This is a genomic window from Myxococcus sp. CA039A, from assembly GCF_013336645.1.
Lineage (GTDB): Bacteria > Myxococcota > Myxococcia > Myxococcales > Myxococcaceae > Myxococcus > Myxococcus llanfairpwllgwyngyllgogerychwyrndrobwllllantysiliogogogochensis.
Genome location: NZ_JABUMQ010000019.1, coordinates 1 through 57,671, shown reverse-complemented (window position 1 = coordinate 57,671; position 57,671 = coordinate 1). Strand labels below are relative to the sequence as shown.

The window sequence follows — 57,671 nt, the reverse complement described above, 5'->3', positions numbered from 1 at the left end:
CCCGTGCCGGACTGGCGGATGGTGAACTCGTAGCGGAACGTCTCTCCCGGGGCGATGGACTTCTGGTTGAGCCCACCCACGCCGTCCATGCCGTTGGGCAACAGCAGGCCGTGCCAGTGCACGGTGGTGGGCGCGGGCAGTCGGTTGGTGACGTAGAAGCGGACGCGGTCGCCTTCCACGACTTCGATGGTGGGCCCGTGCACCTGGCCGTTGTAGCCCCAGCAGTGGACCTTCAGCCCGGGAGCCAGCTCGTGTTCGACCTCCTCGGCCACCATGTGGAAGACCTTCACGCCGTCCACGACCTTCCACGGCAGCTTCGAGCCGTTCGGCACGATGACGGGGCGATAGTCTCGGTTCGGCATTCCCGGAGCCAGCCAGTCCCGCCGGCCCGCGCGCGGAGCGGGAGGACGTGGCGAGACTTGTGCCTGCGCGACACCACCTCGGAGCAGCAACGCACCACCCGCGAGCGTTGCGCCGGCCGTCGCCAGCATGCCTCGTCGGGTCATCGCGCCCGGAGCGGTCGTTGCCTCCGTCGTGTCCTCCGCATCCTGCGCGCGGAGAGAGGAATCAAGGGAGAGGGGATTCATGGAGTCGCTCCGTGGCCGTGTGCGGGGGGATGGCCGTTTCCAGAAGGGGGTTCAGTGGGAGGCGAGGACTCAGGAGGGGTCGCCTCCGGTGGACGCTCGGATGCCGGGGGCGTGGCGTCGCTCGGTGCTCCCTGCCGCGAGGCCGTGCCGGGCAGACTGCCGCCGACGAGTTGCTCCAGCTCCGCTCGGGCCATCCAGTAGTCGCGGACGGTCTCGATGAAGGTGCGGTACGCCTCGACCTGGGACTGCTTCGCGTCGAGCAACGCATACAGGCCAATCTGCATCGCGTTGTATTGGAGCTGGGACTGCTCGACGACCTTCTCGCGCAGGGGCAGGACGACGCGCTGGTAGCGCTCGGTGACGCCTCGGAGCGTGAGCAGGCGGGCCCTCGCGGCGCGAACTTCCGAGCGCGCGTTGATGGACAGCTCCGCGAGACGACGCTCGCCTTGGCGATGCTGTGCCTCCAGCCGGGCGATGAGTGCCTGTCGCTGGTCGAAGATGGGCAGCTCCAGCGTGAGCGTGGGCCCGAAGAGTCGCGGACCGTTCGCGTCCCGGTGCGTGTGGAGACCCACGTCGACGCGGCCGAAGAAGCGCGTGCTGCGCGCCAGCTCCAGCGCGTTCCACAGGAGCTCCGACTGCTTGCGCGCGGCGTCGATGTCGAGCCGCTGCCGGATGGCGAGCGACTCCAACCGCTCCAACGACGCCTCCTCCAGGGGCGGTGCCGGGAGCTTCTCGGAGATGGCCCACTGGGTGCGCGGCCCCCACAGGCCCAAGAGGCGGTTGAGCCGCTCCCGGTCTTCCACCAGGGTCAGCTCCTCGCGCGCCAGCTCCAGGCGGGCCTCCTCGGAGGCGGCCTGCTCCGTGACCAGCTCCAGGTCGGTGATGTTGCCCGCGCCGTGTTGGAGCGTGGCCAGCTCGGCGGCGGCCTCGGTGGCCTGGAGGACCATGCGGCGCAGCTCCACGAGCTGCTGCCGCGCCTGGACCTCGCTGAACAGCTTGCGCACCTCCGCGGCGGTGGAGAGCGCTTCGTGCGCGACGCGCAGCGTGTCCGCCATGAACTGCTCCTGGGCCACGCGCTTGCGCAGCGGCAGGGTGAACAGCTCCACGAAGCCCTGCACCAGCGAGAACTCCGTCTCGCTGACACCGTCGTTGGAGAGCGGGAAGCCGATGCTCGCATCGAACGTCGGGTTGCTGAGCAGGCCCGCCTGCACCATGTCGGCCTGGGAGATGCCCAGGTCTTCATAGGTGGATTGCAGGGCGGGATTGTTGAGGAGGGCCACCTCCACCGCGTGGTCGGAGGTGAGGTCGCCCTTCAACAGTCCGTCGAGGTGCCGCGACACCTCCGCGTCCTCGGGCGTGCCCTGGTTCCACCGCGTCTTGCGGCCGATGCGCTCCTCGACGAGCGTGGCGACCTCCGCGTGGCCTTTCTCCTTCTGGATGGAAGCGCAGCCGCCCGCGAACAGCAGCGCGCAGGCGAGGGTGAGCAGTCTCACGGATGGGCTCCGTGTCCTTCATGACCGGGCGCGGGCTTCTTGGCCGGCGCGGTGTCGTCGGGCTTCACGGGCGTCAGCTTCATTCCGCACTTGGGGCAGGTGCCGCCCGGCTTGTCGGACTGGACCTCGGGGTGCATCGGGCACGCGTAGACGGTGGTGCCCGCGTCCTCCTTGGCGGGCTTGGACGCGTCGGAGTGCTGCGGTCGGGAAGGTGGCGTCGCGGCGAGCGCGGTGGGCAGCGAGGCGAGCGGGGACTCGGGCGCATTGGGGCTCGACGGGTCCACGGCGGGAGCGAGCCTCTTGGGCTCGGAAGCACAGGCGGCGAGCGTGATGAGGCTCGCGAGGACACAGAGGAAGGAACGCATGGAAGACCTCGAAGTGGCGCGACGCGGCGGCGCCAGGAATCGCAGCGGTGTTGAGCAAGCTCCAGGCCACGAGGACCGGAGACACAACTCCGCGGACTGACGACGCACGAGAGGCCAGGGAACGCAGGTCCGCGCGGTCCCGGTGTAACCGGGGTCATCACACTGTGATGGCCGCAACCGTGCCTGGTTGTTCACCGGCGCACTTCATGCGGCGCGCGCTTCCGGGGAACAGGCGGGACACCTGCCCGTTTCAAACACGAAGCGCGGGGAGCGTCCCGAAAGGACCCTCGACCCGCGCCTCACCACACCTGCTTCACCGCGTCAGCTCAGGAGATGCCCTTGCGCAGCCGCGACCAGTCGAAGTTGGGGGCCGGGTCGTTCTTGCGGCCCTTGGGCACCGCCACGTCCGCGTGGCCGACGATGTTCTTCATCGGCACGTCGTACTTCTCCTTCAGGTGGCTGGTCAGCTGGGTGAGCGCCTTGTACTGCGCCTCCGTGAAGGGCGTCTTGCCGCTGCCGTCGTTGACGATTTCGATGCCGATGGAGCGCGCGTTGACGTCCGTGGGAACGCCATGCAGCTCGCTCTTGCCCGCGTGCCACGCGCGCTTGTCGTCACCCACGAGCTGATAAATCTTCCCGTCGCGGTCCACCATGTAGTGCGCGGACACGCCACTCTTCGGGTTGCGCATCCACGACAGGTCCGCCTTGCCGTCGTTGGACGCGGTGTGGTGCATGACGATGGTGTCGATGTCCGCGCCGTTGCGGCTGTCGGAGTTGGGCGAGGGCGCGCTGATGACCGCCGGCTTGGCGCCCGGCGTCGTGGGCGTCGTCGGAGTCGTGGGCGTGCCCGCCAGCGCCTTCTTCAGCGCCGCCTGCGTCTGCTCGCCGTAGTAGCCGGTGGTGGGCAGCTTCTTGTCGCCCTGGAACTTCTTCACCGCCGCTTCGGTCTGCGCGCCAAAGGTCCCCGGGCCCGTGTTCACCTGGGCCTTGGTCAGGTAGCCCAGCTTCAACAGCGCGTCCTGGAGCTGTTTTACCTTCGGGCCTGAGTCACCCTTGCGAAGTCCCGCCGGAGGCGCGGTGACGGTCGTCGCCGCCGCTGAAGCCTTGGTGGAGGTGGTACGGGTCGCGGTGGCGGAAGGAAGGCGAACGCTCATGAGAGGCCCCGACGTGTGGAATAGGGGAAAAACACGGGATTGTCGGTGTTCCGGGCCGAAAGTTGCCGGTCCAAGGCCCGGAACACCTTCCCTGTCTCTCAGGACACAGTTGACCTGCGATCGGCCACACGCCGGCTGATGCGCTCTCTCACGCCATGAACAAATGCGTAGAAAGTGGGAAGAACCAGCAGGGTGAAGAGGGTCGAGGTCACCAGTCCGCCCACCATGACGACGGCCAGGGGCCGCTCGATTTCCGTCCCGTGCAGGGGCAGCACGAGCAGGGGAAGCAGGCCGAGGATGGCGGTGGCGGCGGTCATCAGCTTGGGGCGGACGCGACCGAGGCTCGCCAGACGGATGGCCTCGTCGAAGGGCATGCCGCGTGAGAGCAGGTCCTTGGTCTGAGAGACCAGCACGAGGCCGTTCTGCACGGCGATGCCGAACAGGCCGATGAGGCCCACGAGGCTGGAGACGTTCCACGTCTCTCCGGCGATGAGCAGCGCGAGGATTCCGCCGACGAAGGCATCCGGGAGCGTGGCGAGGATGACGAGCGCCTCCGCCACCGAGTCCAGCGCGAGGTACAGCAGGATGAACACCGCGAGGATGGCGACGGCGATGGCCATGGCCAGCGACTGCGCGGCGCGCTGCTGACTCTCCACGCGTCCTCCCACGTCGAGGAAGTACCCGGTGGGGAGCTTCAGCTCCGCGGCCAGCCGCTCGCGCACCTCGGCCGCGGTGCTGCCCAAGTCCCTGCCGGACACGCTGGCCTCCACCGCGAGCCGACGGCTGCCGGCCTCGCGCCGCACGCTGCCCGCGCCGAAGGTCTCCTCGATGGTGGCGAGCTGACTCAGGGGAATTCGCGTGCCGTCATGTCCATCCACCAGGAGGTTGCGCAGCGCCTGGAGGTCTCCCCGCTTGTGGTCCGCCAGCCGCAGCACCAGGTCGTGCCGCCGCTGGCCCTTCCACACCTGGGAGGACTCCTCGCCCACCAGGCCCACGCGCACCGCGCGGATGACGTCGCCGGGCGTCAGCCCCACCCGCGCCACCGCGGCGCGATTCACGGTGATGCGAAGCTGCGGCAGACCGCTGAGCTTCTCGACGCGCAGGTCCTCCACGCCGTCCACCTTCGCGAGGATGGCGCGGGCCCGCTCTCCCAACGTGGCGAGCGTCTCCAGCTCCGGCCCGAAGATGCGCACGGACAGGTCCGCGGGGCTGCCGCCCAGGCCCTCGTCGATGCGCATGCCCAGCGGCGTGGTGAACAGCGTGGTGACGCCGGGCACCCGCGCCACGGCGACTCGCAGGTCCGCCTCCAGCTTCTCCAGGTTTCTGCCCCGGTCCTTCTTGAGCACGACGAGCACGTCCGACACCGTGTGAGGCATCGGGTCCTCGGTGCGCTCGGCGCGGCCGGTGCGCCGCACGACGTCCTCCACCTCCGGGAAGCCGAGCAGCACGTCCTCCACCAGGTGGTTGAGCCGGTCCACCTCCTCCAGTGACGCCTCGGGCGGCAGCACCGTCTGGAGGAGGAAGGCGCCTTCATCCAGTCGAGGCATGAAGTCGCTGCCCACCGCGAAGGCGAGCCCCAGGGCCGGCACGGTGATGGCGAGCGCCACCAGTCGCACCAGTCCTGCCCTGCGCATGCACGCGTCCAGCATGGGCGCGTACACCGTCTTGATTTTGCGGATGAGCCACACGTCCTCGGGTTGTCCCGGACGCGGGGCCTTGAGCAGCAGCGAGGAGGCCACCGGCACCAGGGTGAGCGCGAGCGCCAGCGACGCGGCGAGGCACGCCACCACGGCGGCGGCGAGGGGCTGGTACATGCGCCCCTCGATGCCCGTCATGGCGAACAGCGGGATGAAGACGGACACGACGATGAGGGTGGCGAAGGCGATGGGACGCCCCACCTCCAGCGACGCGGACAGCGCTTCATCGCGCACGGACTTGCGCCCCGCGCCTTCGCGCAGGTCATGGATGATGTTCTCGGTGACGATGATGGCCGCGTCCACCAGCAGACCCACGGCGATGGCCAGGCCGCCCAGCGTCATGGTGTTGATGCCGATGCCGGCGAGCTTCAGGAGGATTCCCGCCAGCGCCAGCGACAGGGGCAGGGTGAGGGTGACGATGAGCGCGGCGCGCCAGTCTCCCAGCAGCGCGAACAGCACCAGCACCACCAGCAGCGCGCCCAGGAGGATGGCTCGGCTGACACCCCCCAGCGCCTCGTCCACCAGCACCGACTGGTCATAGACGACGCGCAACTGCACGCCCTTGGGCATCGACTGCTCCAGCTCCTTGATGGCCTCACGGACGCCCGCCGCCACCCGCTGCGTGTCCGCGCCGAACTGCTTGATGACGCGGCAGCTCACCACCTCGCCCTTGAGGCGGTGCGCGATTCCCCGGCGCAGCGCGGGGCCCTCGCGCACGTCGGCCACGTCCGCCAGCAACACGGGCGTGCCCGCGCGCAGCGCCACCACCGTGCTGTTCAGGTCCTCCACCGTCTGCGCGCGTCCAATCGCTCGCACCGTCCACTCCATGGGGCCCTGCACCACGAAGCCGCCGGACGCGTTGAGGTTGGCGCCCTCCAGCGCGTGCTCCACCTCGTTGAGGCTGATGCCGCGCGCCACCATCTGGTCGGGGTCCAGCAGCACCTGGAACTGCCGCAGGTAGCCACCCAGTCGCTCCACGCCCGCGACGCCGGGCACGGCGAGCAGCCGGTTCTTCACCTCGAACTCGGCCAAATCCCTCAGCGCCATGAGGTCCGCCGCGCCGGGCTCCGCTTCGAGGGTGAACTCGAAGACTTCATTGAGCCGGCCGGTGAGGCTGGAGACGAGGGGCGCGTCCGTGCCAGGGGGCAATTCTCCCTGGGCCTGGGCCACGCGCTCGGCGACGTACTGTCGGCTGCGGAAGTAGTCCGCGTCCGGCTCGAACTCCACCGTGACCTGGGTGACGCCCAGTTGCGAGGTGGAGCGGATGCGGCGCACGTCGGGCAGGCCCGCGAGCGCGACCTCCATGGGAATGGCCACCGCCGTCTCCAGCTCCTCCGCGCCCATGGCGGCGTTCTGGACGATGACGTTGAAGATGGGGGCCGATAGGTCCGGGAAGACGTCGCGGCGAAGCCCATGCAGCGCCACCGCACCGAAGGCGGACAAGGCCAGGGCCAGCACCACGGTGAGGCCGGGCCGCGCGAAGGACGTGCGCAGCACGCGCCCCACCAGGGACGACGAGGGCTCAGTGGCCATGTTCTGCACCTCCGCCGGCGGACTTCTCGACTTCCGCCTTGAGGAGGAAGGCGCCGTCCACCACCACCTGCTCACCGACCTTCAGGCCGGAGAGCACCTCCACGTGGTCTCCCAGCGTGCGGCCTCGTCCCACCTCGCGCCGCTCGAAGGAGCCGCGCTCTCCGGTGGGCAGGAAGGCGACCCAGCCATTCTCCAGGCGCTGGAGCGAGGCGGCCGGCACGGTGGTGATGGTCCCATCCGGACTGCCAAGCGGAATGGACGCGGTGGCGGACATGCCCGGCTTGAGCAGGCCCTCGCGGTTCTCCAGCACCAGCCTCACGGGGATGGTGCGCGAGGAGGCGTCCACGCGCTGCCCCACGTGGCCCACCTTCGCGGTGAGCTCCTTGCCCGGGAAGGCGGCGAAGGTGACGCGCGCCTCGGCGCCCTTCTGGATGCGCACCGCGTCGCGCTCGAAGGCGTGGACGATGAGCCACAGCGAGCCCAAATCACCGATGCGGAAGAGGGGATGTTCGGCGTCCGCCATCTGTCCCATCCTCGCATCACGCTCGATGACGGTGCCCTGGATGGGCGAGCGCAGGATGAAGCCCGGCGTGCCCGCGCCCTGACGAAGGTCCCCTTCGCTCGCGCCCAGCGCCGCCAATTCCGCGAGGGCCGCGGCGACCTCCGCATCGGCGCCCGCGGCTTCCACGTCCGCGGCCTGCACGTCCTTCTGCGCGACGATGCGCTCGGCGGCGAGCGCGCGCTTGCGCTCTGCGGTCTGTCTGGCGGAGGCGGCGCGGGCCTTCGCGGACTGGAGGGCGGCGCGGGCCTTGCCCAGCTCGGGGCTGCGCAGCTCGGCCAGCTTCTCGCCTTCCTTCACCTCCTGGCCGGTGGTGACGAAGACGGTGCCCACCCGGGCGGAGATGGGGGAGGCCACCTCCGCGTAGGCGTCCTCGCTGAACATCAGCTCGCCCAGTGCGGTGACGCTTTCTCCTCCGGGACGCGCCGACGCGGGCGCGGTGGTGACGCGCAAGTCGCGGAGCATCTCCGGCGCGATGTGGACGTGGGACTCATCGTGTCCCTCGTCATGTCCCTTGGGTTCGGCGCCTTCTTCGTGCGCGTGGTCGTCTTCATGCTCGGGCTTGTCGGACTTGCAGGCGGACAGCACGACGAGGGCGGACAGGAGGAAATGAGAGGGCTTCATGGCAGGGCTCCTGTCTCGACGGCGAGCTGCACGCGGGCGAGCGCGGCCTGGAGGTGACTGTCGAGCAGCGCCACGCGCGTCTCGAGCGTTTCACGGCGGACAAGGAGGAACCCCGCGAGGTCCATCTCCCCGGCTTCGTAGGACTTGCGGGCGAGCGACTCGTTCTCGTCCAGCAGTGGCAGGGCATCGCGCGTCAGCACCTCCAGCGCTTGCTGGCGCCGGGTGTCGCGGATGCGGGCGGCTTCCACCTGGACATCGCGCGTGCGGCGCGCGGCCTCCAGCAGGGTGCGCAGCCGTCGCACGCGGGCCTCTCCCGTCACCTTCTCTTCCTGACCTCGGGAGAACACGGGCAAGGGCACGCTGAGGGTGCCGAGCCACGCGGACTCGTCCACCTCCTTCTCGTAGCGCACGCCCACGCTCAGGTCCGGCAGCGCCTGGCTGCGTCCCAGCCGAAGCTCCGCCTCGGCCTGGGCGAGCGCCGACTCCAGGGCGCGGATGTCCGCGCGCTCGGAGGAACCCGTGGGCTTCTCCACCGGGAGCGAGGAGAGTTCCTTGAGCGCGCCGCGCACCGCGAGCGGCTCCTGGAGGGGCAACCCGAGCTGTGCGCGCAGCTCGCTCACGAGTGCCTCCTCCTCGCCCTCGGCCACGACCACGGCCGCATGGGCCCGGGCCTGCGCCACGCGCGCCACGTTGACGTCCACCACGGGCACGTCGCCCGCATCGAAGCGCTTGCTCGCGGAGCTGGCCAGGTTTCGCGCGGCCTCCTCCGTCTCGCGCATCAGCCGCGAGAACTCGCCGGCGTAGAGGGCGCGCAGGAACGACGCGGCCACTTCACCGAGCACGCGTCGCTCGGCGTCCTGCTGCTCGGCGCCCTCGCGGGCGAGCCCCGCGCGAGCGGACTCCCGACGCGCGCCCTGCTTGCCACCCAGCTCGAAGGGCTGCGCGAGCCCGAGTGAGAGTTGGAGGCCCCGGGTGCCGTCGTCGAGCCTGCGAGGGCCCACCTCGGCGCTCAGGGTCGGGTTGTCACGCAGCCAGGGCGCGGAGCCCGCGACGGCCCCCTGTGCCTCCGCGACGCGGCCCGCTGCATCCAACAGGGAAGGAGCGCGCTGGCGGGCCAGGGCCAGCGCGTCTTGGAAGGACAACTCGGAAGGTGAAGCGGTGCTGGCGCAGGGCCAGACCAGGGCGGCGGCGAGCCCAAGGGCCGCCGTCGCGGAAGGATTGAACACGGAAGTAGACCTCGCGAAAGGGAAGCGAGCGTCAGGCGCGAGGTGTCCTGGTACCGCCGTGGACGCACCTCACCTGGAATCGCTCGCGCGAAGAGACGGACACTGCCTCAGGCGAGGAGGGCTTTGGGGACGTGGAGGATGTCGTCCAGGTCCGCGGAGGCGGGCGCATCCTCATCCTGAAGGACGAGACGCGGCCGAGGTGCTTCCAGGAGCAACGAGGGAGGGGAGACGGGCGCGGCGATGGAGCGCACATGGCCGCAGCAGGTGCAGTCCGCGCAGTCCGGCGCGCATTGACCGCTCGCATCGTCATCCGGGCAACGCTGCGCGCACACGGTATCCGTCACGTCGGCGATGACCTTCCACAGGCCACCTTCCGTCGGGGCGAACAGCAACAGGCTGAGGCACAGCCAGATGCGTGTGAGCACGGGTTTGGCTTCTAGCATGACCCCGGACGGTGCGCACGCGGATGCATGCTCAGCGTGAACCAGGTATCGGAAGAGGGCGTGCCTGCTCGCCCGTGAGGGCCGGCGGAGTGTTGTCGCGCCGGCCCTTTGCGTGAGTGTGCGTCAGGCCACGACGCGCGGCGGCGCGGGCCGGTGCTGAATCAGCTCGGTGGAGAAGTAGCGCTCCATCCGGTCCGGGAACACCGTCACCACCTGCGCGCCGGGACCCAGTCGCCGCGAGGCTTCCACGGCCGCCACATAGTTGAGGCCGGAGGACGGGCCCACCGGGAAGCCCCGGCGGATGAGGGCGCGCGCGGTGCACATGGCCTCTTCGTCCGACACGTCCAGCTCCACGCGCCCTGGCATGTCCGAGTCGCGGTACAGCTTGGACATGCCGTCCACGACACCGGGCACGCGCGGACTGAAGCTGCAACACTCGATGTCGCAGCCCAGCCCCGCGATGGGACGCGCGATGAAGGCCGTCACCGGACAGCCCGCTTCCGCGAACGCCTGGTACAGGCCCACCACCGTGCCGCCCGTGCCCACGCCGCTCACCACGCCATGCACCAGGCCGCCCGGAATCTGGGAGAGGATCTCCTGCCCCGTCCACACGCGGTGCGCCTCGGCGTTGTCCGGGTTCTCGAACTGGCGGGGCGCGAAGGCCTTGCGCTCCCGGGCAATCTGCTCCGCCTTGGCGATGGCGCCACGCACGCCTTCCGCCCTCGGCACCAGCACCACGTCGCCGCCGTAGGCGCGGATGGTGAGCACACGCTCGTCGGTGACACCCTCGGGCATCACCGCGGTGAAGCGCACGCCCATCTGCGCGCTCGCCAGCGCGAGCGCGATGCTCGTCGAGCCGCTGGACGCCTCCACCACCTCGCCGCCGGGCTGCAACTCGCCCAGGCGCCAGGCCTTCTCCAACATGTAGCGCGCGATGCGGTCCTTCGTGGAGCCACTGGGGTTGAGAAACTCCAGCTTGCACCAGATGGTGGGGCCCTCCGGGTCCAGTCGGACGGGGACAAGGGGCGTGGGAGCGATGGCCTGAAGAAAGCGGCCATCCGCGGGCAGCGGGCGACAGGGAGGACGCATGATGTCCTCCCTATCGCGAATCGACCCGGCCCGTTAGCGTCCTGAGCGTCTTCCCGACGGACGGGGATTCCATGGGCTGTCCGCCCGGCCTGTCAGGAAGCACCCGTGGGCGGCGATGGATGTGGCGCGACCGGAGTCCGGCGGGTACGAAGGAGTACCTCTGCCCCGCACGTCATGAGTCCTCCATCTCCGGTCATTCTCAACGTCAATGATGATGAGGCCAGTCGCTACGTCACCAGCCGCGTGCTGGGGCTCGCGGGCTTCCAGGTGGTGGACGCGGGCTCGGGCAGCGAGGCCCTGGCCCTCGCGGATGAGCACACCGACCTGGCCATCCTGGACGTCCGGTTGCCGGACATCAGCGGACTGGAGGTCTGCCGGCGCCTGAAGCAGGCCCCTCGCACCCGGGGCATGCTCGTCCTGCACCTGTCCGCACAGGCGGTGGGGCCGGGCGACCGGGCGCACGGCCTGGAGCACGGCGCGGACGGCTATCTGGTGGCCCCGGTGGACCCCGAGGAGCTGGTCGCCCAGGTGCACGCCCTGCTGCGCCTGCGCCGCGCCGAGCGCGAGGTGCACGCGCTGTCGCGGGAAGTGGAGCGCCAGCGTCGACTGCTGGACATGGCCATGGCCTCCGCCGCGGACCCCATCGCGCTGTTCGACGCGTCGGGACGTCTGCTGTTCGCCAACCAGGCGGCGCATGCGGCGCGAGGCAGCCACGAGGTCCTCGTCTCGGGTGAGTCGCTGAGCGCGCGGGAGGAGAAGGACCCGTCGCTCGCGCCCTTCATCCGGTTGATGGAGGTGGCGCTGAGCACCGGACAGGTCCAGCGCGGCGCAATCACGCTGTCGACGGACCAGGGGCCCCGTCACTTCGACTACACGCTGTCACCCACGCTGGATGGTGACGGCCAGGTGGCCGCGTTGATGGCCACGTCGCGGGACGTCACCGAGGAGCGCAGCGAAGAGGAGTTCCGCGAGCAGTTCATCGGGATGCTCGGGCATGACCTGCGCAATCCCCTCAATGCGCTGTCCATGTCCGCGCAGCAGCTCAAGCGCAAGGGCAACCTGGACGAGCGCCAGTCCTCGCTCACCGAGCGCATCCTCACCAGCGCGGACCGCATGGACCGGATGATTCGCCAGCTCCTGGACTTCGCGCGCTCGCGCCTGGGGGGCGGTGTCCCGGTGGTGGCCTCGGACTGCGACGTCTTCGACGTGGCGCGTCGCACGTTGGAGGAGATGCGCGCCAGTCACCCCGGGCGGATGCTGGTGTTGGAGGTGGTGGGGGACGGGCGCGGCGCGTGGGATTTGGACCGGCTGGAGCAGGCGTTCAGCAACCTGCTGGCGAATGCGCTGAAGTACAGCCCCGTGGACAGTCCCGTGCGGATGTGGGGCCAGGCGAGTGCGCGGGAAGTGGTGCTGCGCGTGCACAATGGCGGACCGCCGATTCCTTCGGAGGAGCTTCCACACATCTTCGCCGCATGGCGTCGAGGCTCGCGAGCCATCCAGCACGAGGCGGCGGCGTCCTCGGGGCTGGGGTTGGGGCTCTACATCACCCGGCAGATTCTGCTCGCCCATGGAGGCGAGGTGACGGTGGAGTCCAGTGCGTCGGGTGGGACGACCTTCACGGTGCGGCTGCCCCGGTGATGATGACCATCTGACGTTTGACATGCGGAATGGCTCGCCGTTGCGGGGGGCCATTGCCACTTATCCGTCATGTCGCCCGAGAAGCTCATCTTCGCGCAGTCCGTGGAAGCCCTCTTCGTGAGGGCCCTGGGCCCCTATCTGACGCGGGAGGGGCGCCAGCGCCTGAAGGGAGTGGGCCTGGATTTGTCGGAGCGGCTGCGGCCGGCCTACTCGCTGGAGCAGTGGCGAGGCTTCCTGCGGGTGGCCGTGCAGGACATCTTCCCGTCGCTGCCGGCGAAGGAGGCCTGGCTGGCGTTGGGTGCGCGCTATCTCCAGGGCTTCCGGCAGACGCCGGTGGGGCGGGCCAGCCTGTCGCTCGTCACCCGCCTGGGGCCGATGAGGACCCTGGAGCGGGTGCCCTACAACGTGAGGGCCGGCAACAACTTCAACGAGGTGCGGGTGGAGGAGTCCGGCGAGGGCGCTGCCACGCTGTGGATGAAGGACGTAGCGGCGGACAACCCGTACTTCTCCGCGGGCTTCCTGGCGGAGTCGCTGCGCGTGGCGGGCGCCGGGCACGTGGAGGTGGAGCCCATCGCCTTCGATGGCACGGCGGCGACGTACCGCATCGTCTGGAACAGGACCGCGGCGGCTCCAGTGGGGGAGGCCGCGCCCGCGCCGGGGGCGTAAGGCCCTCCGCGCTCACTTCATGAGGAAGGCCCGCAGGTGCTCCCGCTCGTTCTCCAGCGATGCGGTGAGCCATGCCCGTTGGAGTGAGGGCAGGGGCCACAGGTCCATGCGCTGGGGCTGGGTCACGCGCGCGAGCTTGAAGGCATGGCACTGTGCCGCGCCGACTTCTTCCCGTCGCTTCGGGTCGTTGAGCATCTCCACGCCCTGAATCACCATGCGCAGGCCTACCAGATACTCCACGAGCGTGGTCTCTTCGACGATGCGCTCGCCAATGGAGGACAACACGTGGCCCAGTCGCTCACGGTCCCCGGCCGTGAGCGTGTCCGAGACGAGTGCTCGCTGGGTGAGGCGGTAGGGACCGGTGAGCGCCAGCTCTCCCACGAAGGCTGAGAAGGCACTGGCTTGAAGGCGGGAGACCTTCGCCAGCGTCAGGAGCCGCATGGCCTCGGTGTACATCGAGAGGGTGGAGGCGGTCCGGTAGTCAGGGAGGTCGGCGATGCGCTCCAGCTCGGCGAGCTCTTCTGGAGTGAAGGGCGCTTTCGGGTCGGTGTCCCCCAGCAGCACGAGCAACCGGAGTTGAATCTCCTGGGGCGATGTTGCGGCGAGTTGTTGAAGGCGGGGCTTGAGCGTGGTGCGCGCCTTCGCGAGCGCCTCGGGATGTTGGGGGGCCGCGGTCAGGAAGTGCTCGAAGGCGGCGCGCAGGAGGACGGGGTCCTTCACCTTGTCGAGGTGCGTGGCGAGCCACTCCAGGTCAGGGCTGCCGAGCATGTTTCCCGAGAGCGCGAGGATGAGGCGGACGTCCGCTGCTTCGGTGCGTTCCCAGGCGGCGTCGAACTCAGGCTTGCCATCGCTGGATGAGGTGGGTGGTTCCAGCAAGAAGCGGCTCTCCGCGAAGAGGGGGCGCTCTGCCTGGGCCCACGCGTGAAGGAAGGCCTCACGCCAATCGAACTTCGGTTGACGGGTGCGTTGCTCCACCAGGGACGAGAGGATGACGACCTCCGGCTCCTTCGCGGCGACCGCGCGAAGCCGCTTCAGGGTCTGCTCCGCCTTGGGCAACGCGCCCTGCTCCAGGAAGACGCACGTCTGGACGAAGAGGGCGCTCGCGTCTTGGGGCGCTTCCTTGAGCGCTACCGTGAGTTCCTTCTGGGCTTCCGCGCCATTGCCGGACCGGGCGTACTCGGAAGCGCGTTGGATGCGCGCGACGAGCGGTTCCGACGCGGCCGTCTCCGGAGGGGCCGCTCCGAGGCTGAGGGCCGCGATGATGAGCCAGGGGACGATGGGTGTGCGCATGTCCCCAGCCTAACGGCGCGGTCGCCTGCTCTGGGAGTACCCGAGCGGAGGGTGTGGGCGAGGCCGTTCCCCACGCCGCGTGCGCGTTGACGCCCGCCTGTACCTGTGTTCAGGCTCCGGGTGGAGAGGTGCGCATGCCCCCGCAGATCAGTCTCGACTTCGCCGCCGAGTGCGCGGCGCACCCGGCACTGGCGAGTTTCCACCCGGTGGTCCGCCGCTGGTTCGCCGAACGACTGGGCGAGCCCACGCGTCCCCAGGTGGAGGGCTGGCCGCTCATCCAGGCCGGGCATGACGTCCTCATCGCCGCGCCCACGGGCAGCGGCAAGACGCTCACCGCGTTCCTCGCCGCGCTCGACTCGCTGTTCCGGCTGGCGCTGGAGCGGAACCTGGAAGACCGCACGCAGGTGCTCTACGTCTCGCCCCTCAAGGCGCTGGGCAACGACGTGCAGAAGAACCTGCTCCAGCCCTTGGAGGAGCTGCTCTCGCGCGCCCGCGCGGAGGGGTACACCCCGGGCGAGCTGCGCGTGCAGGTGCGCAGCGGTGACACGCCCGCCTCCGAGCGCGCGAAGATGATTCGACGTCCGCCGCACATCCTCATCACCACGCCGGAGTCGCTCTACCTCTACCTCACCGCCGAGCGTGCCCGCGCCACCCTGCGCGGCGTGCGCACCGTCATCGTCGACGAGATTCACGCGCTCGCGCGCGACAAGCGGGGCAGTCACTTCACGCTGTCCATGGAGCGACTCAAGGCGCTCACGGAGATGCGCCCGCAGCTCATCGGCTTGTCCGCGACGCAGAAGCCGCTGGATGCGATTGCCGGCTTCCTCACCGGCGCGTCCCACCGCGAGTGCCGCAAGGTAGAGGTGGGCCATCTGCGCCCGTGGGACTTGAAGCTGGAGATTCCCGACGCGGAGCTGTCCTCGCTGGCGAGCCACGAGATGTGGGGCCAGGTCTACGACCGGCTGGTGGCGCTGGCGGGTGAGCACCGCACCACGCTCATTTTCGTCAACACGCGGAAGATGGCGGAGCGCGTGGCCCATGATTTGGGCGAGCGATTGGGCGAAGGTCTGGTGGCGGCCCATCACGGCAGCATGTCGCGGGAAATCCGGCTGGCGGCGGAGGAGAAGCTCAAGGACGGCCGGCTACGCGTCATGGTGGCCACCGCGTCGCTGGAACTCGGTATCGACGTGGGCAACGTGGACCTCGTCGTCCAGTTGGGCACCACGAAGGCCATCTCCGTGCTGCTCCAGCGCGTGGGCCGCGCGGGCCACCACAAGGCGGCCATCTCCAAGGGCATCGTGTTCGCGATGACGCGCGACGAGCTGATGGAGTGCGCCGCGCTCCTCAACGCTGTGCGCGAGGGTGACCTGGACGCGGTGATCATCCCGCAGAAGCCGCTGGACGTGCTCGCGCAGCAGGTGGTGGCCGCGTGCGCGTGCGAGGAGTGGGACGAGCGCGCCCTCTTCAGCCTCTTCCAGCGCGCGTACCCGTACCGCGAGCTGACGTGGGAGGAGTACCAGGGTGTGCTGGAGGTGCTGTCGGAGGGCATCGCCGACCGGCGTGGACGCGCGGGCATCCACCTGCACAGAGACCGCGTGAATCAGCGCCTCAAGGGCCGGCGCGGCGTGCGCATCACCGCGCTCACCAACGGCGGAGCCATCCCGGACACCTTCACCTTCAGCGTCACCGCCGAACCTGAGGGCAAGGTGGTGGGTACGTTGGACGAGGACTTCGCGGTGGAGTCGTCGCCCGGAGACGTCTTCCTCCTGGGCAGCACCGCCTGGAGAATCCAGCGGGTGATGGGCAGCACGGTGATGGTGGAGGATGCACGCGGCGCGGCGCCCAACGTGCCCTTCTGGCGTGGTGAGGCCCCAGGACGCACGGACGAGCTGTCGCTCCAGGTTGGCCGGCTGCGCGACGAACTCCTCAACCGCGACGACGCGGCCAGCTTCCTGGAGAAGGAGCTGCGCATGCCGCCGCCCGCGGTGGATGCGCTGCTGGGCTACCTGCGGTTGGGCAAGAAGATGCTGGACGCGGTGCCCAGCAATCAGCTCGTGGTGGCCGAGCGCTTCTTCGACGAAGCGGGTGGCATGCAGCTCATCATCCACGCGCCCTTCGGCAGTCGCATCAACCGGGCCTGGGGAATGGCGCTGCGCAAGCGCTTCTGCCGCTCGTTCGACTTCGAGCTCCAGGCGGCGGCGACGGAGGACGGCATCCTCCTGTCTCTGGGCGAGCAGCACTCCTTTCCGCTGGCGGACATCTTCGACTTCCTTCACCCGGACCAGGTGGAAGAGGTGCTGGTGCAGGCGGTGCTCCAGTCGCCGCTGTTCGGCACGCGCTTCCGCTGGGTGGCCACGCGAGCACTGGCGCTCAACCGGATGATGGGGGGCAAGCGCGTGGCGCCCAACCTCCAGCGCGCGCGCAGCGAGGACCTCTTGGCCGCCGTCTTCCCGGCGCAGGTGGGCTGTCAGGACAACCACGGTGGCGGCGACGTCGAGCTGCCGGACCATCCGCTGGTGAAGCAGACGATGGACGACTGTCTGCACGAGGCCATGGATGTGGAGGGCCTGCGCGAGGTGCTCCGTCGCATGAAGGACGGCCGCATCCGCCTGGAGGCGCGCGACGTACCGGAGCCGAGCGTCTTCGCGCACGCGATGATTCACAGCCAGCCGTACACATTCCTGGATGACGCTCCGGCGGAGGAGCGCCGCGTGCGCAACGTGGCCCTGCGCCGCGCGCTGCCGGCCGAGGACGCGGCGGCCTTCGGCGCGCTGGACGCGACGGCCATCGCCACGGTGGTGGAGGACGCCGCGCCGCCGATGCGCGACGAGGACGAGCTGCACGACATGCTCCTCCAGTGGGTGCTGGTGCGGGATGCGGAGGTGCCGAAGGGACTGGCGACGCCGCTGTTCGAGCAGGGCCGGGTGGCGTGGTTGGACCTGCCCGCCGGACGTTTCCTCGTCGCGGCGGAGCGGGGGAGCGCGGTGCGAGCGCTGTTCCCCGACGGGGTGACGCAGCCGCCGTTGCCGGTGCTGGCGCATGACCGGCCGGTGGAGCGCGAGGCCGCGGTGCTCCAGGTGGTGCGCGGGCGGATGGAGAACGTGGGCCCCACCACGGTGGCGGAGCTGTCTCGCCTCTGCGTGCTGAGCGAGGACGAGGTCAACGCGGCGATGCATCAACTGGAGATGCAGGGCACCGTGCTGCGGGGCCGCTTCCGTCCGCTGGAGACACCGCTCGCGCCGGGAGAGACGCCGCCGCTGGAGTGGTGCGACCGCCGTCTGCTCCAGCGAATCCACCGGATGACAGTGGGGCGGCTGCGCCGGGAAATCGAACCGCTGAGCGGACGCGACTTCATGCGCTTCCTCTTCCGGTGGCACCACATGGAGGACGTGGACGCGCTGCGCGGCTCCACGGGACTCATGAAGGCGGTGCGGTTGCTCCAGGGTTACGAGGCGCCTGCTTCCGCGTGGGAGCGCTTCCTGTTGCCCGCGCGCATGCGGGGCTACACGCCGGACATGCTGGAGCGCGCCTGCTACGCGGGTGAGGTGGCCTGGGGCCGGCTGACGATGAAGGACCAGCCGAAGCCCGTGCCGGGACCTCGTCGCGGCGCGCCCGTGACGCCGCCGGAGCCGGAAGTTCCAGCACCCACGCGCTCGCGAGCCTCGCCCACTCGCAACGCGCCGCTGACCTTCACGCTGCGCGAGGACCTGGAGTGGATGCTCGCGGCGGCGCGGCCTCACGCGGTGCTCGCGGATGGGGACGTGTGGACGCCGCCGGACCTCAGCGTGGCCGCCAAGGATGTGGTGGCGGTGTTGGAGCGCCGGGGCGCGTGCTTCTTCCAGGACCTGGTGTCCCGCGCGCGACGACTGCCCGCTGAAATCGAGGACGCGTTGTGGGAGCTGGTGGCGCGCGGCCTGGTGACGGCGGACGCGGTGCAGAATCTGCGCGTGCTCCAGAGCCCCGCGCATCGCAAGCGGCAGAAGCTGTTGCAGCGCGGTGGACCCGGACGCTGGAGCCTGCTGGCGCCCGCGGAGCCGAAGACGTCGGACGAGGTGATGGACTCGCTGGCGCGCCTGTTCCTCCAGCGCTACGGCATCGTCTGGCGAGACCTGGTGATGCGAGAGGCGCTGGCGCCCACGTGGCGTGAGTTGCTGTTCGTCTACCGACGCATGGAGGCGCGAGGCGAGGTGCGCGGTGGTCGCTTCGTCGCGGGCTTCGTTGGAGAACAGTTCGCACTGCCGGAGGCGGTGGACATGGCTCGCGCGGTGCGACGGCAGCCTCCTTCCGGGGTGCGAGTGCAGCTCTCCGGCGTGGACCCGCTCAACCTCACGGGTGTGGTGACTCCAGGGCCGCGCGTGCCCGCGATGCCGGGCAACGTCGTCACCTACGTGGATGGCGTGCCGGGCGGCGTGGACGCGCTGGAGGACGATTCCGAGGAGAACGTTGGCGAGGACACGGAGAGCGGCGGCGGGGTGGCGCAGGCCAGCTGAGAATCCCCGTTCGTCTGGACACGCGGTGTTAGGGTCCCCCCCACTGTTTCCTGGAGGGGGTTCTCTCGAATGCGTCGTCTATTGCTCGTCGGAATGTTGCTGCTCTCCGCCACGTCGTGTGACGAGGACGGCGGGGGCGGGCCTGATGCGAACTCCGGCACCGTCGCGGGGACGCTGACGCCGTTCCGCAGCAACGAGCAGTCCTCCGAGGGTGGAGTCTCCCGAGCCACCCACCTTCCCTTCGGCAAGGGCGTGCTGGCGCGGCTGAAGGACTCGATGCGCGGCGCGAAGGCACAGCGCGTGCGCCGCTCGGCGGTGGACCAGACGGACCCGGGCCTGCCCATCATCCCCGCGCCGCTGGGGCCGCCGCCCCTGGCACGCATCCCCCAGGAGGACCCGACCATCGCTGGTGACGTGGTGGTCCGCTTCGAGGAAGCGGGAGTGTCACCCGAGCACGTGTTGTCCGCCACGGCGCTCCCGGGCTACCGCGTGGTGCACAAGGGCCATGCGAGCGAGTACCTGCACCTGGTGGGCTTCGAGGCGGAGGACGGCCACGCGGTGACGACGGACGAGACGCGTGAGCTGGTGTCGAAGCTCGCGGCGGTGCCGGGCGTGCGCTACACGGACCGCAACCTGCGCATGTACAAGACGGCCGTTCCCGACGACAAGGGCTACGGCCTCCAGTGGCACTACCCCACCATCAACCTGCCGGCCGCATGGGACATCGAATTCGGAGCGGACGGCGTGGTGGTGGCGGTCATCGACACCGGCATCGTCTCGCACCCGGACCTCAACACCCACGTGGTGCAGGGCTACGACATGATTGCCGACCCGACCAACGCGGGTGACGGCAATGGCCGCGACCCGAATCCCCTGGACGAAGGGGGCGATGAGCCACAGGGCGGCTCGTCGTGGCATGGCTCGCACGTGGCGGGCACCGTGGCCGCAGTGACGAACAACGGCGTCGGCGTCGCGGGAGTGGCCTGGAACGCGCAGCTTCTTCCGGTGCGAGTGCTGGGCAACAAGGGCGGCAACAGCTTCGACATCGCTGCGGCCATCGCCTGGGCCACCGGAGGTGATGTGCCCGGCATCACCCAGCGCCCGGCCAAGGCCGCCAAGGTGGTGAACATGAGCCTGGGTGGCAGCGCGCCGCCGCAGCCGCTCTACCAGGACGCCATCGACGCCGCCGTCCGTCGCGGCGCCATCATCGTCGTCGCCGCCGGCAACGAGAATGTGGACGCCTCCAACAGCACGCCGTGCAACCAGGAGAACGTCATCTGCGTGGGCTCCACGGGCCTGTCGGGCCGGCGCAGCAGCTTCTCCAACTACGGTGCGCGCGTGGACGTGGTGGCCTCCGGCGGAGAAATGGTGGAGGACATCAACGGCGACGGCTACGCGGACGGCGTGTTGTCCACGGTGCTGGATGACAACCGGCAGCCCGCGTATGCCTTCTCCCAGGGCACCAGCATGGCGGCGCCGCACGTGGGCGGCGTGGTGGCGCTACTGGCGGCGACCGCGGCCAAGCTGAGCGCGGACCTCTCGTCGAGCCAGGCGGAGAGCGCGCTGAAGACCACCGCGACGCCGATTCCCTCCTCGCTGTGCGCCGGAGGTTGTGGCGCGGGACTCATCAACGCGCAGGCGGCGCTGCGGCGCATCCAGAGCACGGACCCGGCGTTGGAGCCGCCGAAGCTGAGCGTGTCGACGAGCACGCTCTTCTTCCGGCAGAGCGTCACGCAGCAGCTCACGCTGAGCAACGTGGGCGGCCGACAGGGCGGCGACCTGGTGGTGACGGCCACTGTTTCGGGCGCGCAGCAGTCGGCGGTGTCCTTCCCCGGGGGAAGCACCAAGACGGTACCCGCCTACGGCTCGACGACGCTGGACGTGGCGGTGAACACGGCGGGCCTCGCGGATGGCGACTACGTGGTGAACCTCAACCTCGCGGGCTCCGGAGCGGCCGGCTCGGCGACGGTGGCGCTGAAGATTGGCGTGGGCACGTCGGACGACCTGGATGCCATTGTGGCCTTCGTCTGGCAGAACGCGCTGACGGGCGAGTGGGAGGCGGCCCAGGAGGCCATCACCGTGGCTCGCGCGTCGCGCGGTTACGACTACTCCCTAGCGCTGGAGCCCCGGACCTACTACGCGCTGGCAACCATCGACGACGACGAGGACGGCGAGCTGTTCGAGGACGGGGAGCGCACGGGCTTCTGGCGCAACGTCGACTCCTTCGAGCCGCTCGACGTGGAGGCCGGTGACTCCACGCCCGGCATCAGCTTCGACCTGCTCCCGCTGGCGCCCATCGACGATGACCCGACGCTGGACGTGGGCGCATCGTGCACGGATGACTCCGACTGCGCGGAGGGGTTCTGCAACACGAACTTCCCTGGAGGCTACTGCTCCCTCGTGTGCAACACGACGGCGTGTCCCGCGGGCTCGAAGTGCTACACGGTCAGTTCGTCGGGGCTGAAGAACTGTCTGGACAGTTGCTCCCGCGAGGTGGGAACCGGTCAGGGTGACTGCCGTTCGGGCTACGTCTGCTACAGCGACGGCACTGGCATTGGCGCGTGTCAGCCGAGCTGCATCGGCTCCGGCCTCAACTGCTTGCCTCCGGCCACGTGTCGGAGCGACGGCTTCTGTCGCTGAGTCGCCGTCCGTGGCGAAGCGGGTTCCCGGTGAGGTCGACCGGGGACCGCGCGGCGCTTCACGTCCTCACGCGGACGGCTTCGCGCGTTCGAGCAGCACCGCGCGACTGTCCACGTTGAGCACCTGGGTGCCGCCAGGCAGGGTGGCGAGCGGCGTCTCCCAGTGGGCATGGCCGCAGACCACCAACAGGTTTGCGCGCCTCTGCACGGACTCCCGGATGACGGGGCTGCCGCGCAGCCGCGTGCCCTCGACGTCCGGCCCCTGATGCAGCACCAGCACGTCCGGTGTCTCGCGCAGCGTCGCATCGAGCTGTCGCAGGAAGTCCGTCTCCCCGCGTCGGCCGGCCTTGTCCGGGTTGCCGATGATGCCACCCACGCCGCCCACGCGAAGGCCCTCCAGGTCCACCACCTCGCCGTCGAGCAGGTGGATGCCGGGGCGCTGCTGGAAGCGTACTTGCTCGCGCGCACCGCCGAACGTGTCGTGGTTGCCGGCCACGCCCACCACCCAGCGGAAGTGCTCGGCGAAGGCCTGCCAGACGGCGCGCACGTCACCGGAGGCGCCGCGCACATTCGCATTCGCTTCCGAGTACAGGTCTCCCGCGAGCACCACGCCGACGGTTCCCGGCAAGGGCAGCTCGCCCAGCTCACCGAGAATCGCCAGCTCATCGGCGAGCACTTCTCCGAGCAGCGCCACCGCGCCGTCCTGGAGTGCATGAGGAGCCACGCCCTGGAGGTCGGAGAGCACCAGCAGCGCGGCGACTTCATCCGGGAGAACATCCACCGTGCCGCGCAGCAGGGGGAACCACACGGTCTGGCTCCCACCCCGAGGCGCGGCGGATTGGTAGGGCCAGCTATGACACGGCACTTCATCGAGCGTCAGGATTCGCATGGCGCCCCGGTCGGCCGCCTCCCCGCGTTCCTGACAGGGAGCCCTGGCGGCGTTGGTTGGGATTTAGCCATTCCCTCCGAGCCCGGGTGGGGCCATCTTGGTTGAACCGTGTCCCTGCTGCCGCGACTCAAGACGGAAACCCGCCCCCACCACGAGCGCACCGAGTCCGCCGTGCGATTGCTGGAGCCTGGACTGACGCTCCAGGGCTATCGCCGCCACCTGGAGGCGCTCCACGGCTTCCATCTCCCGGTGGAGGACCAGCTCATCACACTGATGGGAGCCGCGCTGCCCGGCCTGCGCCTTCAGGAGCGGGTGAAGGTGCCGTGGCTGGAAGCGGACCTGCGCGCGCTCGGCCATGACACGCCGTCGCTCGCGCGGCTGCCAAGGTGCCCGGAGCCACCGCCGCTGCTCGGTCTGCCCGAGGCGCTCGGGAGTTGCTACGTGCTGGAGGGCGCCACGCTCGGAGGCCAGCTCATCCTCCGACACCTGCGCCGCCACTTCGAGGGAACCCCCGCGGGCGACTTCGTCTTCTTCCGCGCCTACGGTGACGACGTGGGTCCCCGGTGGCGCGCCTTTGGCGAAGTGCTCACGCGCGCATCCGTGGACGCGGCCGACCCTGCCTTCGATGACCGCGTGGTGAAGGGCGCCCAGGACAGCTTCGACGCCTTCGAGCGCTGGCTCCGACGCGCGCTGCCCTGAGCGTCGCTACAGGGACGTCAGGCCGCCGCGCAGCATGAAGTACACCACCACGCCCGTCACCGACACGTACACCCAGATGGGCGCCAGCCACCGCGTCACCTTGCGGTGCCGGGGAAACTCCTTGCGCCACGCGAAGTAGAAGGCCACCAGCGCCAGGGGCACGACACCCATGGACAGCAGCACATGGCTGGCCAGGATGCACAGGTACAGCCCTCGCCAGTCGCCCACGTAGCGCGTGTCTCCGTGCACGTAGTGGTAGGTGAGGTAGCAGACCAGGAACAGCGCCGACGCCGCGAAGGCCGCCACCATCAGGTACTGGTGCACGCGCCGCGCGCCGCGCTTGATGGCCACCCATCCGGCGATGAGCAGCGCCGCCGCCGTCGCGTTCAGGCTCGCGTTGACGGCCGGAAGGAAGCGCAAATCCACACCCTCCACGCCGTCGCGACGGCCCATCAGAATCCACGCGATGAAGGCGAGCGCGGCCGCGGAGACAACACCGGTGAAGACATAAAAAGCCCGGTCGCTCACTCGGGGCTGAAGCGGAGCAGAGGTGGCGTTCGACATGCGCCCTATCTCTCGCGACACGTCCGCCGATGCAACCAATGCAGTAGCGATACACCGTTGTGCCGACATGTCGGATGAAGCGTTCTGTTAGGCCGACTGGATCTTCTCCCTGTAATTCTTGCATACTCAGTCACGGTCGCCCCCGACTCCCCCCTCCACGGAGGTTCCCCGTGCTCCGCGAGCGTTGCCTTGCCATCCTGGCTGGCGCCGCCTTGTTCCTGGCTCTGCCAGCCTCCGCCGATGAGGCCGCTGTTTGCGCGCCCGTCGCGAAGGTCCCTCCTGAAAGACATCTGCGGCAGCTGACGCTCGACCTGCTCGGTCGGCCGCCCACTTGGGAGGAGTACAAGGCTGTCCAGGCGAAGGGCTCGGTGTCTGAAGAAGACATCCGCGCCATGATGAATGACGAGTTGTTCTACACGCGCGTGCGCAACTTCCACCGCGCCCTCCTGCGCTCGAACATCAGCGCGAGTGTCTTCGACAACGGCAACTCGCGCCTGGGTGGCAACGGCACCAGCGCCGCCTTCGGCTTCGCGAACAATCCGTCCACGGCGCTGCGAGGCGTCAATGGCCAGTCCTGCAACTCCGACATCGAGCAGAGCTCCTGCTTGACGACGACGCAGGACGGGCACGCCGTGGCGCCGCGCACCAGCTGCACGGATGCCATGGGCGTGCCCATGCCGGTCAGCTACGACTACGACACCAACTTCTTCGAATGCACGGAGTTGGCCGTCAAGACGGCCAACGTGGTGACGACCTGTGCCCAACTGGCCGCCCTGCCCGCGACCGACGAATGGGGGAAGTACCGCTACTTCTGCGACAACCGCGGCGCTGCGGCGACCGTGAAGTCGTACCTGTGCCTGCCCGACCCGAAGAAGAACACGACCTCCGTGCTGAAGGAGAAGACGGATGCGGCGACCGGCGGCTCGGGCCTGGTGGTGTCCTTCGACCATCCCAATCCAGAGACCAAGCCGAGCCTCCTGACGCTCACTCGCTGCACGCTGGACCTCGCCATCAACAACAACATCAAGGGGGCCTACTCGACCACTCGCGGCTGCATCCAGCGCGAGGGCTTCGTGATGAAGCCCGCACCCTACTGGGCCCCTGCGGGCTCGCCAGCGACGGTGAAGGTGTGCGCCATCGAAGCCCAGGAGCGCGACCACAACCCCTGGACGCGTGAGTCCTGTGAGACGGGCCGCTTCGCCAATGACCGCAGCTGCGGCTGCGGCGTGGGCATGCGCCGCTGCGGCGTGTCGAACATCGGCCTGACCACGGACCCGCTCTTCGTGCGCAACGTTCACGACATGCGCGTGGCCGCCTTCAACGAGGAACCGCTGCGCATCGCCGAGTCCGTCGTCCGCCGCGACGAGCCCTACTACAACATCCTCACCACGCGCCGCTCGTTCGTGAACGGCACCCTGTCGGAGTTCTACCGGCAGCGGCAGGGCGTGGGTGTCTTCAGCGCCACCGCGCCCGCGCCGCTGGAGTCGATTCCCGCCATCGCCTACACCGACGCCGCGAACTGGAAGGAATACACGCGGGATGAGTCGCACTCCGGCGTGCTGACGACGCCCGGGTTCCTCTACCGGTTCCCCACGCACCGGGCCCGCGTCTCCGAGTTCTACGAGGCGTTCCTCTGCAAGACCTTCGTGCCTGGCTCGGAAACGTCCCTGCCCGACCCCGAGGATGCCTGCAACCGGGAGAACAACCTGGCCAAGCGCTGTGGCTGCAACTACTGCCACGCCACCATCGAGCCCACCGGCGCCCACTGGGGCCGCTACGCCGAGCGCGCCGCGCAGTTCCTGCCGGCCAACCAGTTCCCGCGCTTCGACCCGAAGTGCCGCGACTGCGCCATCAACGGCGACACCAACTGCGGCGGCGAGTGCTCCCAGTACGTCATGCAGGCGTACGACGGCGACGGCGCCAGCAGCCTGGGCATGCTCAAGACGTACCTGTACCGCACGGCCGACGAGGAGCAGAACATCGAGGCGGGTCCGCGGCTGCTCGTGGAGCGCATGTACCAGTCGGGTGAGCTGGAGCGCTGCACGGTGAAGCGGGTCTGGAACGAGTTCCTGGGCCGCCCGATGACGGCGGAGGAGCAGCGGATGTACCTGGCGCCGCTCGCCAGTGACTTCGCCAAGAGTGGCCACCGCTTCAAGTCGCTCATCGAGCGCGTGGTGACGACCGACGCCTACCGGAGGATTGACTGATGCGCCGCTCGCTCCTGATCGCCGCGTTGCTCACGCTGAGCGCCGGCTGCAACAAGTCCACCGAGGAGAAGCCCGGCCCCACCCTGGACGGGCAGCTCGAACCGGTCGCCAACCCCCACCAGCCCGGGGACTTCGACCCGCTGCCGGACCCGGAAGCGCAGGGCGGTAGCGTGGGCCGCGCCCCGCGCCGGCTCACCGTCGCCCAGCTCGACGCCGCCATCCTGGAGGCCGTCGGCCGCCGCTGGGTGAACGGTGGCGACGGCATCGACGCGCGCGCCTCGTCCCTGGGCCGCGCCGACTTCGCCCTCGTCTCCAGCGAGAACACCGAGCCCAACTTGGTGTTCGCCAAGTTCCTGGAGGATGGCGCGCGCTTCGTGTGCATCGCCCAGGCGGGTGATGAAGTGAAGCAGGCGGATGCCTCCAAGCGCACGCTGTCGCGCACGCTGCCGGGCACCTGGGATGACCTGCGCAAGCTGACGGACGCCCAGGTGCGAGAGTTCCTCGTCTACAACTCCCTGCGCTTCTGGGGTGCGCCCCTGGAAGGAGAGGAGCTGACGAAGTGGGTCGGTTTCTTCACCCAGGCCACGGCCCGGGCGGAGACGGCCAAGCGGCGCTCGGACGCGCTGGCGGTGATGTGCATCGCCATGCTGACCGACGCGCGGTTCATCACCTACTGAAGCTCGGAGTGACTTCGATGAAGAAGAATCGACTCGACGAGAACCACCGTCCCGAGCGCCGCACCTTCCTCAAGGCCGCGGCCGGCTTCATGGGCTCCACGCTGCTGGGCGGCCTGCCCTTCCGCTCCTTCGCGCAGGCGGCCTCGCTGGCCCCGGCCGACCGCTGCTTCGTCTTCGTGTACTTCAACGGTGGCTGGGACCAGTTGCTCGCCTTCGACCCGAAGGACCCGGACGAGTTCACCCCGGACCGCGCGGCGGAGACGCGCATCCTGCCGGGCTACAACCTCATCAATGACGCGCGCTTCTCCGCCATCCCCCTGCGCCCGGAGAAGTCGGGCGTGGGCCGGTCCAACATCGACTTCGGTCCCGCGGTGGGTGACCTGTCGAAGCACTTCGACCGGATGACGGTGGTGCGCGGCATCAACATGAACACGCTGGGCCACGAGGTGGGCTATCGCTACTTCCTCACCGGGAAGATGCCCATCGGTAGCGCGGCGCGTGGCTCCTCCACGGCGACGGAAATCGTGGGGCAGATGAAGCCCCGCGTGCCCATCTCCAACATCGCGTTCAACGTGGAGTCGTACAACGACCGGTACCCGGGCTACGCCAACGCGCTGCGCGTCAGCCGCAAGGACGACCTGCTGCTCACGCTCAAGCCCAGCTCGCAGCTGCTGGACAGCGAAATCGAGAAGCAGCTGGTCGACTTCCGGGGCCAGCCCATCACCTGCGAGGAGGCCGCCTACGGCGCTCGCGGCGTGGGCACCACGTACCAGAACAGCCGGGACCAGATGCAGCAGGTGATGGCCCAGAAGCTGGAAGCGTCGTTCAAGTTCGACGCTCAGACCCCGGAGATGGCGGCGGTCCGGGAACGCTATAGCCTGCCAGAGAGTGGCAACTACGACACCGAGGCGGGACGTGCCGCCATGGTGGCCACCGCGCTCAAGAAGGGCATCGCCCAGTGCCTCACCATCAACCTCACGGGCGGCCTGGACACGCACTTCGGCACGCAGCTCACCCACGCCAACAACCAGCGCCGGGGCTTCGACGCGCTGTCCGACCTGGTGGATGACCTGATCGACACCCCCCACCCGGCGGGCGATAGCTTCATGGACCACACCACCATCATGGTGTTCTCCGAGTTCTCCCGCACGCCGCTCATCAACAGCGCGGGCGGCCGGGACCACCACATCTCCAACTCCTGCATGCTCATGGGCGCGGGCGTGAAGCACAACCACGTCTTCGGGAAGAGTGGAGACATTGGCATGTCGCCCGGCACGTTCGACCTGCGCACCGGCGCCATCGACCCTCGGGGTGAGAACATCTTCCCCGAGCACATCATCGCCACGGTGCTGGCGTCGGCGGGCCTGGACTACAGCATCACCCGCGTGGAGCCCCTTCGTAGCATCCTCGCCTGAACCGCATGCGCACCCATCCCCGAGCCCCCCGGGAGATGGACGAGGGGCGGTCCGCCGCCCCCGTTCTTCTTCGTCTCCTTCCCCTCTGCGCCGCCGTCCTCCTCACCGCGTGCGGCGACGACTCCCTCCCGTTGGACAGGCCCCGGCCCGTCTCCTTCCGGCCCACCGAGGTCCGGTCGAAGACGGCGCTGGCGTCGGCTCCGGGCTTCGCGGACCAGGCAGGTGGCGGCATCTTCGCCAACACCACCGGCACCGTCGTCCGCATCCGGTTGGATGGTTCGCTGGGGGCCCTGGCGCCCCACCCGGGCAACAGCGCCGAGCTGGGCACGGTCAACGCCGTATTCCGCATGGGGCCGCACAGCGCGCTGGTGGAGGCGCGGAACGGCCTCTTCCTCGCCGAGTCGGGGTGGCTCATCTCCCCTCCGTGGCGTGACGCGTTGGGCCTGGGCATCACCGCGACCACGCAGTCCTCGGATGGCGCGGTGTGGCTGGCGCATCCCACGGGCCTGTTCCAGCTGCGCGACGGCACGCTGTCCGCGCTGAAGGTGAAGGGCGAAGCGCTCACCGGCATCACCGCGCTGGCCGCGGCACCGACGGGCGAGGGCTCCGCGGGCGTGTGGTTCCTTCGCGACGGCAAGCTGCACGTCGCGGTGGCCACCAGCCTGGTGCACTTCGACGTGCGCGAGGCGGGCGCTCCCCTGGAGGAGGGCGAGGTGGTGGAGTCGCTGGCCGGACTGGGCCCGGGTCTGGGCACCTCCGGAGAGCTGTGGCTGCTCACCAACCAGGGCCTGCTGCGTCGGCCGAGGGAAGGCTGGCGGCGGGTGACGCTGCCGCAGCGGCCGGTGCAACTGCTCGCGTCGGGCCGCTTCCTGTGGGTGAAGTCGAGCGACGCGCTGCTCCTGTACGACGCGGACGCGAACGAGTGGGGCCTGGCGCAGGGCATCGACACGCGCGAGTTCCGCTTCCTGTCCGCGGACGAGAGTGGCTGCGCGTGGGTGCAGCTGGGCGGCGAGACGGTGGCGGTGAGTCGCTCGCCGGCGCCGCGCGTGACGGGCCTGCACCAGGGCATGCAGGTGGTGGAGGACGGGCTCGTGGTGCGCGCGGTGATGCCCACGGGCGTGGAGCCGGACTCCGTCGTCTTCCAGTTGGGCGGTGTGGAGGTCCCCGCCACGGGTGAAGGGCCTGTGTACAGCCTGGGGGGCCAGGAGGCGGACGGCACCCCGAAGCCGTACTCCTTCGCGGGCCTGGAGGCGGGACGGCAGGCGCTCGGCGTGGTGGCGCGCTTCCTGGATGGCACCGAGGCCAAACGCCTGGTGCCGTTCGACTACCAGCCCGTGAGCACCGTGGCGCTGAGCTGGGCGACGGACATCCAGCCCATCCACGTGTCGCGCTGCGAGAAGTGCCACGCCACCGGCCCCGGCCGGGCGCTCAATACGTACGAGTTGTGGAAGGAGAACGCGGCGCTCATCACCGCCGCGGTGAGAGACCAGCGCATGCCCGCGGATGGGCCGTTGGACCCTCAGCTCATCTCCCTCATCCAGCGCTGGGCCGCGTCCGGCGCGAAGCCCTGAAGCCCCCGTCGCACCCGCCTGACTCCCCTCGAGGCACACCATGATTCGATTCCCTCGCGTGGCCCCCCTCCTCGCGCTCCTCGTCACGGCCTGCTCCGACGACCTGGACCCCGCGCGTGAGAACGAGCCACCTCCGGAGGTGGACCAGTGCACGGGCCTGCCCCCGCTGGCCTTGCGCGCCGAGCCCGCCCGGGTTCGCGTGGGCAGCCCGGTGTCGCTGGTGGCCAGCGGTGGCAGCGGCCAGTACCGCTACACACTGGAGGACGGGGGCTCGTCCGGTGAGCTGCGCGCGTCGCGCTTCATCGCGGGGCACACCCCGGGCACCGACACGCTGGTGGTGGAGGACGCCCGCTGCCCAGGTGATGCCCGTACCACGCTGGAGGTGCTGGCCCTCTTCGACATCGCGCCGGCGCGGGCGCAGCTGCGGCCGGGCACGTCCTTCCAGGTGTCGACGAAGGGCCTGCTGGGCACGGCCACGTACAACCTGACGCAGAACCTCTCTGGCGGCACGCTCACCGCCGAAGGGCGCTACACGGCGGGCCCCACCGAGGGGCTGGACCTCATCACCGTGCGCGACTCGCAGACGGGTGACGAGGCCATCCTCCAGTACGACGTGAGCAAGGCGGCCCGGCTCGGTGGCGCGCCCGCGTTCCTCGCGGTGCCCTCGGGCTCGTCCGTGCCGCTGGCCACGCGCGGTGGCAGCGACACGGTGGTGTGGACGAAGGTGTCGGGCCCCGGGACGATTGCCGCCGGGCGCATCGGCTTCCTGGCGGGCGACACGGGCGCGGCGGTGCTGGAGGCGTCGGACCCCTTCTCCGGAGACAAGGCGTCGGTGACGGTGGTGGTGCTGGACGAGCTGACGCGGCCGGGCCTGGCGCATGGCCGGCTCACGGATGCCGCCACGATGGTGACGGCGGACTTCGACGGTGACGGCACGCTGGACCTCGCGGTGGGCCAGCGCGAGAGCGACATGGGCCGGCCCACGGGCGGCGCCGTGTTCATCTACAAGGGCGGCACGGGCGGGTTGGAGGCGCAGCCGCTGTGGGTGCTCACGGGCGACACGGACACCGCGCAGTTCGGTGACGCGCTGGCCGCGGGCGACTTGGACGGTGACGGGCGCGCGGAGCTGGTGGTGTCCTCGCCGGGCGCGGACGTGGCGACGAGCAATGCGGGCGCCGTGTACCTCTACACCTTCAAGGGAGGCGCCCCCGCGCCGCTGCGCCTGCAGCTCGCCGGCCTGCTGCGGGATGCCGCGTTCGGCGCGGGCCTGTCCGTGGCGGACATCGATGGTGACGGCAAGGTGGACCTGGTGGTGGGCTCGCCAGCGGGAGACCTGGCGCCCAGCAACAACATCCGCGCGCGCGGTACCGTGGACATCTACCTGGCCACGGCCAGCGCCCCCGTTCCGGATTTGCCCACCATCCGCCTGGGTGGCTCGGACCTGACGAAGGACGGCGTGCCCATGGCGCGCACGGGCTCGGACCTGGGCCGCGCGCTGGTGACGGCGGACTTCAACAAGGATGGGCGGCTGGACATCGCCGCGCTCAGCCGCGTGTCCCGCTACACCGCGGAAGGCGCCGTCTCCGGTACGCAGGTGGCCATCTCCGTCTTCTTCGCGCGCTCCGAGGGGATTCGCTTTCGGGCGAGCCCGGACGTGTATGTGCTGCCCGCGAACCTCGCGGACTCCAATGAGGGCACGTGGCGGCTGGCCGCCATCGCGGGTGACGGCACGCGTCCGCCGTTGTTGATGGCGGTGGCGGACCGCGCGGACTCGCCGGACCTGAGCGCCAGCGGGGGTGTGCGCTCCGGAGCGGACGCGGGCGGCGCGCTGCTGTTCGACCTGAGTGCCCATGCGCCCACCGGCGACCCGGCGACCACGCCGCCGCAGGTGAAGCGCGAGGAGGCCTTCGCGCGCATCTACGGTGACGCGGCCGGTGTCGTCGCGGGCCGCAGCTTCGCGGTGCTCGACGTGGACGGCACGCCGGGGCCGGAGCTGGTGCTGGGCGCGCCGTATGCCGCGCCGCCCGGGCCGAGCAACACCACGCTGCGCTTCGGCGGCAAGGTGCTCGTGTATCCCTTGTCGACGCTGACGAAGGGCGCCGTCATCAACAAGTCGCTGACCGCGCTCAATGGCATGGCGAAGTCGGACACCCTGGGCTCGGGCCTGGCGGTGTGGCGCCTGCCGGACGGTGAATCGCTGGCGGCCTTCTCTGGCCGAGCCTCGTCGGACCAGGGGGCCTTCACCGGCCGCGTGGAGCTGTTCCGCCGAGGGGGCGCCTCGCTGGTGGAGTGGGCGCGCACCAGCGCCAACGTGCCGGCGAAGCCCAGCGTGGAGCGCGTGGGTGAGCAGGTGGCCGTGGCCGTGGGGCCCAAGGGCGCGGTGGCGCTGCTGGGAGCGCCGGGCTGGTCGGGTCCGGGAGCCAACGGCGATGGTGATGCGATGTCCATTGGCCGGGCCTACGTGCGCGAGGTGGCTCGGACTGCCTCCGCCGTGGTGGCCGAGGAGGGCGCGCCTTCCCCGCACAAGGCGGGGCGCACCGTGGGCGCGGACGTGGCCTTCACGGACTTCGACGGGGACAAGCGACCGGACCTGGTGGTGGGCGCCCCAGGCTTCGTCGTTCCGGCCAGCAACAACGCGGAGCTGGCCGCGACCTACCAGACGGTTCGACCGGAGTGTGTCACCACGGCCAACCAGTCGGTGGGCGGCGTGTTTGTATCGCTGGGGCAGCCGGACGGTTCGTTCAAGCCCGCCTATCGCTTGTGGGCGCCGCTGCAGATCGCCACCTGCGTGCCGGAGACGGACGCGAAGTGCAAGCGCTCGGCGCTGGGCCGCGGGTTGGTGGGCGGCTTCGACTTCAATGGGGATCGCAAGGAGGACGTGGGCGTGCTGCGGGACAGGGGCATGGAGGTGTTCCTGGGCCGGCCTCCGGACGAAGCGTCGCTGACGAAGCTCACCATGACGTGTGACCCCGTCTACTCGTGGCCCTCCGAGGCCATTCAGACGAGCGCGCCGACGTCGCTGGGGGATATCAACGGGGACAGCTGCGACGACCTCGCGTGGCGGTACGCGGAGGGCAGCCGCTCGGGCGTGGCCATCCTCTTCGGCTACGACGCGGGCGGTGTGCGCTGCAGCGGGCGCACCACGCCGACCGTGTGGCGCATCGCGGGCGACAGCGAGGTGCAGCTCAACAACATCGGCCTGGGACTGGCCATCACCCGCGCGGGCAAGGTCATGCGCAACGCGGGCGGCACGACGGGAGACGGGCGGGACTTCCTGGCCATCAGCGCCACCGCGGTGCCGTTCAACGGCGTCACGCAGCCCGTGGTGCTGCTCTTCGACATCGCGCAGCTCACCACGGTGATGGCGACGCTCCCCTCGCGGAACAGGCCGTTCGTGCTGGGCGCCTTCGGCGACGACCTGACGCCGGTGGTGGTGGTCCACAAGTCGCGCGCGGTGGGCTTCGGCACGGCGCTGGCGGGCAACGTGGACCTGTCTGGCGACAATGTCCCTGACCTGGTGGTGAGCGCGCCGGGCTCCTCCGAGGCCTCGGATGGTGGTGGCGCCGTGTTCGTCTACGCGGGTGCGCCCAACCTGGGCGGCGCGCTCTCGCCGTACTTCACCGTCGTGGGTGATGGCGCCGAGCGAGCCCAACTGGGACAGGACCTCGCGCTCGTGCCGGGCTCGGGCGGAACCCCGCCAACGATGGTTATCGGTGCTCCCCGGAGCTTCCGGACAGGCACGCAGAACGGGACAGCGTTCGCGCTGCCGCTGCGCTTCTAGCTCGGGGGCCATTGGGAACCGCGGGCGGCCGGGCCTATCCTGGGCCCGGCCTCATCGCGGGAGTCTCATGGCAAGGGATTGGGAGCAGGAGTGGAGCCACGGCGAGCAACGCGCGTGGCTGGAAGCGCCGGACATCCTCTGGGCGCGCTTCCGGGGCGCCATCACCGAGGACACGTCGCGCTGGTCCTGTGGCCTCTACAAGACGCTGTCAGCCGAGGGGCGCTTCTACCTGGCGGCGGACATCACCGACTCGCAGCTCAGTCCGGAGTCCCGCCGCTACCTGGTGGACCACGCGAAGGCGGACTGGTTCCTGGGCATCGTCTACATCGGCGCGGCGCTGGAGCAGAAGGCCACCACCAAGAGCCTGATGGTGGGCTCCATGCTCAGCGGTGGGCGTCCGCTGGACGTGCGCTACGTGGACACGCTCGACGAGGCCCGCGCGTGGGTTCAGGAGCACCGCGCGCTGAACGCCTCGCGTTGACGCCAGCGCTTCAGCTCGGAGTGCCCTCGTCGGTGGGACGTGGCGCGGCTTCCTTCGGCAGCACGTTGGCCAGCGCGGCGCCTCCGAGGATGAGGGCGCCGCCCACGACGAGTGACAGGGTGAAGGGCTCGCCGAGGAAGGCGACGCCCAGCACCACCGCCACCAGCGTGTCGAGCAGGGCCATGGCGCCCAGCGCGGTGAGAGAGATTCGCGGCAAGAGCCAGTAGAGGCACAGGTACGTGAAGGCCGTGCCGAACACCGCCAGATAGAAGACGGCGCCCATCGCGCGCGGCGTCCAGTTCCCCGGCGAGTCCGCCTCCAGCAGGAAGGAGAGCGCGAGCAGGGGCACCGCGCTGCTGAGCGTCTGGCCGAAGACGAGCACCTGCGCGGGGACGTGCGACATGTAGCGCCGGGCCAGCACGTTGGCCACGGCGATGATCGCCACGGCCACCAGCGTCATCACGACGCCGAGCAGCACCTTGCCGGACAGCGCGAGCCCCTCGACGCCCGAGGAGTGGAGCACCACCACGCCCACCGCGCCCAGGCTCGCCGCGAGTAGCTTGCCCGGCGTCAGGGGCTGGTCCGGCATCAGCACTCGGCCGATGAGCAGCAGCCACAGCGGGAAGGTGGAGAACAGCAGCGCGGCCCAGCTGGAGGGAATCCACTGCTGCGCGAAGAAGAGCAGTCCGAAGGGCACGGCGAGCTGGAGCAGTCCCAGCGCGGCGATGCGACCTCCGGTGCGCGCGTCCACCCGTCCGCGCGAGCGCGCGAAGGGCAGGAGGAAGAGGCCCGCCACCAACATGCGGGTGCCGAGGAAGCGCAGCGGCGGCAGGTCTTCCAGCCCCACCTTCACCACGGACCAGGTCGAGCCCCACAGGATGAAACACGTGCAGTAGGCGAGGGCGACCTTCAGCGAGCCAGCCGGCTTCACGGTGCCGGATGCGGTGGCGGAGTCCATGGTGGCGTCGCCATAGCACCCGTTCCGGGCACATGCACTGAGCGCATCATGCGCGCGGGAGAGCAGGCGACCGGGCGTCAGTCCGGCAACTTCTGCGAGTGCTTCAGCGCCGGGGCGAACAGGTCTCCCACCGCATCCAGGCGTTTCTTCAGCGTGCGGAGGTTGAAGCGCGCGGGGTCCAGTCTCCGCGTCACCTCGCTCCACTTCAGGGGCGCGGAGAAGGGAGCGGCCTCGCGTGCGCGCAGCGAGTAGGGCGCCACCACCGTCTTGCCGCGCGCGTTCTGTCCCGCGTCCAGATAGAGCCGTCCCTTGCGCGCGCTGATGCCGCGTGTGGTGGTGGCCAGGTCCCCCAGCCGTGCCGCCAGCGCGTGGGCCAGTTGGTTCGCATGGGCCTGGACCTTCGCGTAGGTGTGCCCAGGGCCCAGCGGTATCAGGACATGCAGGCCGCGTTTGCCGGAGGTCTTCGGGTAGCTCTCCAGGCCCTGGTCCTCCAGCAGCTCACGAAGCGCGAGCGCCGTCGTCACCACGTCCGACCAGCCGCCCTTGCCCGGGTCCAGGTCCATCACCAGGAAGTCCGGCTGCGAGAGCTGGGGTGCATGGCTCAGCCACATGTGGAGCGTGAGCGCGGACTGGTTGGCGAGCCAGAGCAGGGGCTCCTCGCCGTTCACATTCACGTGGCGCAGCGTCTTGTCCACGTGGCGGACGCGCAGCGTGGGCACCCATTCAGGGGTGCCGGACAGCTCGTGTCGGAAGAAGCCGGGGGCCTCGATGCCAGCGGGCCACTGCTGCACGGAGATGGGTCGGTCCGTGAGGATGGGGACCAGCAGCGGCGCCACCTCGCGGTAGTAGGCGAAGACGTCCGCCTTCGTCAGCCCGCTGCGCGCGAAGAGGACACGGTCGCCATGGGAGAGCTTCGCGCGCCCGGACTCCGGGGCCTCGCGACGTTCGGGCGCGGAGGTCCGCGCCGCCTGCGCTCTGGGCGCACGGAGCGCTCCCGTGGTGCGGGGGCGTGCATTGGGGCGGTTCACGTCCCAACGGTTGGCATCCGGGGAACCTGTCGCAATGTCGTGCGCGCTTGGGGGGCGTGCTCTTCCGCCCAGAGTCGCCAGGCAACCGAGCCCCGTCCGGCCCGCTGACTCATCCAGCGCCTCCCGAAGCCTCACGGTGTCAGGAGCAAAGCGCGGACACCCTGGCTGACAGCGAGCGAGCGCATGCGCATCTGTATTCGGGAGGATGCATGGGCACCGAGGCCGTGGGCTGGTTCAGTTCCTTCGTCTTGTTGATGACCTTGGGAACGCAGATCCACAAACAGTGGAAGTCGGGCTCCAGTCAGGATGTCTCCAAGTGGCTCTTCGTGGGGCAGATGACGGCCTCGCTGGGCTTCACCGTCTACAGCGTGCTGGTGGGCAACTGGGTCTTCGTGGTGACGAACGCGCTCTTGCTGGTGAGCGCCGTGCTCGGGGAACTCATCGTCCTCAAGCACCGTCGGGTTGCTCGCCGTGACGACGCGCTCCCCTTGAGGCCCGCGCACCCGCGCCCCTGAGCTGCTGCCCGCTCGCCCGGCGCGAGGGCGGTCGGACCCGGGACTTGAGGGACGGGTTGGCCTTCGGGAAGAGACTTCTCACATTGCACACGTCCCTGGCGCGGAGGAAGTCGACATGGCCGAGAAGTCCGAAGTGGCACGGCTGCGAAGCCTGGCCCAGCTCGACGCGGATGCGGTGGGCGCGTACGACGCGGCGCTCGCCCGAATCCCGGAGCCGCTGGTCCGTGAGCGGCTCGGCGAGTTCCGCGCCGACCACCTGCGCCACGTGCGGGAACTCAATGGCTTCATCCACCACTTCGGCGGCGCGCCGGTGGACCTGCGTCCGGACCTGAAGGGCGCGGCGATGAAGGGGCTGACCGCGATGTCCAGCATGATGGGCACCGAGGCGGCGCTGGTGGCCATGCTCGGCAACGAGGAGTTCTCCAACCGGGCCTATGACCTGGCGCTGCGCTTCGACTGGAGCCCCGACGTGCGCGTCCTCATCGAGCGCCACCGCGAGGACGAGCGGCGTCACATCTTGTGGATTCGTGAGGCCGTCCGGACCCGTCCCTGGGAACGGGAGCGGGCCTCCGCCCACGATGGCTCCGAGGTCCAGGCCTGACCCTGTCTCTCCGGAGGCAGGGCTCCTGGCCGATATGCGAGACACATGCCGTCGTTCTAGTCTCCCGGAGACGGGTTCCTTGGAGGCGGCATGATGCGCTTGGCCACTGTATTGGCGTGTGTGTTCATGGTGACGGGCTGCGCGGCCCATCGCGGTGAGCTGGACTACCCGGACCGTGAGGCCGTCTACGACCGGCCGCTCGCCGAGATGTGGCCCGAGGTCCGGGGGTTCTTCACCCGCAACGAGCTGTCCTTCCGCGAGGACAAGGGCAGCATGGTGCTGGAGACGGAGTGGCGGCAGGAGTTCGGCGGCTCGAGGATTTCGGGCTTCTTCCACCGGTACATGGTGGTGGGCCGGCGCGAGACGCCCACGTCGAGCAAGCTGCAGATCTTCCGCATCACCAAGAGCGTGAACAAGACGCTGTCGCCGCCGGGTAACCAGATTGACTGGGGGGTCAACCGCAACATGGGTGGGCCCAACCAGGAGGACAAGGGGCAGAGCGTGGAGGACTTCGAGGACCGGCTGGCCCTTCCGCGAGGGGAGAACGGCTTCTTCGCGGAGTCGGGTCAGGGCCAGCGCGACATGGTGATGGAGTGGCGGGTGTTCCGCGAGGTGGCGCCGCTGCTGGCGAAGGAGGAGAACGCGCCCCAGCCGGTGCGGGTGGCGAAGGCGCCGGACGCGAAGGAAGCCCCTTCGCAATTCGCGGTGGAGTGCGGGCTGCCCATCATCGGTCTGGGCAAGCAGGCGAAGCCGGGCGCGGTGTTGCTGCTGGGAGAGATGCACGGCACGCAGGAGGTGCCGCGCTTCGTGGCGCAGGCGTCCTGTCAGGCGACCGTGGCGGGCATCCCGGTGACGGTGGGCCTGGAGCTCCCGCTGGAGAACCAGGGCCGCGTGGACGCGTTCCTGGAGAGCCAGGGTGGGGAAGAGGACTGGCTGAAGCTGATGGAGGCCCCTTTCTGGCGCAGCCCGTATCCGGACGGCCGAGGCAGCGCGGCGATGGCGAACATGCTGGAGCACCTGCGCCAGCTGCGCGCGCAGGGCCTGGATGTGGACGTCTTCGTCTTCGACCACCCGAAGGCCAACGGGCAGCAGCGCGAGGACGCGATGGCGGGCACGGTGGCGTTCCAGGTGGAGTCGAGCCCGCGGCGCTTCCACATGGTGTTGTCGGGGAACATCCACGCGCGCACGAAGCAGGGCCTGCCGTGGGACAAGAAGCACCGGCCCATGGGTCTGCTGTTGAAGCAGCGGCTCGACAGCGTGGTGTCGCTCGACATGGCCTACGACACCGGCACGACGTGGATCTGCTCGGTGGACTCGAAGGGCGTGCGGGACAGGCTGGACTGCGGCGTGCGCGAGGCGAAGGGCAAGGACAACGGCGAGCGTTACTTCGTGCACACCTGGGACTCCACGAACGCGGAGGGCTACCACGGGGTGTTCTATGTGGGCGCGGTGAACGCGTCCGCGCCGGCCATCCGACTGGGTGAGCAGGGACCGGGCAAGGAGGGCAGCAAGAGCCCCTTCGCGCGGGAGGAAGGGAAGCTCGCGTCCTCGCACTGAGCCGTGGCGATATGGTGCCCTCCTGGCTCCGTTCCATTTCGGGAACGTGATGCCCGGAGGGTGGATGCGCTCGGTACTCTACGCGGTGGTGTTGTTGGCCTGGGGCTTGGGGGGCTGTGCGGCTCACCGAAGCGACCTGGAAATCCCGGACCGTGAAGCCATCTACGACCGGCCGCTCGCGGAGATGTGGCCGGAGGTCCGAGGCTACTTCACGCGCAACGAGCTGCCCTTCCGCGAGGACAAGGGCAGCATGGTGCTCCAGACGGAGTGGCGGCAGGAGTTCGGCGGCTCGAGGATTTCGGGTTTCTTCCACCGATACATGGTGGTGGGCCGGCGCGAGACGCCCACGTCGAGCAAGCTGCAGATCTTCCGCATCACCAAGAGCTCCAACAAGACGCTGTCACAAGGCGGCAGGGAGCTGGACTGGGGCGTCTCGCGCGGTGTCGGACTGGGGCCCACCGGTCAGGAGGGCAGCGCAACGCATTCGATTTCGGAAGGTGATCAACCCCTGACCAGTGCCGAGGACTGGGAGGAGGTCATGGACACTCCGCGGGGCGAGAACCTCTTCATCGAATCGGCGCAGGCCCAGCGAGACCTGTTGATGGAGTGGCGGGTGTTCCGCGAGGTGGCACCACTGCTGGCGAAGGAGGAGAACGCGCCCAAGCCGGTGCAGGTGGCCAAGGCCCCGAACGCGAAGGAGGCGCCGTCGCAAATCTCCATGGAGTGCGGGCTGCCCATCATCGGCCTGGGCAAGCAGGCGAAGCCGGGCGCGGTGCTGATGTTGGGCGAGCTGCACGGCACGCGCGAGGTGCCGCGCTTCGTGGCGCAGACCTCCTGTCAGGCGACCGTGGCGGGCATCCCGGTGACGGTGGGTCTGGAGCTGCCGCTGGAGAACCAGGGCCGCGTGGACGCGTTCCTGGAGAGCCAGGGTGGGGAAGAGGACTGGTTGAAGCTGATGGAGTCGCCGTTCTGGCGCAGCCCGTACCCGGATGGCCGTGGGAGCGAGGCGATGGCGAACATGCTGGAGCAGTTGCGCCAGTTGCGCTCGCGGGGCCTGGACGTGGACGTCGTCGTGTTCGACCACCCGAAGGCGAATGGTCAGCAGCGCGAGGACGCGATGGCGGCCACGCTCATCCACCAGGTGGAGTCCGCGCCCCAGCGCTTCTATGTGGTGCTGTCGGGCAACATCCACTCGCGCACGAAGAAGGGCCTTCCGTGGAACAAGCAGCACCGGCCCATGGGTCTGATGCTGAAGGAGAAGCTCGACAGTGTGGTGTCGCTCGACATGGCCTACGACACTGGCACCGCATGGATCTGCTCGGTGGACTCGAAGGGCGTGCGGGACAGGCTGGACTGCGGCGTGCGCGAGGCGAAGGGCAAGGACAACGGCGAGCGCTACTTCGTGCACACGTGGGACTCGGTGAACTCGGAGGGCTACCACGGGGTGTTCTACGTGGGCGCGGTGAATGCGTCCGCGCCGGCCATCCGCGTGGGTGAGCGAGGGCCCGGCAAGGAGGGCAGCAAGAAGCCCTTCGCGCCCGAAGCGGAGTCTGTCGTCTCCGCGCGCTGAGCCGTGGCGATATGCCACCCTCCCGCTCCCGTTCCATTCCCGGTACGCGATGCTCGGAGGGTGGATGCGCTCAGCTGTGTATACGGTGTTGCTGTTGTCCTTGGGTTTGTCGGGCTGCGCGGCCCATCGCGGCGCGCTGGAGTACCCGGACCGGGAGGCCATCTACGACCGGCCGCTCGCGGAGATGTGGCCGCAGGTTCGGGAGTTCTTCACGCGCAACGAGCTGCCCTTCCGTGAGGACAAGGACAGCATGGTGCTGGAGACGGAGTGGCGGCAGGAGTTCGGCGGCTCGAAGATTTCGGGCTTCTTCCACCGGTACATGGTGGTGGGCCGGCGAGAGACGCCCACGTCGAGCAAGCTGCAAATCTTCCGCATCACCAAGAGCCTGAACAAGACCCTGGCCAACTCGGGCAATCAGGTGGACTGGAGTCCGACCCGGGCCTGGGGCATGGGGGCGACGATTGAGGGCCCGGCCGAGGATTACAAGGCCGAGCCGATTCAGCCAGCGAGCGCGCCGCTGTCGTCGGCCGAGGACTGGGAGGAGGTCATCGCCACGCCTCGGGGAGAGACCTCGTTCTTCGCGGAGTCGGGCCAGGGGCAGCGAGACCTGGTGATGGAGTGGCGGGTGTTCCGCGAGGTGGCGCCGCTGCTGGCGAAGGAGGAGAACGCGCCCAAGCCGGTGCAGGTGGCCAAGGCGCCGAACGCGAAGGAAGCACCGTCGCAGTTCGCGGTGGAGTGTGGCCTGCCCATCATCGGCCTGGGCAAGCAGGTGAAGGAGGGTGGGGTGCTGCTGCTGGGTGAGGTGCACGGAACGCGCGAGGTGCCGCGCTTCGTCGCGCAGGCCGCCTGTCAGGCGGTGGTGGCGGGCATCCCGGTGACGGTGGGCCTGGAGCTTCCGCTGGAGAACCAGGGGCGCGTGGACGCGTTCCTGGAGAGCGCGGGTGAAGAGGCGGACTGGCTGAAGCTGATGGAGGCTCCCTTCTGGCGCAGCCCGTATCCGGACGGCCGTGGCAGCGAGGCGATGGCGAACATGTTGGAGCACCTGCGCCAACTGCGCTCACAGGGCCTGGACGTGGACGTCTTCGTCTTCGACCACCCGAAGGCCAACGGGCAGCAGCGCGAGGACGCGATGGCGGGCACGGTGGCGTTCCAGGTGGAGTCGAGCCCCCAGCGCTTCCACATGGTGTTGTCGGGGAACATCCACTCGCGCACGAAGCAGGGCCTGCCGTGGGACCAGAAGCACCGGCCCATGGGGTACTTGCTGGAGCAGCGGCTGGAGCATGTGGTGGCGCTGGACATGGCGTACGCCAGCGGCTCCGCGTGGATCTGCTCGGTGGACCAGAAGGGTGTGAAGAGCGCGCTCGACTGCGGTGTGCGTGAGGCGAAGGGCAAGGACAACGGCACCCGCTTCTTCGTGCACACCTGGGACTCCACGAACTCGGAGGGCTACCACGGGGTCTTCTACGTGGGCGCGGTGAACGCATCCGCACCGGCGGTGCAGCGCGGCCTGGGGCGTCCGGGCGCGGATGACAACACCGTCCACCCAGCCCCGGACGAGGGCTCGAAGATGGCGTTCGTGCGCTGACAGCCTCGCTGGCGGACCGTGTCGTGGCTGCTGCGGGGCGCGGTCCGCTGGCATACGCTGTCGGGGTGAGCGACATCACTGTCTACCAGCCGGACTTCCTGTACGTGGGAGGCCGGCTCATCGAGGGACGTGCCCTGGCCGTGGGTGCCGGGGGCCGCGTCGTCGAGGCGTCGTCCGTGCCCGCCGGGGCGAGCGTCGTACGGCTCCCGGGCCGCGCGCTGCTGCCGGGGCTGGTCAACGGCCACTCCCATGCCTTCCAGCGCCTGATTCGCGGACGCACGGAGTACGTCGTCTCCGGACGCGAGGCGGATGACTTCTGGAGCTGGCGCGAGGCCATGTATCGCGCCGCCGAGGCCCTGGGCCCCGAGGACGTGTACGTGGCCTCGCGGCAGGTCTTCGTGGAGATGGCGCTGGCGGGCATCACCACCGTGGGCGAGTTCCACTACATCCATCACCAACAGGACGGCACGCCGTACGCGGACCGGAACACGCTGGCCCATGCGGTCATCCGGGCCGCGCGGGACGCGGGGCTGCGCATCTGTCTGTTGCGCGTGGGGTATGCGCGCGCGGGCTACCAGGTCGCGGCGAATCCGCGACAGCGTCGCTTCATCGACCCGGACGTGGACACCTTTCTCGCGTCGGCGGAGTCGCTGGCTCGCGAGGTGCGGGACGACGCGGCGGTCAGCGTGGGACTGGCGCCGCACAGCGTGCGAGCGGTGACGAAGGACTGGCTGGCCGCCGTCTCGAAGGCAGCTGGCTTCCCCGTGCACATGCATGTGGCGGAGCAGCCGAAGGAAATCGAGGCGTGTCTCGCCGAGCATGGGCGACGGCCGGTGGAGCTGCTGTCGGACCTGGGGCTGTTGAGCGCGGGCTTCACCGCCGTGCATGGCGTGCACCTGACGGACGAGGAGGTGGCCATGCTGGGCACCGCCCGGGCGACGGTGTGCGCGTGTCCTTCCACGGAGCGCAACCTGGGTGATGGCATCGTTCCAGCGGATGCGCTGGTGAAGGCGGGTGCGAGCATCAGCCTGGGCTCGGACAGTCAGGCGCTGGTGGACCTGCTGGACGAGGCGCGTCAGCTCGAAGGCCACCTGCGGCTCGCGAGGCTGCGGCGCGCGGTGCTGGACCCGGGAGGCGGGGAGGTGTCGGGCCTGGCGGCGCGGCTGTTGGGCATGGCCACGGTGGAGGGGTCGCGCAGTCTGGGCCTGTCCACGGGGATGCTGGAGGAGGGGGCGCTCGCGGACTTCTTCACGGTGGACGTGGGGCACCCGTCGCTGGTGGGCGCGGGGCCTTCATCGTTGCTGGCTTCCATCGTCCTGGGTGCTGACAAGGCGGCGGTGCGCGAGGTGGCGGTGGCCGGACGGCTGGTGGTGAGGGATGGCCGGCATCCGCTCGCGGAGGAGAGTGGACGCGCCTTCCAGGCGCTCGCGCGCACGCTGTACCCCTGACGGGGCGTGGGAGACAGGAGCCCCTCCGGGGGCTGGCGCCAGACGCCAGGGGGTGGCATGACGCGGCCACCGGAGGTTGTCTTCATGAGCGACACGCTGCCCGCGCTGCGGGCCACCCTGACGGAGTTGGTGGCGATGGACACCACGTCCGCGCGACCCAATGCCCCGCTCATCGACTATGCGCAGGCGCGCCTGGAGAAGGCGGGCTTCAGCGCCGAGCGTCAGCGGTACACGGACGACGCGGGCGTGGAGAAGGTGAACCTGGTCGCCGTGAAGGGCGGCTCCGGACGCGCGGCGCTCGCGCTGGTGGGACACTCCGACTGCGTGCCGTTCGATGCGGCGTGGACGGATGCGCTGAAGCTGACGGAGAAGGAGGGCAAGCTCTACGCGCGCGGCGCCTGCGACACGAAGGGCTTCATCGCCTGTGCGCTGCATGCCGCGGAGCGAGCCACGAAGCTTCAGGCCCCGCTGATGGTGGTGCTTACCGCCGACGAGGAAGTGGGGCTGGTGGGCGCCAAGAAGTTGGTGGCGGCGGGACTGGGCCGCGCGCGCCACGCCATCGTCGGAGAGCCCACGAAGCTCACGCCGGTGCGCGCCAACAAGGGCTATTGCCTGGCGGAGGTGGAGGTGCTCGGCAAGGAGGGCCACAGCGCGTATCCGGACACGGGCGCGTCCGCCATCTTCCGCGCGGGACGCTTCCTGAACCGGCTGGAGCAGCTCGCCACGACGGTGCTGCGCGAGGAGCTGGACGAGGGCTTCCAGCCGCCCTTCACCACGGTGAACGTGGGCGTCATCCAGGGGGGCAAGGCGAAGAACATCCTGCCGGGCTCGTGCCGCTTCACGGTGGAGTGGAGGCCCATTCCGGGACAGCCGGTGCAGCGGGTGGCCGAGCTTCTGGAGTCCATCCGTCAGGAGTTGGTGCGCGACGAGCCCGCCTACGAGGCCCACATCCGCGTGCTGCGCACGGACCGAGGTGTGAATACGCGCGCGGACGCGGAGGTGGTGCGCTTCCTCGCGGAGGCCAGTGGCAACGCGTCCACCACGGTGCCCTTCGGCACGGAGGCTCCGCAGATGACGGAGCTGGGCGCGGAGGCCGTGGTGTTCGGCCCCGGCGACATCCGCGTGGCGCATCAGACGGGCGAGTACGTGCCCACCGAGGACCTGGTGCGCTGCGAGGCCGTGCTGTCGCGCGCCGTCGTACACTTCTGCGGCGAGCAGTGAGGCAGGCCGGGTCGGCGCGCGTCGGAGTGCGCCGACCGGTTCTCCAGGCCGGAAGTCACCGGTGTGAGGTCACCCACGTGAGTGGCGCTCGCGTGGAGTCGTCGCCGGAGCACGTTGGCGGCGGCAGAGGCACCTGAGGGCGCGCGCTGCGTGCGTCGCGAGGCTCCCATCGTTGGTGGGTTCACCCACGTGGGCGCCGCTCGTGTTTGTCGTCGCCGGAGCGCAGGGGCGGGGACAGAGGCACCTGAGGGCGCGCGCTTCGTGCGTCGCGAAGTTCCCGGCGTTATGAAGATGCCGCCGGTGCACACTCCGTGCTTTCTCTCCGGCTCCTTTCTGGACCGACGACATGAGTTCCTCCTCCGCGACGCCGCGCAACGTCCTCTTCCTGCTCGCCAGCGCCCGTGAGAACGGCAACGCGGAGCAGCTCGCTCGCAAGGCGGCCGAGTCGCTGCCTTCCGGCACGGTGACTGACTGGCTCCGGCTGGACGCCTACCAGCACGAGGCTTTTCGAGACCTGCGTCATGCTCCCGGCGGCTACGCGGCACGGCCCGCGAGCCCGGAGATGCTGGCGCTCGCCGAGCGGACCCTCGCCGCCGACGAACTGGTCATCGTCGCCCCCGTGTACTGGTACAGCCTCCCCGCCAGCGCGCAGTCCTACCTGGAGCACTGGTCCTGGTGGTTCCGGCTGCCGGAGCTGCGCTTCCGCGAGCGCATGCGCGGCAAGGTGCTGTCGCTCGTGACGACCCACTCCTCCGACGAGGATGACGGCGTGGCGCAGCCGCTGCTCATGAGCCTCCAGCTCAGCGCGGATTACATGGAGATGGGGTGGAGAGGCGCCCTCATCGGCCATGGCAATCAGCCCGGAGAGGTGCTCCAGGACCCTCGCGCCATGGCCAACGCTCGTGAGTTTCTCCGGCGTCCCGTGACTGTCGCGAAAGTCGAAGCTGCCTGAACTTTGGGAGTGCGGGGCACTGAATTGACGCGTGCTCCCGTGCGCCGCTAGGTTGCCGCGCCTTCGGACCCGGGGGGCTTGCGAGCGCATTGCGCCGCACGCTGTGTCGTCAGTGATTCTGACGTGTCACGTCCCTCCGGCCATCCGTGTCTGAATTCCCTGGAGGGGGAGTCACATGCAGCGTGGCAGGTGGTTGTTCGCGGTGATGTCGCTGGTGGCGGTGAGCGCGTGGGCCCAGGTGCCCGAGCAGGCGGGTGACTCGGAGGAGGTGGAGGCCCCGGCGCTTCCCGAACTCCACCCGCGGACCGGTGAGGTCGTGCTGGGAGGCGGCCTGGCGAAGATGGTGGTGCCGGAGAGCTTCGGCTACCTCTCGCCCGAGGAAGCGGAGAAGGTGCTCGTGGAGGTCTGGGGCAACCCGCCCGGCTCCAAGACGCTGGGCATGGTGATTCCGTCGGACGTGAGCGTGGACTCGCCCGAGGGCTGGGGCGTCGTCATCCAGTACGACGACGATGGCCACGTGGAGGACGAGGACGCGGCGGGCATCGACTACGCGGACCTGCTCGAGGAAATGCAGGGGAACACCCGCGATGAGAACGCCGAGCGCGTCAAGGCGGGCTACGGGGCGGTGGAGCTGGTGGGTTGGGCCGCGACTCCGCGCTACGACGCGAGCACGCGCAAGCTGTACTGGGCGCAGGAGCTGGGCTTCGGTGACTCGAAGGAGCACACGCTGAACTACAACGTCCGCGTGCTGGGCAAGGAGGGCGTGCTGGTGCTCAACGCCGTCGCCAGCATGGTGGCGCTGCCCCAGGTGGAGAAGGACATGCAGCAGGTGCTGGCCTTCACCCACTTCCAGCCCGGCCACCGCTACGAGGACTTCGACCCGAGCACCGGCCGCGTGGCCGCGTACGGTGTCGCGGGTCTGGTCGCCGGCAAGGTGGCCGCGAAGGCGGGGCTCTTCAAGGGGCTGATCGCGGTGCTGGTGGCCGGCAAGAAGGTCATCTTCGCTGGCCTCGCGCTGCTCGTCGTCGCGCTGGGCAAGCTGTTCAAGCGCGGTGGCAACGACGGCACGCCGTAATCATCAGCGCGCTGGAGTGCGAGACAGAGGCTCGGGACCCCGCGGTCCCGGGCCTCTTCTCGTTTCGGGACGGCTCAGCTCCGGGGCAGCGAGCAGTGGTCCAGGTCCCTCAGCACCTTGCGCGCCTCGGCGATGAGGTCATGTCCCTGGAGGCCCTGCGCCACGCGGGCGATGAGCTTCATGTCTGGCGTGAGGCGGTAGTAGCCCTTCGAGCGCTGCACCAGCCCGGCGACCTTCGGTCCGTCCAGGAGCGCGTCCGCGCCCAGCGTCACCACCAACCGCTGGGTGCCGACCTCCAGGCCCCGCAGTCGCAAATCACGCATGTCGATTTTCAGCAGCGTCAGCTCGGACAGGTGGTCCACCTCGTCCGGCGCCTCGCCGTAGCGGTCCACCAGCTCCGCGCGCAGGTCCGTCACCTCGTCGGGGTGGCCGGCCTGGCTGAAGCGCTTGTAGAAGACGAGCCGCTGGTGCACGTCGCTGACGTAGTCGTCCGGGATGAGCGCGGGCATGGGCAGCGTGACGTCCGGCTCGATTTGCACCTTGGGCGGCTGGCCCTGCAGCTCCGCGACGGCTTCCTCCAGGAGCTGCGCGTACATGTCGAAGCCAATCTCGGCGATGGCGCCGGACTGCTTCTCGCCCAGCAGGTTGCCCGCGCCGCGAATCTCCAGGTCATGGCTGGCGATGGAGAAGCCCGCGCCCAGCTCGGTGAAGTTCTGGAGCACCTCCAGCCGCCGCTGCGCATCGCGAGTCACCGCCCGACGCGTGGGCACCAGCAGGTACGCATACGCGCGCTCCTTGGAGCGGCCCACGCGGCCTCGGAGCTGGTAGAGCTGCGCGAGACCGAACTGGTCCGCCCGGTTCACAATCATCGTGTTGGCGCTGGAGATGTCGATGCCGCTCTCGATGATGGCGGTGCACAGGAGCACCTGGTGCTTGCGCTCGGTGAACTCCAACATCACCTTCTCGAGCTGCCCTTCACCCATCTGTCCGTGCGCCACGCCGACGGACAGCTGTGGCACCAGCTCGCGCAGCTGCTGCTCCATGGACGGCAGGGACTCCACGCGGTTGTGCACGAAGAAGACCTGCCCGCCGCGAGCGACCTCCCGCTCAATCGCCTCCTTCACCACCATGGCGTCGTACTTCATGACGAAGGTGCGGATGGCGCGCCTGTCCTGCGGCGGCGTGGCGATGATGCTCATGTCGCGCACACCCGACATGCTCATGTGCAGCGTGCGGGGAATGGGTGTCGCCGTCAGCGTCAGCACGTCAATCTGGGAGCGCCACTTCTTCAGCGACTCCTTCTGCTTCACGCCGAAGCGCTGCTCCTCGTCGACAATCATCAGCCCCAGGTCCTTGAAGGCCACCTCGCCGCCCAACAGCTTGTGCGTGCCGATGAGGATGTCGACCTTGCCCTCCTTGGCGCGCTTGAGGATGTCCCGCACCTCCGGCGGCTTCTTCAGTCCGGAGATGACCTCCACCGTGACGGGGTAGTCGTTGAAGCGCTTCCTGAAGGAGAGGAAGTGCTGCTGCGCCAGCACCGTGGTGGGCACCAGCACCGCCACCTGCTTGCGGTCCAGCGTCGCCTTGAAGGCCGCGCGCATGGCGACCTCCGTCTTGCCGTAGCCCACGTCGCCGCAGACGAGCCGGTCCATGGGCTCCGGCTTCTGCATGTCCGCCAGCACGTCCTCAATCGCCTTCGCCTGGTCCGGCGTCTCCTCGAACTCGAAGTCCGCCTCGAACTGGGCGAAGTAGCGGTCCGGCGCGCTGAAGGAGTGGCCCGGGTGGGCGCGGCGCGAGGCGGCGATTTGCAGCAGCTCCGCCGCCATCTTGAGGAGCTGTTCCTTGACGCGCTTCTTCGTCTTCTCCCAGCTCGTCGTCCCCAGCTTGTCGAGCTGGATGGTGTCCGGGTTGCCGCCGGTGAACTTCTGGATGAGCCGCATGCGGCCCACCGGCAGGTAGATTTTGTCCCGGCCCGCGTACTCCAGGACGAGGAAGTCCCCGGGCACGCCGTTCACCTGCATCTTCGTCAGGCCCGAGTAGCGGCCGATGCCGAAGTCGGTGTGGACGATGAGGTCGCCTTCCTTCAGGTCCTTGAAGCCCGCGGCGAAGGCATCCAGCTTCTTGCCGCGCTTGACGCGCCGACGCGCGCGGACGCCGAAAATCTCCTCGTCCGACAGCACGGCCAGCCCGCCCGAGCCGTCCACGAAGCCCTGGCTCACCTCCCCCGTGAAGAGGTGCGCCCACACCGACGGCTCGTACAGCACCGACGCGTCCGTCATGGGCTCGGTGTGCACCTTCACCATGACGTCGCGGTCCAGCAAGAGCCGCTTGAGCCGGTCCGCCTGGCTCAGCGTGCCGCACGCCACCGCGCACGCGACGCCCGAGTCCCGCCAGCGCTGGAGCCGGTCCACCAGCGGCGAGAGCGCGCCCTCCTCGCCATGGTGCGCGAGAATCGCCTCCCGCAGGTCCTGCGTGCCGCCGAACTGGAAGAGCACCGGCGGCTTCTCGGACTGCGTGAGCGACAGGCCTCCACCCTCGACGACGCGATAGGCGCCCAGCAGCTCCGCGACGGCCTCGCGCGAGAGGAAGTGCTCGGCCGGCGGGCGCACCAGGTCCTTGCGCTCCTCGGCCGCGACGAAGGTTCGCTCCAACTCGTCCCACAGCGCGTCCGCGGCGCGCCCCAGCTCCAGCGGGTCGTCCAGGTAGAAGACCGGCGCCTCCGGGCTCCACGTGCGCAGGAAGTCGAACACCGTGGCCAGTCCGCCCTCGAACAGCGCGGGCAGCAGGCCCTCGAGTCCGAAGCCGGGCATCCCCTCGCGCAACGCGTCCAGCCGCTCGCGCAGCTGGATGGTGGGCAGGTTGATGTGCTCGGCCACTTCGCGGGCGGCGGCCTCGGCGCGCGGGCGGGTGTCCTCGGTGAGCAGCAGCTCCCGCGCGGGCACCAGGTCCACTTCCTTCAGCGCGTCCACCGTGCGCTGCGACTCCGGGTCGAAGGCGCGGATGGAGTCGATGGTGTCCCCGAAGAACTCCAGGCGCACCGGCTTGTCGTAGAGCGGGCTGAAGACGTCCAGCAGACCGCCGCGCACGGAGAACGTCCCCACGTCCTCCACCATCGGGCTGTTCTGGTAGCCCATCCGGGAGAGCTTCCGCGCCAGCGCGTCCCGGTCGTACTCCTGGCCCACCACCACCCGGTCCGTGAGCGCGGCCATGACGTCCGGGCGCAGCACGCGGCGGTGCAGCGCGCGCAGGGATAGCACCAGCACCGGGAAGCGCGTGCCTTGAGACAAGTGAAACAACGCGCCCAGCCGCTCGGTGACGGCGACCGCCTCCGGGGACAGCTCGTCGTAGGGCAGCACCTCGTCGGCGGGCAGGCGCAGCACGCTCGGCCGCAGCAGCGTGCCGGTGCCACCCAGGAAGAAGGCGAGGTCGGCGGCCAGGGCATCGGCTGCTTCCTCGTCCGCCGCCACGCAGACGAGCGGCGCGCGTGCTTCACGGTGCAGGCGAGCCAGCACGTGGCCCCGGGCGGAGCCCTTCAGTCCCTGCGTCCGCGCGCGGTGTCCCGGGCGCAGCTCCGCCAGCAACCGGGCGAAGGTGTCACCCGCCACGAGCGGCACGCCGCCAGGCTGCGCCGCCTCGTCATCCCGCCTCTGTGTGAAAGGAGTGTCCATGAGTGGACCCCTGAGGGCCGCAGGGTAATTAGGGGCATGCCCCTGACAGGTCAACGACAGAGCGCATTGCGTGTCGTGTGTCGGAGCCGACGCGGCCACGAATGCTGTGTCCGCCACGAATCAGCCGTACCTGGGGTGGGTTGGCCGCATGCCCGGGGCAGGAACTACTCTCCTGCAAGGCATCGCTGGGGGGTGCCACACGCCAGCCATGCAATCCGGCCGTTGGAGCAACAGGTTGATGAGCGGGGCGGGCGCACCCCCCTCCGAAGCAGTGATGGTGCTGCGCAGCGTCCGCTCCGCTGGGCACGGCATCCTGGACTTCGAGTGCGTCTCCGCGAATGTCCACGCGGAGCGCTGGCTGGGGCGCGATGAGCGTCCGCTCGTGCGCCAGCGCCTCCTCGAGGAAGCGCCGTGGGTGGGCGAATGTGGCCTGTTCGCCGCGTGTGTCCGAGTGGCGGTGCGCCGCGAGCCGGAGGTGGTGCGTGTCTCCCGCCAGTCCTCCGTGGGGCTCGTCTGGCTGCTGGCGCGGGTGTCGCCCTGGGAGGACGGCGTTGTCGTCTTCCTGGAGGACCTGACGGAGCGGATGGCCGCCGAGGAGACGCTGCGCAGGGACCATGACCTGCTGCACGCCGTCATCGAGAGCGCCACCGACGCCATCTACGTGAAGGACGTGGATGCGCGCTACGTGCTCATCAATCCCGCCACCGCGCGGGCGTTCAATCGGGCGCCGCAGGACATCCTCGGGCGCACGGACCTGGAGTTGCTGGGCGAGGACGTCGCCGGGCCCACGCTGGCGCATGACCGCGCGGTGATGGAGTCCGGCGTCACCGCCACCTACGAGGACTCAGAGGGCGGGCCGGGAAGCGACCGCATCTGGCAGACGACCAAGGGCGTGCTCCGTCGGGGCGACAGCACCGTCTACGGCCTGTTCGGCATCAGCCGGGATGTCACCGCGCGCCGCCGCCAGGAGCTGGAGCGGGACGAGGAGGCGCGCTTCCAGGAGCGCTTCATCGGCGTGCTGGGGCACGATTTGGGCAACCCGCTGGCGGCGGTGCGGCTGTCCGCAGCGGCCCTGCTGGCCCAGGCCACGCTGACGCCGGAGGCGCGGCGCGTGGCGCAGCGCATCGACGGGAGCGCCGAGCGTATGGCGCGGCTGGTGAAACAGTTGCTCGACTTCACCCGCGCGCGCATGGCGGGAGGCATTCCCCTGCGTCCGCGCGAGGTGTGCATGGAGTCGGTGTGCCGTCGCATCATCTCCGAGCTGGAGCCGGCCCATCCCCAGCATCAGGTGGACCTGGAGGTGGACGGCGAGTCGCGCGGCATCTGGGACGAGGAGCGGCTGGGACAGGTGCTCTCCAACCTGGTCGGCAACGCGCTGCAACACAGCCCCAGTGGCACGTCGGTGCGCGTGCGGCTGGCGGCGAGTGACCCGCTCTTCCAGCGCGTGGAGGTCCACAACCTCGGGCCGCCCATTCCGGACTCGCTGCGCCCGCGCCTGTTCGCGCCCTTCCACCGCGCCACGCCCGAGCCGGGCATGCCCCGGCCCCACCGTCACGGGCTGGGCCTGGGGCTCTACATCGTCTCGCAAATCGTCACGGCCCACGGCGGGTGGGTGGATGTCGCGTCCTCACTGGAGGCCGGGACGTGTTTCTCGGTGACGCTGCCCCGCGTGGTCCAGGCCCAGGACGAGACCCAGACGCGCTGGGCCTGAGCCGAGGGCACGCCTGCCTGCTCAGTAGCGGCCGTACCGGGCCGCGGCGCGCAGGCGCATCAAGTCGTTGAGGACACCGGGGTCCACCAGCTCCAGCGCCGCGGCTCCGGAGACACCGGCGTAGCGGGAGCGGTAGTCCTCCTCGTCCTCCTCGTCGTCGCCACCCTTGTCGTCGCCGCCCTTGTCATCCCCGTCCCCACCTCCCTTGCCGTCGCCAGGACGCAGCGAGAGGGGCTCGGGCCGGGACACTCCCGGCTCGATTCGCGGGGAGGTCAGGGCATCGGCGCGAACCGAGGCGAACAGACCGGCCATGGACAGGCAGAACACGAGGGCGGTGGAGAGGGTCTTCATGGTCGGCTCCGTTTCTCTGTCCGGCTGACGCGCACCCCGGAGGGATATTCAGCGAGCCGCGGGGCCCTACTTCGCCTTCATGGTGCGGATGTATCCCACCAGCGCGTCAATCTGCGCGGCGGTGAGCTTGTCCTTGAAGGCTTTCATCTTCGTGTTGCGAGGGGAGCCGTCGGCAATCGCCTGACGGATGTCCGCGTCCGACTCGGCCGCCTGCCAGGCAGCCTGGCTCATGTCGACGATGGACTCCTTCTTGCCCATCTTGGTCTGCGCCTTGCCGTCGTCGCCGTGACACGACTTGCACTTGGCCTTCCACACGTCCGCGACTTCATCCTCCGCGTAGACGCTTGGGGCCAGACAGAGGCTCATCACCAGGGCAACCCGCTTCATCATCGTCACTGCCTCCTTGGGAGGAGACAACTGTGGCACGGAACGTCGTGCCCGGGGAGTGCCGCTGGCGGCGAGGAGGTCGTCGCCATGGAGCCCGCCCAGGGAGTTGGACGCGCCTCCGGTTACTCAGGCGTCTCAGTGAGGCTGACGGGGCCAGAACGACACGTGGCCCTGGGGAGGCGCGAGCCACACGGACTCCAGGAACCGCACGGCATTGCGGTCCGCGTCGTCATGTTCGGTGGTCTGGTAATGCAGGGTGGTCACCAGCAGCAGCGTCGCGAGACCGGCGGCCACGGAGGGCAGGGCGGGCCAGCGCCGCCCGGGGGGCGTGGAGAGAGTGGCGAGGACCCAACCCGTCACGGCCACCAGGAGGACGAGCAGCAGCACGCCCGCGATGGATTGGGGCACACCGAGGAAGGACAGCACGGAGGGAGGGAAGAAGCCGGCGTGCAGCAGCGGCAACGTCAGACCTCCCAGGGCGTTGGAGACGTCGTCTGGGATGTAATTGACGAAGGTGGCCAGCCCCGTGGTGAGGATGGCGGCTCCGCACAGCATGGCGCCCGCGCCCAGGGCGGTGAGGCTTTGACGCTCGCGCAGGCGCTCCAGCCACAGGCCCGCGGGCAGCAGGAGGAAGGGCACCAGGCCGGTGAGGTGGCGCGGCCCCGTCGTCCAGCCCCAGGAGTCATAGGAGAAGGAGGACGTGAAGTAGAGGTAGCCCGCGAGGAGCGCCGCCGTCATCCACGCCAGGGCGCGCTGCTCGGCGGAGACGTCGGCGCCGCGCCGGAAACGCAGCCGCGAAAGGCCGGGCACGGCCAGCAGCAGGAAGGGGGCGAGCGTGAACAGCCCCCGCAGCGGAGAGACGAGCGACAGGGTGAAGGCGCGCGGGTCCGGCGTGCGGATGCCCAGGAATCCGCCCAGGTGCCACGGCTGGTAGCCGGAGTCGTTGAGGTACTTGTACCCGCTCGTCAGCGGATGTCCGAAGGTGGCCTGGTGGTACGCCATCAGCGCGAGCACGAAGGGCAGCGCGCCCAGCGTGGCGAGCCCGGCGGCGCGGCCCAGGCCCCGCAAGCGCTCGCGGGCCGGGACGTCGCGGAAGAGGAAGGTGAGCGCGGCGTACAGCACCAGCCCGAGCACCCCCAGGGCGCCGGTGTACTCGGCCGCCACGGTGGCTCCCGCGCACGCCCCCGCGAGGACATAGCCCCGCTCGCGCCACTCCCCGCGCGCGCAGCGCCACAGCGCATAGAAGCCGGCGAAGAGCAGCACCGCCGTCGTCTGGTGGCTCATGAACAACAGGGAGTAGCTGAACGCCAGCGAGCCCAGTCCGTACGTCACGGTGAGGGCGTCGGCGACGGGCGCAGTGAGGGTGGCACGCAGGTAGCGCCGCACCAGCCACAGCAGGCCCAGCGTGGGCAGCACGGTGAGCCACAGGCGCGAGAAGAAGACGAGGGGGACCTCGGGCACCGGCTCCGGACCCGAGGCGGCGCGCAGCGCGGCGTACACCGGCGCGGCGGCGAACGAGAGCAGCGGCGCCTTGCTGGGGTAGTACTTCCCATCCTTCACGGACAGGTCGCCCACGTAGCCCCGGTCGCGCAGCACCTGGTTGATGTCGAGCGTGCCGTGCTCCACCAGCGCGATGCTCTGCCAGAGCCGACACAGCTCATTGGGTGAGCGCAGCTTCGGGTGGTATGGAAACAACAACACATACAGCGCCGCCAGGGCGGCCCAGACCGCGCGAGGCGCGCCCCGGGAGGCCATGACGGGCTTCCCGGTGGGGCCGGGCGCCGAGGACTCCGAAGGGGTCTGCGAGTCGGTGGCCGGCCCTGGCGCCAGACTCACGGCGTGGTGCTCCCCGCGGTGTGGTGCGTCGTCGCCGGGAGGCGCATCCTCAAGCGTCGCCTCCGGTGACGCGGGCCACGGCGAAGAGGCTCATGCCCACCGGCAGCTTCACGTTCGCCTCGGCGCGGGCGAACAGCGGGGCCAGCGTGTCGTACAGCTTGAGCTGGAGCTTGGGCACGGAGCGGCGGCGCAACAGCCGGCTGTTGACGAACCAGCCGGGCATGCCCACCAGGTTCATCCACTCCAGCTTCTCCACCTCGAAGCCATTCTCCTCCAGCACGGCGCGCAGGCTGGCGGGGGTGTAGCGGCGGTAGTGGCCCACGGCCTCGTCGATGCTGCCGAACAGCTGCTCCAGCGCGGGGACGAGGATGAGCACCCGTCCGCCGGGCGCCAGAATCTGACGGAAGCGGCGCACCGCGGACCCGTCGTCGGGGATGTGCTCCAGCACGTTGGAGAGGACAATGGTGTCCAGGCGCTCCTGCTTGAGCGACTCCCAGTCCGCCAGGGCCACGTCGGACAGGTACGGGCGGACGTGGGGCCGGCCGCGGAAGAGGTTCTTCAGGCGGTCGACGTAGAAGCGGTCGACCTCCAGCGCGATGAGCAGCTCCGCGCCGGACTCCAGCTCGCGGGTAATCGTGCCGATGCCGGCGCCAATCTCCAGCACGCGGCGGCCCAGGTGCGCGCGGAAGCGGCGGCCCAGCCACTGGTTGTAGTGGGTGGCGCCGTCCATGCGCTCCAGCGTGGTGTAGCCCTCGTGCTGGTTGTCTGCGTCGTCGCGCACGGTGGCGTAGCGCATCAGCGTGCGCAGCTGCGACAGGCGCGCGGCGCGCGGGCGGCGGGGCACGGCCTGCATGGGCGGCAGCGACACTTCCGTGAGGCGGTAGAGTTGCGCGGCCAGCTTCACGACGAGCTCGGCGTCCACCGCGTCGTCATCGCTGGTGAGGGTGACGGAGCGCAGGGCTTCCGTGCGAAACGCGCGCACGCCGCTGAGCGGGTCCTTCACCGGCACGTCCGTGACGAAGCGGGCGACATGGCCCATCGCGCGCTCGGCCCACAGCTCCGGCGTCAGGCCGGGGGTGCCACGGCGGCCGAAGACGGCGTCCGCGGTGTCCGCCTGGAGGGGGCCCATGAGGGCCTCATAGGCGTCCGGTGCATAGGCCGCATCCGGGTCCTGGAGCACCGTCACGGCGCTCGTCACGTGGGACAGCGCCGCGCGGATGGACGCGCCCTTGCCTCCCTGGACGCTGAGCACATGCAGGCCGGGCCGTGATGCCACATCAGGCTGGCCGTCTCCGGCGAGCACCACTTCCGCGCGGCCCGCCAGGGCGCGGGCGAAATGGGCGGCGGCATCTACAGTGGACGAGTCGAAAGGGATGATGACGGAGTGCGGAAAGCTCACGTCGCGCTCCCTAGCACAGGCGGCCCGAATGCGCGCGTTCCTCCCTCGAAGAAGGGTGGAAGGGGGGCGTCCAGGCGACGGCGGAACGATGGACAACCCGGGGCGGACACGGCACGCTCGACGACGGTGTCCATGGGTGTGGGTGAAGGTCGGCCCCGGCCCAGGCGCTCCAGGCTCCAGGAGAGACAAGACGTGGAAGGAACCGTGTTCGACCCGGCCGGTGGCAACAACGGCCCGACGCCCGCGGGATTGATGCTCCGCGCGCGGGCGCTCTGGCGACGCAAGTGGGTCGTGCTCGGCGTGGCGGTGGTGGTGGCGGCGCTCGCGGCCGTCTACACGCTGCGCCAGCCCAAGGTCTTCTCCGCCAGCACCTCGCTCATCATCGACGTGATGGCGCCTCGCTTCCTGGACGGCGAGGTGAAGGAGGTCATGGGCGAGGAGCGCAGCAACTACTGGTTCAACAAGGAGTACTACGCCACGCAGAGCGAAATCATCACCTCGCGCGCGGTGGCCAGCCGGGTGGTGGACAAGCTCGGACTGTCGACGGACCCAGGCTTCCTGGGGCTCGCGGGCCTGCAGGACGAGAAGGCCCGCGTCCAGGCCATGCAGGGCTCGGACGCGGTGGGGCTGCTCCAGTCGCGCATCCGCGTGCTGCCCGCGAAGGACTCGCGGGTGATGAACATCGCGGTGGATGACCTGGATGCCCAGCGCGCCGCGCTGCTCGCCAACGAAGTGGCGGGCGCGTACATGGCGGAGAACCTGGCGCTCAAGCTGCGCATGACGGAGGACGCGCAAAGCTGGCTGGAGGGGCGGCTGGAGGACCTGGAGAACCAGTCCAAGGCGAGCGAGATGGCCGTCTACGACTTCAAGAAGGACGCGGACATGTTGTCCACGTCGCTGGAGTCGCGGATGAGCATCGTCAGCGACCGCATCAACAGCTACAACCTGAACCTCACCGAGGTGAGCACCCGCATCGCCGCGCTGCAGGCGCGCGTGGAGGCCATCCAGAAGCTGCGCAAGGCCTCGCCCGACGACGAGCTGTGGGCGGAGGCGCTGCCGGGGGCCAAGGATGGCTCCATCCAGGACCTCAAGAAGGCCTACACGGACGTGCGCGTGGCGTGCGCGGAGCTGACCGAGCGCTACCTGCCCGAGCACCCGAAGCTCCTGGAGTGCCAGGGCAAGCTGGCGGTGATTCAGGCCGACTTCCTCAAGAGCCTGCGCAACCTGGTTCGCTCGGCGGAGACGGAGCTGTCCGAGGCGGAGGCGCAGCGCAAGAACCTGGTGCGGCTGCTGGACGACGCCAAGGCCGAGGCGTTCCAGGTGAACAAGAAGTCCATCGAGTACGACCGGCTCAAGCGCGAGTCGGACAACAACCAGCGGCTCTACGAGCTGGTGCTCAAGCGGCTCAAGGACATCGAGCTGTCGGGCCTCTTGCGCACCAGCAACGTGCGCGTGTTGGACTCGGCCCGGCCGCAGTACATCCCGGTGAAGCCGAACGTGAATCGCAACCTGCTGGTGGGGTTGGTGATGGGGGTGCTCGCGGGGCTGGGCGTGGCGCTGCTCCTGGACCTGCTGGAGAACAGCGTGGCCACGCAGGCGGACGTGGAGGAGCGGCTGGGGCTGGCGTTCCTGGGCGTGATGCCGCGCATCGAGGGGCACCACCCGCCGAAGGACCGGGACCTCTACGTGCACCGCGAGCCGAAGTCGTCGGTGGCGGAGTGCTGCCGGGCCATCCGGACCAACCTCCTGTTCATGTCTCCGGACACACCCTTCAAGACGCTGGTGGTGACGTCCAGTGGTCCTCAGGAAGGCAAGTCCACCACCAGCATCAACCTGGGCGTGGCCATGGCCCAGAGCGGCAACCGGGTGTTGCTGCTGGACACGGACATGCGCAGGCCCCGGCTGCACCGGGCCTTCGGCGTGCCGAACGAACTGGGCATCTCCTCGTTGGTGGTGGGCGAGGGCACGCTGGACGCGGCGGTGAAGAGCACGGAAGTGCCCGGCCTGTTCGTGTTGCCGTGCGGCCCCATCC

At 69.7% G+C, this 57,671-nt stretch carries 41 protein-coding genes (1 of these 41 running past the window's edge); 22 read left to right on the top strand and 19 right to left on the bottom strand.

Features of this window, described 5'->3' with window-relative positions:
- The 9 genes from HR086_RS04985 to HR086_RS04945 all read right to left on the bottom strand — a co-directional run.
- On the bottom strand, positions 1-587 hold the 5' end (the start) of the coding sequence (locus tag HR086_RS04985) for a multicopper oxidase family protein (RefSeq protein WP_254626179.1). 862 nt of this gene lie to the left of the window's left edge; only the first 587 of its 1,449 coding nucleotides appear in the window; the start codon lies at positions 585-587; its stop codon lies beyond the left edge, outside the window.
- Positions 584-2,080: a TolC family protein gene (locus HR086_RS04980; protein ID WP_174465003.1), complete on the bottom strand. Its 1,497-nt coding sequence runs from the start codon at positions 2,078-2,080 to the stop codon at positions 584-586. Before HR086_RS04980 ends, HR086_RS04985 begins: the two co-directional genes overlap by 4 nt.
- Entirely contained in the window at positions 2,077-2,445 is a 369-nt protein-coding gene (locus tag HR086_RS04975; protein WP_174454387.1) for a heavy metal-binding domain-containing protein, read from the bottom strand. Before HR086_RS04975 ends, HR086_RS04980 begins: the two co-directional genes overlap by 4 nt.
- 326 nt (positions 2,446-2,771) lie before the next feature.
- Positions 2,772-3,599 carry an N-acetylmuramoyl-L-alanine amidase gene (locus tag HR086_RS04970; protein WP_174465002.1) on the bottom strand — a complete coding sequence of 276 codons (828 nt, stop codon included), beginning with the start codon at positions 3,597-3,599 and terminating at the stop codon, positions 2,772-2,774.
- A gap of 98 nt (positions 3,600-3,697) precedes the next feature.
- A complete protein-coding gene (locus HR086_RS04965) occupies positions 3,698-6,829 on the bottom strand; it encodes an efflux RND transporter permease subunit (protein WP_174465001.1) in 3,132 nt (1,043 codons plus the stop codon).
- Complete coding sequence (locus HR086_RS04960) at positions 6,819-8,012, bottom strand: efflux RND transporter periplasmic adaptor subunit (protein ID WP_174465000.1); 1,194 nt, start codon at positions 8,010-8,012, stop codon at positions 6,819-6,821. Before HR086_RS04960 ends, HR086_RS04965 begins: the two co-directional genes overlap by 11 nt.
- On the bottom strand, positions 8,009-9,238 hold the full coding sequence (locus HR086_RS04955) for a TolC family protein (RefSeq protein ID WP_174464999.1): 1,230 nt from the start codon (positions 9,236-9,238) through the stop codon (positions 8,009-8,011). Before HR086_RS04955 ends, HR086_RS04960 begins: the two co-directional genes overlap by 4 nt.
- A gap of 107 nt (positions 9,239-9,345) precedes the next feature.
- Positions 9,346-9,663 (bottom strand): hypothetical protein, encoded by a 318-nt coding sequence (locus tag HR086_RS04950; RefSeq protein ID WP_141641740.1) that lies wholly within the window; start codon positions 9,661-9,663, stop codon positions 9,346-9,348.
- Positions 9,664-9,804: 141 nt separating this feature from the next.
- A complete protein-coding gene (locus HR086_RS04945) occupies positions 9,805-10,770 on the bottom strand; it encodes a PLP-dependent cysteine synthase family protein (RefSeq protein WP_141641741.1) in 966 nt (321 codons plus the stop codon).
- A 174-nt stretch (positions 10,771-10,944) separates the two neighbouring features.
- On the opposite strand from HR086_RS04945, the gene HR086_RS04940 reads away from it, so the two are divergent.
- Positions 10,945-12,408, top strand: a complete 1,464-nt coding sequence (locus HR086_RS04940; protein WP_174464997.1) for an ATP-binding protein — start codon at positions 10,945-10,947, stop codon at positions 12,406-12,408.
- Between the two features lie 69 nt (positions 12,409-12,477).
- Entirely contained in the window at positions 12,478-13,074 is a 597-nt protein-coding gene (locus tag HR086_RS04935) for a DUF2378 family protein (protein ID WP_174454522.1), read from the top strand.
- A gap of 12 nt (positions 13,075-13,086) precedes the next feature.
- Here the strand turns inward: HR086_RS04935 and HR086_RS04930 are convergent, their stop codons facing one another.
- The gene (locus HR086_RS04930; RefSeq protein WP_254613958.1) at positions 13,087-14,364 is read right to left on the bottom strand and encodes a M48 family metallopeptidase; all 1,278 of its coding nucleotides are present in this window, start codon (positions 14,362-14,364) and stop codon (positions 13,087-13,089) included.
- 134 nt (positions 14,365-14,498) lie between these two features.
- On the opposite strand from HR086_RS04930, the gene HR086_RS04925 reads away from it, so the two are divergent.
- Both HR086_RS04925 and HR086_RS04920 read left to right on the top strand, forming a co-directional pair.
- Positions 14,499-18,854, top strand: coding sequence for a DEAD/DEAH box helicase (locus HR086_RS04925; protein WP_174454523.1), 4,356 nt, complete (start codon positions 14,499-14,501; stop codon positions 18,852-18,854).
- 69 nt (positions 18,855-18,923) lie between these two features.
- The gene (locus HR086_RS04920) at positions 18,924-21,494 is read left to right on the top strand and encodes a S8 family peptidase (protein WP_174464996.1); all 2,571 of its coding nucleotides are present in this window, start codon (positions 18,924-18,926) and stop codon (positions 21,492-21,494) included.
- A 66-nt stretch (positions 21,495-21,560) separates the two neighbouring features.
- Here HR086_RS04920 and HR086_RS04915 read toward each other — a convergent pair whose 3' ends face one another.
- Entirely contained in the window at positions 21,561-22,382 is an 822-nt protein-coding gene (locus HR086_RS04915; RefSeq protein ID WP_174464995.1) for a metallophosphoesterase, read from the bottom strand.
- A 108-nt stretch (positions 22,383-22,490) separates the two neighbouring features.
- Between HR086_RS04915 and HR086_RS04910 the strand changes: the two genes are divergently transcribed.
- Positions 22,491-23,081 (top strand): biliverdin-producing heme oxygenase, encoded by a 591-nt coding sequence (locus tag HR086_RS04910; protein ID WP_373564260.1) that lies wholly within the window; start codon positions 22,491-22,493, stop codon positions 23,079-23,081.
- 6 nt (positions 23,082-23,087) lie between these two features.
- On the opposite strand, the gene HR086_RS04905 is transcribed toward HR086_RS04910, so the two are convergent.
- On the bottom strand, positions 23,088-23,645 hold the full coding sequence (locus tag HR086_RS04905; protein WP_174464994.1) for a DUF420 domain-containing protein: 558 nt from the start codon (positions 23,643-23,645) through the stop codon (positions 23,088-23,090).
- A gap of 170 nt (positions 23,646-23,815) precedes the next feature.
- Between HR086_RS04905 and HR086_RS04900 the strand changes: the two genes are divergently transcribed.
- From HR086_RS04900 to HR086_RS04875, 6 genes are all read left to right on the top strand, one after another.
- On the top strand, positions 23,816-25,852 hold the full coding sequence (locus HR086_RS04900; RefSeq protein WP_174464993.1) for a DUF1585 domain-containing protein: 2,037 nt from the start codon (positions 23,816-23,818) through the stop codon (positions 25,850-25,852).
- The gene (locus HR086_RS04895) at positions 25,852-26,529 is read left to right on the top strand and encodes a hypothetical protein (protein ID WP_174454528.1); all 678 of its coding nucleotides are present in this window, start codon (positions 25,852-25,854) and stop codon (positions 26,527-26,529) included. The genes HR086_RS04900 and HR086_RS04895 overlap by 1 nt, the downstream gene beginning before the upstream one ends.
- Positions 26,530-26,546: 17 nt before the next feature.
- On the top strand, positions 26,547-27,944 hold the full coding sequence (locus tag HR086_RS04890) for a DUF1501 domain-containing protein (RefSeq protein WP_174454529.1): 1,398 nt from the start codon (positions 26,547-26,549) through the stop codon (positions 27,942-27,944).
- Positions 27,945-27,949: 5 nt separating this feature from the next.
- Positions 27,950-29,515 carry a hypothetical protein gene (locus tag HR086_RS04885; protein ID WP_174454530.1) on the top strand — a complete coding sequence of 522 codons (1,566 nt, stop codon included), beginning with the start codon at positions 27,950-27,952 and terminating at the stop codon, positions 29,513-29,515.
- A gap of 40 nt (positions 29,516-29,555) precedes the next feature.
- On the top strand, positions 29,556-33,296 hold the full coding sequence (locus tag HR086_RS04880; RefSeq protein ID WP_174464992.1) for an FG-GAP-like repeat-containing protein: 3,741 nt from the start codon (positions 29,556-29,558) through the stop codon (positions 33,294-33,296).
- A gap of 67 nt (positions 33,297-33,363) precedes the next feature.
- On the top strand, positions 33,364-33,777 hold the full coding sequence (locus HR086_RS04875; RefSeq protein ID WP_141641754.1) for a hypothetical protein: 414 nt from the start codon (positions 33,364-33,366) through the stop codon (positions 33,775-33,777).
- A gap of 10 nt (positions 33,778-33,787) precedes the next feature.
- Here the strand turns inward: HR086_RS04875 and HR086_RS04870 are convergent, their stop codons facing one another.
- Positions 33,788-34,735: a DMT family transporter gene (locus HR086_RS04870; protein WP_174454532.1), complete on the bottom strand. Its 948-nt coding sequence runs from the start codon at positions 34,733-34,735 to the stop codon at positions 33,788-33,790.
- A 77-nt stretch (positions 34,736-34,812) separates the two neighbouring features.
- Positions 34,813-35,763 carry a non-homologous end-joining DNA ligase gene (gene ligD, locus HR086_RS04865; protein ID WP_371745657.1) on the bottom strand — a complete coding sequence of 317 codons (951 nt, stop codon included), beginning with the start codon at positions 35,761-35,763 and terminating at the stop codon, positions 34,813-34,815.
- 209 nt (positions 35,764-35,972) lie between these two features.
- Here ligD and HR086_RS04860 point away from each other — a divergent pair, with 209 nt between their 5' ends.
- From HR086_RS04860 to HR086_RS04820, 9 genes are all read left to right on the top strand, one after another.
- A complete protein-coding gene (locus HR086_RS04860) occupies positions 35,973-36,278 on the top strand; it encodes a hypothetical protein (RefSeq protein WP_141641757.1) in 306 nt (101 codons plus the stop codon).
- Between the two features lie 115 nt (positions 36,279-36,393).
- Positions 36,394-36,879, top strand: coding sequence for a ferritin-like domain-containing protein (locus HR086_RS04855; protein WP_174459759.1), 486 nt, complete (start codon positions 36,394-36,396; stop codon positions 36,877-36,879).
- Positions 36,880-36,969: 90 nt separating this feature from the next.
- Entirely contained in the window at positions 36,970-38,436 is a 1,467-nt protein-coding gene (locus HR086_RS04850; RefSeq protein WP_174464991.1) for a hypothetical protein, read from the top strand.
- 64 nt (positions 38,437-38,500) lie between these two features.
- Entirely contained in the window at positions 38,501-40,006 is a 1,506-nt protein-coding gene (locus HR086_RS04845; protein ID WP_246137070.1) for a hypothetical protein, read from the top strand.
- 64 nt (positions 40,007-40,070) lie between these two features.
- Positions 40,071-41,591: a hypothetical protein gene (locus tag HR086_RS04840; RefSeq protein WP_174464990.1), complete on the top strand. Its 1,521-nt coding sequence runs from the start codon at positions 40,071-40,073 to the stop codon at positions 41,589-41,591.
- 65 nt (positions 41,592-41,656) lie between these two features.
- Positions 41,657-43,039, top strand: coding sequence for a formimidoylglutamate deiminase (gene hutF / locus HR086_RS04835; RefSeq protein WP_174464989.1), 1,383 nt, complete (start codon positions 41,657-41,659; stop codon positions 43,037-43,039).
- Positions 43,040-43,123: 84 nt separating this feature from the next.
- Positions 43,124-44,260: an acetylornithine deacetylase gene (gene argE / locus HR086_RS04830; RefSeq protein ID WP_174459755.1), complete on the top strand. Its 1,137-nt coding sequence runs from the start codon at positions 43,124-43,126 to the stop codon at positions 44,258-44,260.
- A gap of 346 nt (positions 44,261-44,606) precedes the next feature.
- Positions 44,607-45,212, top strand: a complete 606-nt coding sequence (locus tag HR086_RS04825) for a flavodoxin family protein (RefSeq protein ID WP_174454537.1) — start codon at positions 44,607-44,609, stop codon at positions 45,210-45,212.
- A gap of 175 nt (positions 45,213-45,387) precedes the next feature.
- On the top strand, positions 45,388-46,287 hold the full coding sequence (locus HR086_RS04820) for a DUF2167 domain-containing protein (protein WP_174454538.1): 900 nt from the start codon (positions 45,388-45,390) through the stop codon (positions 46,285-46,287).
- Between the two features lie 74 nt (positions 46,288-46,361).
- Here the strand turns inward: HR086_RS04820 and mfd are convergent, their stop codons facing one another.
- The gene (mfd, locus tag HR086_RS04815; RefSeq protein WP_174459754.1) at positions 46,362-49,955 is read right to left on the bottom strand and encodes a transcription-repair coupling factor; all 3,594 of its coding nucleotides are present in this window, start codon (positions 49,953-49,955) and stop codon (positions 46,362-46,364) included.
- Between the two features lie 238 nt (positions 49,956-50,193).
- On the opposite strand from mfd, the gene HR086_RS04810 reads away from it, so the two are divergent.
- A complete protein-coding gene (locus HR086_RS04810; protein ID WP_254626178.1) occupies positions 50,194-51,666 on the top strand; it encodes a PAS domain-containing sensor histidine kinase in 1,473 nt (490 codons plus the stop codon).
- A 21-nt stretch (positions 51,667-51,687) separates the two neighbouring features.
- On the opposite strand, the gene HR086_RS04805 is transcribed toward HR086_RS04810, so the two are convergent.
- From HR086_RS04805 to HR086_RS04790, 4 genes are all read right to left on the bottom strand, one after another.
- Entirely contained in the window at positions 51,688-52,017 is a 330-nt protein-coding gene (locus tag HR086_RS04805; RefSeq protein WP_141641766.1) for a hypothetical protein, read from the bottom strand.
- 66 nt (positions 52,018-52,083) lie between these two features.
- Positions 52,084-52,407, bottom strand: coding sequence for a c-type cytochrome (locus HR086_RS04800; RefSeq protein WP_174454541.1), 324 nt, complete (start codon positions 52,405-52,407; stop codon positions 52,084-52,086).
- Positions 52,408-52,539: 132 nt separating this feature from the next.
- Entirely contained in the window at positions 52,540-54,240 is a 1,701-nt protein-coding gene (locus HR086_RS04795) for a hypothetical protein (protein WP_174459752.1), read from the bottom strand.
- Positions 54,241-54,289: 49 nt separating this feature from the next.
- Positions 54,290-55,639: a bifunctional glycosyltransferase/class I SAM-dependent methyltransferase gene (locus HR086_RS04790; protein WP_174454543.1), complete on the bottom strand. Its 1,350-nt coding sequence runs from the start codon at positions 55,637-55,639 to the stop codon at positions 54,290-54,292.
- 192 nt (positions 55,640-55,831) lie between these two features.
- On the opposite strand from HR086_RS04790, the gene HR086_RS04785 reads away from it, so the two are divergent.
- On the top strand, positions 55,832-57,671 hold a 1,840-nt coding region (locus HR086_RS04785), incomplete at its 3' end, for a polysaccharide biosynthesis tyrosine autokinase (protein ID WP_174464988.1).

Bases quoted from the DNA above. Each gene is read 5' to 3' on its own strand.
- HR086_RS04975 (WP_174454387.1), bottom strand. From the start codon at position 2,445: ATGCGTTCCTTCCTCTGTGTCCTCGCGAGCCTCATCACGCTCGCCGCC.
- HR086_RS04970 (WP_174465002.1), bottom strand. From the start codon at position 3,599: ATGAGCGTTCGCCTTCCTTCCGCCACCGCGACCCGTACCACCTCCACC.
- HR086_RS04965 (WP_174465001.1), bottom strand. From the start codon at position 6,829: ATGGCCACTGAGCCCTCGTCGTCCCTGGTGGGGCGCGTGCTGCGCACG.
- HR086_RS04960 (WP_174465000.1), bottom strand. From the start codon at position 8,012: ATGAAGCCCTCTCATTTCCTCCTGTCCGCCCTCGTCGTGCTGTCCGCC.
- HR086_RS04945 (WP_141641741.1), bottom strand. From the start codon at position 10,770: ATGCGTCCTCCCTGTCGCCCGCTGCCCGCGGATGGCCGCTTTCTTCAG.
- HR086_RS04940 (WP_174464997.1), top strand. From the start codon at position 10,945: ATGAGTCCTCCATCTCCGGTCATTCTCAACGTCAATGATGATGAGGCC.
- HR086_RS04935 (WP_174454522.1), top strand. From the start codon at position 12,478: ATGTCGCCCGAGAAGCTCATCTTCGCGCAGTCCGTGGAAGCCCTCTTC.
- HR086_RS04930 (WP_254613958.1), bottom strand. From the start codon at position 14,364: ATGCGCACACCCATCGTCCCCTGGCTCATCATCGCGGCCCTCAGCCTC.
- HR086_RS04925 (WP_174454523.1), top strand. From the start codon at position 14,499: ATGCCCCCGCAGATCAGTCTCGACTTCGCCGCCGAGTGCGCGGCGCAC.
- HR086_RS04920 (WP_174464996.1), top strand. From the start codon at position 18,924: ATGCGTCGTCTATTGCTCGTCGGAATGTTGCTGCTCTCCGCCACGTCG.
- HR086_RS04915 (WP_174464995.1), bottom strand. From the start codon at position 22,382: ATGCGAATCCTGACGCTCGATGAAGTGCCGTGTCATAGCTGGCCCTAC.
- HR086_RS04905 (WP_174464994.1), bottom strand. From the start codon at position 23,645: ATGTCGAACGCCACCTCTGCTCCGCTTCAGCCCCGAGTGAGCGACCGG.
- HR086_RS04895 (WP_174454528.1), top strand. From the start codon at position 25,852: ATGCGCCGCTCGCTCCTGATCGCCGCGTTGCTCACGCTGAGCGCCGGC.
- HR086_RS04890 (WP_174454529.1), top strand. From the start codon at position 26,547: ATGAAGAAGAATCGACTCGACGAGAACCACCGTCCCGAGCGCCGCACC.
- HR086_RS04885 (WP_174454530.1), top strand. From the start codon at position 27,950: ATGCGCACCCATCCCCGAGCCCCCCGGGAGATGGACGAGGGGCGGTCC.
- HR086_RS04880 (WP_174464992.1), top strand. From the start codon at position 29,556: ATGATTCGATTCCCTCGCGTGGCCCCCCTCCTCGCGCTCCTCGTCACG.
- HR086_RS04875 (WP_141641754.1), top strand. From the start codon at position 33,364: ATGGCAAGGGATTGGGAGCAGGAGTGGAGCCACGGCGAGCAACGCGCG.
- HR086_RS04870 (WP_174454532.1), bottom strand. From the start codon at position 34,735: ATGGACTCCGCCACCGCATCCGGCACCGTGAAGCCGGCTGGCTCGCTG.
- HR086_RS04860 (WP_141641757.1), top strand. From the start codon at position 35,973: ATGGGCACCGAGGCCGTGGGCTGGTTCAGTTCCTTCGTCTTGTTGATG.
- HR086_RS04855 (WP_174459759.1), top strand. From the start codon at position 36,394: ATGGCCGAGAAGTCCGAAGTGGCACGGCTGCGAAGCCTGGCCCAGCTC.
- HR086_RS04850 (WP_174464991.1), top strand. From the start codon at position 36,970: ATGATGCGCTTGGCCACTGTATTGGCGTGTGTGTTCATGGTGACGGGC.
- HR086_RS04845 (WP_246137070.1), top strand. From the start codon at position 38,501: ATGCGCTCGGTACTCTACGCGGTGGTGTTGTTGGCCTGGGGCTTGGGG.
- HR086_RS04840 (WP_174464990.1), top strand. From the start codon at position 40,071: ATGCGCTCAGCTGTGTATACGGTGTTGCTGTTGTCCTTGGGTTTGTCG.
- argE (WP_174459755.1), top strand. From the start codon at position 43,124: ATGAGCGACACGCTGCCCGCGCTGCGGGCCACCCTGACGGAGTTGGTG.
- HR086_RS04825 (WP_174454537.1), top strand. From the start codon at position 44,607: ATGAGTTCCTCCTCCGCGACGCCGCGCAACGTCCTCTTCCTGCTCGCC.
- HR086_RS04820 (WP_174454538.1), top strand. From the start codon at position 45,388: ATGCAGCGTGGCAGGTGGTTGTTCGCGGTGATGTCGCTGGTGGCGGTG.
- mfd (WP_174459754.1), bottom strand. From the start codon at position 49,955: ATGGACACTCCTTTCACACAGAGGCGGGATGACGAGGCGGCGCAGCCT.
- HR086_RS04810 (WP_254626178.1), top strand. From the start codon at position 50,194: ATGAGCGGGGCGGGCGCACCCCCCTCCGAAGCAGTGATGGTGCTGCGC.
- HR086_RS04805 (WP_141641766.1), bottom strand. From the start codon at position 52,017: ATGAAGACCCTCTCCACCGCCCTCGTGTTCTGCCTGTCCATGGCCGGT.
- HR086_RS04800 (WP_174454541.1), bottom strand. From the start codon at position 52,407: ATGATGAAGCGGGTTGCCCTGGTGATGAGCCTCTGTCTGGCCCCAAGC.